The sequence below is a fragment of the Flavobacterium sp. LB2P53 genome (assembly GCF_003970305.1).
Taxonomy (GTDB): domain Bacteria; phylum Bacteroidota; class Bacteroidia; order Flavobacteriales; family Flavobacteriaceae; genus Flavobacterium.
The window spans coordinates 1-57671 of the sequence record NZ_RYDG01000015.1; the positions used below are offsets into that span (position 1 = coordinate 1).

General features: G+C 35.0%; 46 protein-coding genes (1 of these 46 running past the window's edge). 17 read left to right on the plus strand and 29 right to left on the minus strand.

Going from position 1 to position 57671, the window contains the following annotated elements; genetic code table 11:
• The first annotated feature begins 600 nt into the window (after positions 1–600).
• Entirely contained in the window at positions 601–2220 is a 1620-nt protein-coding gene (gene pafA / locus EKL95_RS14025; protein ID WP_126564463.1) for an alkaline phosphatase PafA, read from the plus strand.
• A gap of 338 nt (positions 2221–2558) precedes the next feature.
• Here pafA and lysA read toward each other — a convergent pair whose 3' ends face one another.
• The 3 genes from lysA to gltB form a co-directional block, all read right to left on the minus strand.
• Positions 2559–3776 (minus strand): diaminopimelate decarboxylase, encoded by a 1218-nt coding sequence (gene lysA, locus EKL95_RS14030; RefSeq protein ID WP_126460160.1) that lies wholly within the window; start codon positions 3774–3776, stop codon positions 2559–2561.
• A gap of 169 nt (positions 3777–3945) precedes the next feature.
• Positions 3946–5400, minus strand: a complete 1455-nt coding sequence (locus EKL95_RS14035) for a glutamate synthase subunit beta (protein ID WP_126564464.1) — start codon at positions 5398–5400, stop codon at positions 3946–3948.
• Between the two features lie 2 nt (positions 5401–5402).
• On the minus strand, positions 5403–9920 hold the full coding sequence (gltB, locus tag EKL95_RS14040; RefSeq protein ID WP_126564465.1) for a glutamate synthase large subunit: 4518 nt from the start codon (positions 9918–9920) through the stop codon (positions 5403–5405).
• A 406-nt stretch (positions 9921–10326) separates the two neighbouring features.
• On the opposite strand from gltB, the gene sucC reads away from it, so the two are divergent.
• Both sucC and EKL95_RS14050 read left to right on the plus strand, forming a co-directional pair.
• Positions 10327–11520: an ADP-forming succinate--CoA ligase subunit beta gene (gene sucC / locus EKL95_RS14045; protein ID WP_126460171.1), complete on the plus strand. Its 1194-nt coding sequence runs from the start codon at positions 10327–10329 to the stop codon at positions 11518–11520.
• A gap of 161 nt (positions 11521–11681) precedes the next feature.
• The gene (locus EKL95_RS14050; RefSeq protein ID WP_199736850.1) at positions 11682–13250 is read left to right on the plus strand and encodes a protein adenylyltransferase SelO; all 1569 of its coding nucleotides are present in this window, start codon (positions 11682–11684) and stop codon (positions 13248–13250) included.
• A gap of 118 nt (positions 13251–13368) precedes the next feature.
• Here EKL95_RS14050 and EKL95_RS14055 read toward each other — a convergent pair whose 3' ends face one another.
• The 5 genes from EKL95_RS14055 to EKL95_RS14075 form a co-directional block, all read right to left on the minus strand.
• On the minus strand, positions 13369–13890 hold the full coding sequence (locus tag EKL95_RS14055; protein WP_126564467.1) for a hypothetical protein: 522 nt from the start codon (positions 13888–13890) through the stop codon (positions 13369–13371).
• A gap of 105 nt (positions 13891–13995) precedes the next feature.
• Complete coding sequence (locus EKL95_RS14060) at positions 13996–14463, minus strand: DUF1456 family protein (protein WP_126454659.1); 468 nt, start codon at positions 14461–14463, stop codon at positions 13996–13998.
• Positions 14464–14521: 58 nt separating this feature from the next.
• Positions 14522–15553, minus strand: coding sequence for an aminotransferase class I/II-fold pyridoxal phosphate-dependent enzyme (locus EKL95_RS14065; RefSeq protein WP_126564468.1), 1032 nt, complete (start codon positions 15551–15553; stop codon positions 14522–14524).
• Positions 15554–15559: 6 nt separating this feature from the next.
• A complete protein-coding gene (locus EKL95_RS14070) occupies positions 15560–16570 on the minus strand; it encodes a dipeptide epimerase (RefSeq protein WP_126554321.1) in 1011 nt (336 codons plus the stop codon).
• Between the two features lie 48 nt (positions 16571–16618).
• The gene (locus EKL95_RS14075; RefSeq protein ID WP_126564469.1) at positions 16619–17452 is read right to left on the minus strand and encodes an alpha/beta hydrolase; all 834 of its coding nucleotides are present in this window, start codon (positions 17450–17452) and stop codon (positions 16619–16621) included.
• Positions 17453–17508: 56 nt separating this feature from the next.
• Between EKL95_RS14075 and EKL95_RS14080 the strand changes: the two genes are divergently transcribed.
• Positions 17509–17910, plus strand: coding sequence for an excinuclease ABC subunit B (locus EKL95_RS14080; RefSeq protein WP_126454617.1), 402 nt, complete (start codon positions 17509–17511; stop codon positions 17908–17910).
• Here the strand turns inward: EKL95_RS14080 and uvrB are convergent.
• The 3 genes from uvrB to rlmF all read right to left on the minus strand — a co-directional run bounded on the left by uvrB (position 17907) and on the right by rlmF (position 24282).
• Positions 17907–19898, minus strand: a complete 1992-nt coding sequence (gene uvrB / locus EKL95_RS14085; RefSeq protein ID WP_126460190.1) for an excinuclease ABC subunit UvrB — start codon at positions 19896–19898, stop codon at positions 17907–17909. The genes EKL95_RS14080 and uvrB overlap by 4 nt on opposite strands.
• Positions 19899–20023: 125 nt before the next feature.
• Complete coding sequence (locus tag EKL95_RS14090) at positions 20024–23080, minus strand: TonB-dependent receptor domain-containing protein (protein WP_126460193.1); 3057 nt, start codon at positions 23078–23080, stop codon at positions 20024–20026.
• Between the two features lie 215 nt (positions 23081–23295).
• Positions 23296–24282 (minus strand): 23S rRNA (adenine(1618)-N(6))-methyltransferase RlmF, encoded by a 987-nt coding sequence (gene rlmF, locus EKL95_RS14095; protein ID WP_126460196.1) that lies wholly within the window; start codon positions 24280–24282, stop codon positions 23296–23298.
• Positions 24283–24669: 387 nt separating this feature from the next.
• Between rlmF and EKL95_RS14100 the strand changes: the two genes are divergently transcribed.
• Complete coding sequence (locus tag EKL95_RS14100; RefSeq protein ID WP_126460200.1) at positions 24670–25533, plus strand: alpha/beta fold hydrolase; 864 nt, start codon at positions 24670–24672, stop codon at positions 25531–25533.
• A 5-nt stretch (positions 25534–25538) separates the two neighbouring features.
• Here EKL95_RS14100 and EKL95_RS14105 read toward each other — a convergent pair whose 3' ends face one another.
• The 6 genes from EKL95_RS14105 to trmD all read right to left on the minus strand — a co-directional run bounded on the left by EKL95_RS14105 (position 25539) and on the right by trmD (position 32513).
• Positions 25539–26201 (minus strand): thiamine diphosphokinase, encoded by a 663-nt coding sequence (locus tag EKL95_RS14105; RefSeq protein ID WP_126564470.1) that lies wholly within the window; start codon positions 26199–26201, stop codon positions 25539–25541.
• Between the two features lie 214 nt (positions 26202–26415).
• The gene (locus EKL95_RS14110) at positions 26416–27237 is read right to left on the minus strand and encodes a DUF4249 domain-containing protein (protein WP_126564471.1); all 822 of its coding nucleotides are present in this window, start codon (positions 27235–27237) and stop codon (positions 26416–26418) included.
• 40 nt (positions 27238–27277) lie between these two features.
• Entirely contained in the window at positions 27278–29659 is a 2382-nt protein-coding gene (locus EKL95_RS14115) for a TonB-dependent receptor (protein ID WP_126460209.1), read from the minus strand.
• 142 nt (positions 29660–29801) lie between these two features.
• Positions 29802–31025, minus strand: coding sequence for an isocitrate dehydrogenase (NADP(+)) (locus tag EKL95_RS14120; RefSeq protein WP_126460212.1), 1224 nt, complete (start codon positions 31023–31025; stop codon positions 29802–29804).
• 290 nt (positions 31026–31315) lie between these two features.
• Entirely contained in the window at positions 31316–31666 is a 351-nt protein-coding gene (rplS, locus tag EKL95_RS14125; protein WP_126454599.1) for a 50S ribosomal protein L19, read from the minus strand.
• A gap of 169 nt (positions 31667–31835) precedes the next feature.
• Complete coding sequence (gene trmD, locus EKL95_RS14130; RefSeq protein WP_126460215.1) at positions 31836–32513, minus strand: tRNA (guanosine(37)-N1)-methyltransferase TrmD; 678 nt, start codon at positions 32511–32513, stop codon at positions 31836–31838.
• A gap of 494 nt (positions 32514–33007) precedes the next feature.
• Here trmD and EKL95_RS14135 point away from each other — a divergent pair, with 494 nt between their 5' ends.
• On the plus strand, positions 33008–35383 hold the full coding sequence (locus tag EKL95_RS14135; protein ID WP_126564472.1) for a hybrid sensor histidine kinase/response regulator: 2376 nt from the start codon (positions 33008–33010) through the stop codon (positions 35381–35383).
• Here EKL95_RS14135 and EKL95_RS14140 read toward each other — a convergent pair.
• On the minus strand, positions 35376–36140 hold the full coding sequence (locus EKL95_RS14140; protein WP_126454595.1) for an NYN domain-containing protein: 765 nt from the start codon (positions 36138–36140) through the stop codon (positions 35376–35378). The two genes, EKL95_RS14135 and EKL95_RS14140, sit on opposite strands and share 8 nt — an antisense overlap.
• 283 nt (positions 36141–36423) lie before the next feature.
• Here EKL95_RS14140 and EKL95_RS14145 point away from each other — a divergent pair, with 283 nt between their 5' ends.
• The gene (locus EKL95_RS14145; RefSeq protein WP_126460222.1) at positions 36424–37686 is read left to right on the plus strand and encodes an aminotransferase class I/II-fold pyridoxal phosphate-dependent enzyme; all 1263 of its coding nucleotides are present in this window, start codon (positions 36424–36426) and stop codon (positions 37684–37686) included.
• 105 nt (positions 37687–37791) lie between these two features.
• Positions 37792–38268, plus strand: a complete 477-nt coding sequence (locus tag EKL95_RS14150; RefSeq protein WP_126564473.1) for a hypothetical protein — start codon at positions 37792–37794, stop codon at positions 38266–38268.
• A gap of 98 nt (positions 38269–38366) precedes the next feature.
• Here the strand turns inward: EKL95_RS14150 and EKL95_RS14155 are convergent, their stop codons facing one another.
• Positions 38367–39485, minus strand: a complete 1119-nt coding sequence (locus tag EKL95_RS14155; RefSeq protein WP_126564474.1) for a GTP cyclohydrolase — start codon at positions 39483–39485, stop codon at positions 38367–38369.
• A gap of 279 nt (positions 39486–39764) precedes the next feature.
• Here EKL95_RS14155 and EKL95_RS14160 point away from each other — a divergent pair, with 279 nt between their 5' ends.
• Entirely contained in the window at positions 39765–40100 is a 336-nt protein-coding gene (locus tag EKL95_RS14160; RefSeq protein ID WP_126460231.1) for a tRNA-binding protein, read from the plus strand.
• A 109-nt stretch (positions 40101–40209) separates the two neighbouring features.
• On the opposite strand, the gene EKL95_RS14165 is transcribed toward EKL95_RS14160, so the two are convergent.
• Entirely contained in the window at positions 40210–40590 is a 381-nt protein-coding gene (locus EKL95_RS14165; RefSeq protein ID WP_126460233.1) for a PUR family DNA/RNA-binding protein, read from the minus strand.
• 71 nt (positions 40591–40661) lie between these two features.
• Positions 40662–42422: an ABC transporter ATP-binding protein gene (locus EKL95_RS14170; protein ID WP_126561946.1), complete on the minus strand. Its 1761-nt coding sequence runs from the start codon at positions 42420–42422 to the stop codon at positions 40662–40664.
• A 201-nt stretch (positions 42423–42623) separates the two neighbouring features.
• Here EKL95_RS14170 and EKL95_RS14175 point away from each other — a divergent pair, with 201 nt between their 5' ends.
• The 3 genes from EKL95_RS14175 (at position 42624) to yajC (ending at position 45124) form a co-directional block, all read left to right on the plus strand.
• A complete protein-coding gene (locus EKL95_RS14175) occupies positions 42624–43730 on the plus strand; it encodes a Glu/Leu/Phe/Val family dehydrogenase (RefSeq protein ID WP_126460240.1) in 1107 nt (368 codons plus the stop codon).
• Between the two features lie 185 nt (positions 43731–43915).
• Complete coding sequence (gene nusB / locus EKL95_RS14180; RefSeq protein WP_126564486.1) at positions 43916–44827, plus strand: transcription antitermination factor NusB; 912 nt, start codon at positions 43916–43918, stop codon at positions 44825–44827.
• Between the two features lie 24 nt (positions 44828–44851).
• Positions 44852–45124, plus strand: a complete 273-nt coding sequence (gene yajC, locus EKL95_RS14185) for a preprotein translocase subunit YajC (protein WP_126454584.1) — start codon at positions 44852–44854, stop codon at positions 45122–45124.
• Between the two features lie 73 nt (positions 45125–45197).
• Here the strand turns inward: yajC and EKL95_RS15075 are convergent, their stop codons facing one another.
• Positions 45198–45659 (minus strand): hypothetical protein, encoded by a 462-nt coding sequence (locus tag EKL95_RS15075; protein ID WP_199736848.1) that lies wholly within the window; start codon positions 45657–45659, stop codon positions 45198–45200.
• A 568-nt stretch (positions 45660–46227) separates the two neighbouring features.
• Positions 46228–47481, minus strand: coding sequence for a peptidase T (pepT, locus tag EKL95_RS14195; RefSeq protein WP_126564475.1), 1254 nt, complete (start codon positions 47479–47481; stop codon positions 46228–46230).
• 531 nt (positions 47482–48012) lie between these two features.
• Here pepT and EKL95_RS14200 point away from each other — a divergent pair.
• A complete protein-coding gene (locus EKL95_RS14200) occupies positions 48013–49032 on the plus strand; it encodes a quinone-dependent dihydroorotate dehydrogenase (protein ID WP_126564476.1) in 1020 nt (339 codons plus the stop codon).
• Here EKL95_RS14200 and EKL95_RS14205 read toward each other — a convergent pair.
• Both EKL95_RS14205 and EKL95_RS14210 read right to left on the minus strand, forming a co-directional pair.
• Entirely contained in the window at positions 49018–49728 is a 711-nt protein-coding gene (locus tag EKL95_RS14205; RefSeq protein WP_126564477.1) for a DUF3307 domain-containing protein, read from the minus strand. The genes EKL95_RS14200 and EKL95_RS14205 overlap by 15 nt on opposite strands.
• Positions 49725–50336: a hypothetical protein gene (locus EKL95_RS14210; RefSeq protein ID WP_126564478.1), complete on the minus strand. Its 612-nt coding sequence runs from the start codon at positions 50334–50336 to the stop codon at positions 49725–49727. Before EKL95_RS14210 ends, EKL95_RS14205 begins: the two co-directional genes overlap by 4 nt.
• A gap of 198 nt (positions 50337–50534) precedes the next feature.
• On the opposite strand from EKL95_RS14210, the gene EKL95_RS14215 reads away from it, so the two are divergent.
• The 3 genes from EKL95_RS14215 to EKL95_RS14225 all read left to right on the plus strand — a co-directional run bounded on the left by EKL95_RS14215 (position 50535) and on the right by EKL95_RS14225 (position 53448).
• The gene (locus EKL95_RS14215; protein ID WP_126564479.1) at positions 50535–51398 is read left to right on the plus strand and encodes a hydroxymethylglutaryl-CoA lyase; all 864 of its coding nucleotides are present in this window, start codon (positions 50535–50537) and stop codon (positions 51396–51398) included.
• A gap of 107 nt (positions 51399–51505) precedes the next feature.
• Positions 51506–52057 (plus strand): hypothetical protein, encoded by a 552-nt coding sequence (locus tag EKL95_RS14220; RefSeq protein WP_126564480.1) that lies wholly within the window; start codon positions 51506–51508, stop codon positions 52055–52057.
• Entirely contained in the window at positions 52054–53448 is a 1395-nt protein-coding gene (locus tag EKL95_RS14225) for a DUF5723 family protein (RefSeq protein WP_126564481.1), read from the plus strand. Before EKL95_RS14220 ends, EKL95_RS14225 begins: the two co-directional genes overlap by 4 nt.
• Positions 53449–53586: 138 nt before the next feature.
• On the opposite strand, the gene EKL95_RS15340 is transcribed toward EKL95_RS14225, so the two are convergent.
• Positions 53587–53709, minus strand: coding sequence for a hypothetical protein (locus EKL95_RS15340; RefSeq protein WP_255416256.1), 123 nt, complete (start codon positions 53707–53709; stop codon positions 53587–53589).
• A gap of 6 nt (positions 53710–53715) precedes the next feature.
• A complete protein-coding gene (locus tag EKL95_RS14230; protein WP_158614868.1) occupies positions 53716–53997 on the minus strand; it encodes a cation-transporting P-type ATPase in 282 nt (93 codons plus the stop codon).
• A gap of 85 nt (positions 53998–54082) precedes the next feature.
• On the opposite strand from EKL95_RS14230, the gene guaB reads away from it, so the two are divergent.
• Positions 54083–55555 (plus strand): IMP dehydrogenase, encoded by a 1473-nt coding sequence (guaB, locus tag EKL95_RS14235; RefSeq protein WP_126454571.1) that lies wholly within the window; start codon positions 54083–54085, stop codon positions 55553–55555.
• An 87-nt stretch (positions 55556–55642) separates the two neighbouring features.
• Here guaB and EKL95_RS14240 read toward each other — a convergent pair whose 3' ends face one another.
• Positions 55643–57526: a monovalent cation:proton antiporter-2 (CPA2) family protein gene (locus EKL95_RS14240; protein WP_126564483.1), complete on the minus strand. Its 1884-nt coding sequence runs from the start codon at positions 57524–57526 to the stop codon at positions 55643–55645.
• Between the two features lies 1 nt (position 57527).
• Positions 57528–57671: the 3' end of an NAD(P)H-dependent oxidoreductase gene (locus EKL95_RS14245; RefSeq protein WP_126564484.1), read on the minus strand. It continues 462 nt past the right edge of the window; 144 of the gene's 606 nt are visible here — the last part of the coding sequence; its start codon lies beyond the right edge, outside the window; its stop codon occupies positions 57528–57530.

A 57671-nucleotide genomic window follows, 5' to 3' on the forward strand; every position in this document is an offset into this window, starting at 1 on the left:
ACTATAAAAAACCTAATTTTAAATACAATAAATAGCTGTAAATCAAAACAATAAAACCTTAACTTAATGACATTGGGCGCGAGCAGCAATAACTTCAACGGCTAGCGCGATGCCTCAGGCTCGTGCCCACAAAGAAAATATAGCGATCTTTCGTAAAGCCATTCATTTAGTTATTTGGTTGATAAATTAGAACTCAGATTTAATGATCCTATTTAGTTGGTTTACTATTTTGATATTTTAAATTCCAATATCTAAAATATCAAAAGGCATTTTGTTTTTCTGATATTTGATAGAAATTTGCTTTTTAATTTGATAGATTCTGTTCATTGTGCTTGAATTAATTTTTCTGATGAACAATTTTCATCTCAGGATTTTAGAAAAATATCTTTGTTAATGTCCATTTCTATTATTATGGTGCAATTTTTTTAACGAGATTTTTTTAATTAAATTAGTTTTTTAATAGTTTGAGAATTTTATTGACTTGTTTTCATGCTACTAGGATTGTAATGGTTATGTTACCGTTAAATTTATCTGTAGATTTTCCATAGTTAAGTTTTTTCGAAATCAAAAATGTACTTTTGTAACATTAAAATTTTTATTATGAAAAAAATATTTTTGTTTTGTGTCTTTATTCTTATGTCAAATTTGCAAGCGCAACAAAGACCCAAATTAGTAGTTGGTATCGTTGTGGATCAAATGAAAATGGAATATTTATATCGTTTTTCGGATGATTTTTCATCAAATGGATTTAAAAGATTAATGGATAAGGGGTACACTTTTCATAACATGCATTATAATTTTGTACCCACCTATACTGCCCCTGGTCATGCCAGTATTTTTACTGGAGCTACACCATCTACTCATGGCATTGTAGGGAATGATTGGTTTAATAAAGCGACAGGAAAGGATTTGTATTGCACTGACGATGCCTCTGTGAAAACAGTTGGGGATGGTTTAGAAAATGAGGGGGCTATGTCTCCAAAAAACCTTTTAAGCACCACCATCACTGATGAGTTAAGAATGGCAACAAATTTTGAAGGCAAAGTAATCGGGTTGAGTATCAAAGATCGTGGTGCCATTTTACCAGCAGGTCACTTTGCCAATTGGGCTTTTTGGTACAGTAAAACAGGAGCCTTTATTTCAAGTACTTTTTATGGTTTAGCATTACCGGATTGGGTTACAGAATTCAATGAAGAAAAACGATATATGAATTATATCAATAGAGGCTGGGATTTATTTAAGCCGGTTGCTACTTATAATGAAAGTCTTGCAGATGATAATCCATATGAAGGGAAATTGGATAAAACTAAAAGACCTGTTTTTCCTTATGATTTGAAAGAAATTTTTAAAGAAAAAGGGGCTGATATTTTACGTTCTACTCCTTTTGGCAATGATATTTTAGCTGACTTGGCGATGAAAGCTATAGAAAATGAATCCCTCGGAAAAGATGATATAACAGATTTTTTGACTGTTAGTTTCTCTTCTACTGATTATGTTGGTCACACTTTTGGGCCTCGTTCTATGGAGTTGCAAGATACTTATTTACGTTTAGATGAGACTATTGCTCAGTTTTTAACCTACTTAGATAAAACGGTTGGAAAAGATAATTATTTGCTTTTTTTGACTGCTGATCATGCAGGCGCCGAAAATCCAAATTATTTAAAAGATAATAAATACAATGTAAAAAATATACCTTCTAAAGATATTGTTGCAGCATTGAAAAAGTTTTCTAACGAAAGTTTCGGTGCTGATTTAGTTTTGGATTATTCTAATTTTAATCTGTTTTTTAATACAGAAATTATTAAGAATAAAGGATTGGATATGAATGTTGTAAAACAAAGTTTTAAGACGTTTTTGATGACACAGGAGCAAGTTAAAAGAGTGTATACTGAGGAAGAAATTTTAGCTTCTTCCGGAGATGATTATTTTTTGAGTTTTATTTCTAAGGGATATGATCCGAGACAAAATGGTGAAATTGTGGTGTTAGATAAGGCGGGTTACATGCAGTATCAAGCTACCGGAACTACGCACGGAACACTTAATAGCTATGATACTCATGTACCGTTGCTTTTTTATGGTTGGAAAGTTCCTAAAGGGGAGTTGCATGCTAAAAAGTATATTACGCAAATTGCTCCTACACTTTCACAAATGCTAAAAATTCCTTTTCCAAATGGTACGGAGTCTGAAGTGTTAGACACACTTTTAGATGACGATAAATAAACCTAAGTCGAGTTTAATAATAAAACGCCCGTCTTTACGATAAAGACGGGCGTTTTTTATTTTACAGGATTTTCAGAGTCTTGTTTATGCTAAAATTTATTTTGTGCATTGCCTTCAAAAGGATTTAGTACAGTTGCGCCAATTGCAAATAAAGAACCATTCTTGAAAAATTTCCGTCTATTCATTGTTTCTTTTTTTTGTAAGAATTCCAAATGTAAAGAAACTACTTCACGCAGTATGTTAAGGATTGATTATTTTTTTGGAATGAAACAGGTTTCAAATTGCTATGGGTTAATAATAAAAAAATCCCATTTGCATGGACAAATGGGATTCCTGTTTTAGACTGTCGCTGCTATGGGTAACGGAATCTGGTTTTTAAGTAAATCTTCAAAACTCTCGCGGGCACGGATTAAATGGCCTTCCCCATTTAGCCATAAAACCTCTGCTGGCTTGTATCTGGAGTTGTAATTTGATGCCATTGAGAAGCAGTAGGCTCCGGCGTTTCTAAAACATAAAATATCCCCTTCTTTGATTTCTGAAATCCTTCTGTTGTTTGCAAAAGTATCCGTTTCACAAATGTATCCTACTACGGAGTAAAAACGTTCTTTTCCTTTGGGGTTAGAGATGTTTTCGATATGATGTTGCGATCCGTACAACATTGGTCTGATAAGGTGATTAAAACCACTGTCTATTCCAGCAAAAACAGTCGAAGTGGTTTGTTTTACTACATTAACTTTAGCTAAAAAGAAGCCAGCCTCGCTAACTAAAAATTTGCCGGGCTCAAATATCAAGGTTAATTCTTTTCCATATTCAGTACAAAACGCATTGAATCTTTTGGATAGTTTTTTGCCTAATTCTTCGATGTCCGTTTCGATATCGTCTTTTTTATATGGCACTTTAAATCCACTTCCAAAGTCTAGGAATTCAAGATTTTTGAAGTTTTTAGCCGCATCAAATAATATTTCGGCAGCATATAAAAAGACTTCGATGTCTAAAATATCAGAACCAGTGTGCATGTGAATGCCTACAATATTCATTTTGGTGTTTTCTACAATACGAACAAGGTGTGGCAATTGATGAATCGAGATTCCAAATTTACTATCGATATGTCCTACAGAAATATTCGTATTTCCACCAGCCATTACGTGTGGATTGATTCGAATGCAAACAGGTACGTTAGGATGTTTAGTCCCAAATTGTTCTAATATTGATAAATTATCAATATTTATTTGAACTCCCATCGCGTTTACTTCTTCAATTTCTTCGAGAGAAACTCCGTTTGGAGTATAAAATATTTTTTCGGGTGCATAACCGGCATGAAGGCCTAATAGTACTTCTTGAATAGAAACGGTATCTAGACCAGCTCCCATATCCTTTAATAATTGGAGTATTGCAACATTTGACAATGCTTTCATGGCATAATTGATGCGTAACGTATCTACTTTAGAAAAAGCTTTAGTTAATCTATTGTATTGAGATTGTATTTTTTCGGCATCATAAACGTATATTGGACTGCCAAATTGTTCTGCTAATTGTAGTAAGTCTTTTGATTGCATGGTTATTAATTTTCAGCAAATTTATTACTCTTTATTTAGTCCTACAAGCTAATAACTGAATTCTAACAAATTATAACAAAAAGTTATAATTTGAACATCTATTGTTGATTTAAAAAAAAATAACCCTTGACAAATTTTTCTGTCAAGGGTTACAAAATGGTAGCAAGAATTATAAGTTGGGTAAATCACCATTTCCTTTGGTAGGTAAATTGGTATACCCCATCAAGTATTTATCAACTTCTCTGGCTGCCTCTCGACCTTCAGATATTGCCCATACAATTAAAGATTGTCCTCTTCGCATGTCACCTGCAGTAAATATATGAGGAACATTCGTTTGATAATTTGTTGCTTTATAATTGCTTCTCATATCAGTTTCTAATCCTAATTGATCACTTAATGTTTTTTCAGGACCCGTAAATCCCAGTGCCAATAAAGCTAAATCACATGGCCAAATTTTTTCTGAACCTTCTTTTTCTATCAATTCAGGTCTTTGTCCCGGTGTCATTTTCCAAGCCACTTCAACGGTTTTTAAACCTACAAGTTGGCCGCTTTCATTAGAAATGAATTCTTTGGTATTGATCAACCAGTTTCTATTACACCCTTCTTCATGTGAAGAGGACGTTTTTAATTGCAATGGCCAAAACGGCCAAGGGGTAGTTTCACTTCTTCCAACGGGTGGTTTAGGTAAAATCTCAAAATTAGTCACTGATTTAGCTCCGTGTCTGTTTGATGTTCCCACACAATCAGAACCAGTATCTCCGCCACCTATAACGATCACATCCTTACCGGTAGCCATTATTTGACCTGGAATTACTTCACCATATAGTGATTTAGTTTGTTGTGTCAAGAAAGTCATTGCCTGCACCACTCCTTGACTTTCTATTCCTTTGGTAGGTAAACTTCTTCTTTCTGTGGCGCCACCGCATAATACGATTGAATCAAAAGCATTCAATTCTTCAACACTATAGTTTACGCCAACATTTATATTCGTTTTAAAAGTGATTCCTTCAGCTTCTAAAACAGTAACACGTCTGTCGATAATTCCTTTTTCTAATTTGAAATTTGGAATTCCGTAACGTAGTAATCCACCAATGGCGTTGTCTCTTTCAAAAACGGTAACGGTGTGTCCTGCACGATTTAACTGTTGTGCTGCTGCTAATCCAGCAGGACCGGAGCCAATAACGGCGACTGTTTTTCCTGTTCTAACTTCTGGAGGTTGTGGTTTGATCCAACCTTCAGCAAAACCTCTTTCGATAATATTTTTTTCAATATTTTCAATTGCTACTGGCTCACTTATAATTCCTAAAACACATGACTTTTCACATGGAGCGGGGCATAAACGACCCGTAAATTCAGGAAAATTATTGGTTGATTGTAATATTTTCAAGGCACTTTCCCATTCTTCCTGATGCACCATATCGTTAAAATCAGGAATTAAATTTCCCAACGGACAGGCGCTGTGACAAAATGGAATCCCACAATCCATACACCTGGATCCTTGTTCTTTAATTTTATCTTTTTCTAACTGAATTGTAAACTCATTGTAATTTGACACACGCTCTTCAACTAGTACAGTGCTTTCATCTGTTCTATTATATTCTTTAAATCCTCCTATCTTTCCCATAACTATAGTGCTAGTAGTTCTTCAATTTTTTTTTCTTCGGCTAATCTTTCTAATGCCTTTTTGTAATCAGTAGGCATCACTTTGACAAAATGGTTGCGTTGGTTTTCCCAATCTTCTAAAATTCTTTTTGCAAGTGGACTATTGGTGTACAATGAATGATTTTTTATTAAACGTCTCAGTTTAGTAAAGTCATCATCTTCTAATGTTTCAAAAGCGACCATTTCCATATTACAAAGAGTAGCGTCGAATTTTTTATTTGGATCAAAAACATACGCAATGCCACCGCTCATTCCTGCTGCAAAATTTCTTCCTGTTTTGCCAAGGATCACCACTGTTCCACCTGTCATATACTCACATCCATGATCTCCAATTCCTTCAACAACAGCTGTTGCTCCCGAGTTTCGAACACAAAAACGTTCTCCCGCCATACCGTTAATATAGGCTTCGCCACTAATAGCGCCATACAGTGCTACATTACCAATAATGATGTTTTCTTCTGGTTTAAAAGTAGCAGTAGGAGGAACTTTAATAATTAATTTTGCACCAGAAAGTCCTTTTCCTAAATAATCATTACAGTTTCCATGTATTTTAAAGGACAAGCCATTAGTTGCAAAAGCACCAAAACTTTGACCTGCTGAACCTGTGAAATCTACCAATATGGTATCATCTGGTAATCCTTGTGCACCATATATTTTTGAAATTTCATTACTCAATATAGCCCCAACGGAACGATCTGTATTTTTAATATCAAATGTAACTCTCGTTTTCTCTTTCCTGTAAATGGATGGAATAGCGGCTTTTATGATGTCAAAGTCAAGCACGTGTTCTAGTGCGTGATCTTGTGTTGTAGTATTGTGGTTTGGAACCTCTTTTGCTTTTTCAGGTTTGTACAAAATAGCCGATAAATCTAATCCGCTGGCTTTATAATGCTTGATGGCTTTATTGACATTTAATTTCTGAGATTGTCCCACCATTTCCTTTAAGGTTCTGTATCCAAGTTGCGCCATGATTTCTCTTAACTCCTCAGCAATAAAATACATAAAGTTAATAATATGTTCCGGTGTTCCTTTGAAATTTTTTCTCAGTTCTGGATCTTGTGTCGCAATACCTACGGGGCAGGTGTTCAAGTGACAGGCTCTCATCATAATACAACCGGATGCGACTAAAGGAGCAGTCGCAAATCCAAATTCTTCAGCTCCAAGTAAAGCTGCAATAGCTACATCACGTCCTGTTTTCAATTGTCCGTCACATTCTAATACGACACGGCTTCTTAAATCATTCAAGATTAAGGTCTGTTGCGCTTCGGCAAGGCCAAGTTCCCATGGAATACCGGTGTGTTGTAGTGAAGTTAATGGTGCAGCTCCAGTTCCTCCATCGTATCCTGAAATCAAAATCACATCGGCTTTTGCTTTGGCAACACCGGCAGCGATCGTTCCAACGCCCACTTCTGAAACTAATTTTACATTAATTCTGGCTTCACGATTGGCATTTTTTAGATCAAAAATTAATTGGGATAAATCTTCAATAGAGTAAATGTCATGGTGGGGTGGAGGCGAAATTAATCCAACATAAGGAGTAGAATTTCGTACTTCGGCAATCCAAGGCACTACTTTTTCGCCGGGTAATTGTCCACCTTCTCCGGGTTTTGCACCTTGAGCCATTTTTATTTGAATCTCTTTGGCATTGGTCAGATAATTAATAGAAACTCCAAATCTTCCGGAAGCGACTTGCTTGATAGCACTATTTCTTGAATCTCCATTTAAGTCTTTTTGGAATCGTTTTGGATCTTCTCCACCTTCTCCAGAGTTGCTTTTTCCACCAATTCTATTCATAGCAATTGCTAGATTTTCATGGGCTTCCTGACTGATTGAACCATAGGACATGGCTCCAGTTTTGAATTTTTTTACAATTTCGGTCCAAGGTTCGACTTCATCAATTGAAATAGGATCCAGATTATTGAACTCAAACAAACCTCTAATTGTCATTAGATTTTCACTTTGGTCATTAACCATATCAGAGTATTCCTTATAACTTTCAGGACTATTTAAACGTACCGCTTGTTGTAATTTAGAAATCGTTGTTGGATTAAACATGTGTTTTTCTCCTGATCTTCTCCATCTGTAAATTCCGCCAATTTCCAGAGGCAGTAAATTACTCACTTTCGAATTTGGAAAAGCTTTCTGGTATCTTTTCTTGATTTCTTTTTCCACTTCCATCAGACCAATTCCTTCAATTCTGGAAGGAGTGTAGGGAAAATATTTAGAAGTGAATGTTTTATTTAATCCCAAAATTTCAAATATCTGTGCTGCTCTGTACGAATGTAGCGTAGAGATACCAATTTTATTCATGATTTTCAGGATCCCTTTAGCAATCGCTTTATTGTAATTTTTAATGGCGTAATCTGCTTTAATACCAGTAATAAAACCTTCATTTACCTGGTTATGAATGATTTCATTTACCATATAAGGATTGATTGCACTGGCACCATAACCAAATAATAAGGCAAAATGATGCGGCTCTCGTGGCTCTGCAGATTCAATGATGATTCCAAACTTAGAACGAGATTTCAGGATGTTCATCGAATGATGAATATAGGAACAAGCCAATAGCATTGGGATTGGAGCCATTTTTTCGCTTACTCCTCTATCCGAAATGATTACAATATTACACCCTTCAGAAACGGCTTTGAAAGTAGCTTGAACTGCTCTTTCTAAAGCGCGTTCTAAACCATTTACTCCTTTTTCGATGTCGTATAAAGTTGTAATTGTTACTGATTTGAAATCAGCATGATCAATATTTTTTACTTTATCTAAATCCTCATTTGAGATTACTGGATTTTGAATTTTTAGTTTCTTACAATGTTTTGGAACAATGTCAAATATGTTATAATCTCCCCCAATAGCCAGGCTAATATCAGTAATGATTTCTTCGCGAATACCATCTAATGGTGGATTGGTAACCTGAGCAAATAACTGTTTGAAATAGTTGTACAAAAGCTGTGGCTGATCTGACAAAACCGCTAAAGGAGTATCATTTCCCATAGAACTTAATGCCTCTGCCCCTTGGATTCCCATAGGATTTATGATGGTCTTTAAGTCTTCTAGTGTATATCCAAAGAGTCTTTGTCTGGTCTCAAAATCAATATTTTCTACAGGAATTTGATTATGAGTATACGGTATTTGAGATAATTGTACTAAATTTTCATCCAGCCATTGCTGATAAGGACGTTTTGTGACAATTGCATTTTTGATCTCGTCATCTTCTATAATCCGGCCTTCATTCATGTCCACGAGAAACATTTTTCCGGGTTCTAAACGACCATGTTGCACTACATCTTCGGGTTTAATATCAAGAACACCAATTTCTGAAGACATAATTACGAAACCACTTTTAGTCAATGTATAACGAGAAGGACGCAATCCATTTCTATCTAACAAAGCACCAATAACATTACCATCAGTAAAAGGAATAGAGGCTGGGCCATCCCAAGGTTCCATGATGCAAGCATTGTATTCGTAAAAAGCTTTTTTATCGGCGGACATCGTCTGGTGTTTTTCCCACGCTTCAGGGACAACCATCATCATAGCTTCCGGCAAGGAGCGGCCTGTCATCAATAACAGTTCAATTACCATATCCATTGAAGCAGAATCTGATTTTCCTTCTAAAATGATTGGAAATAATTTTTTGATATCGTCACCAAAAACATCACTTTTCATCAATTCCTCACGAGCACGCATGCGACTAATATTTCCACGTAGTGTATTGATCTCACCATTGTGGCACATGTAACGGAACGGTTGCGCTAATTCCCAAGATGGGAATGTGTTGGTGGAAAAACGTTGATGAACCAAAGCTAATCGGGTTACCAAATCGTCATCTAATAAATCCGTATAATACCTACTGATGTCTTCCGGCATCAATAATCCTTTATAGATGATTGTGGTGGTGGAACAACTGGAAAAATAGAACATGTGGCTTTCTGAAATCCTTGAATTTTGGATCGCATGTTCTGCAATTTTTCTCGCTGCAAATAATTTAGCATTAAATTGTTGTTCCGTTAGGTCTAAGCCTTTTTTACCCACAAACACTTGTTTCACGGTTGGTTCTTTCTCACCGGCAATTCGTCCTAAATTAGTGGCATCAACCGGTACGTTTCTCCATCCTAATATTTCTAAATTTTGATCGCGTATCGAAGTTTCGAAAGTCGTTTTACAAAAAACAACTTGGTTTTTACTTTTGGGCATAAAGACCATTCCTACGGCATATTGTTTTGTCTCGGGGATTTCAAAATCACAAACTTTCTTAAAAAAATCATGAGGGATATCAAATAATATTCCCGCTCCATCTCCCGTTCTGCCATCTGAACTCACCGCACCCCGATGTTCTAATTTGATTAGAATATCCAATGCTTTGTGTATAATATCATTTGATTTGATTCCATTTAGATTACAAATGAATCCTGCTCCGCAATTGTCGTGTTCAAATTCGGGCAAATAAAGGCCTTGTTCTTTAACTTTCATGCTTAATATTTTTTATACAAAATTAAAGATTTAGTAACATATAATAGGTGTAAAAGTTAAAAACGGCTTGTTTTTACAGTTATAGTAGAAAAAGGTTAAATAAAACATAATAATAGGATTTTAACGCATTCGATTTGATTTTTCTACAACGAGAAAACCAAATAGAAGCCGATGAATTGATAGTTTTGAAAGAAATATTTTACTGATCATTTTGCTTTTGAATTTATAACAAATTTGGAGTTAATCTTTATATTTTTTTATTTTGAAAGGAGTTGTAGTTTTGTTTGGACTATTGAAATTTAGACACCATTTAAATCAAAAAAAAAATAACAGTTACGTTTAATTTTGCTATTTTTGTGGCACTTTTATTCTGGAATAAATTCAGAATCCAGACAAATTCTATATTATGAACATACACGAATATCAAGGAAAAGAGATTTTAGCTAGTTACGGGGTTCGCATTCAACGCGGAATCGTTGCTAATAGTCCAGTAGAAGCGGTTGCTGCTGCTAAACAATTAACTACCGAAACTGGTACAAGTTGGTATGTTGTAAAAGCCCAAGTTCATGCAGGTGGACGCGGAAAAGGTGGTGGAGTTAAACTAGCAAAAAACTTACAACAAGTAGAAGAAATTGCAGAACAAATCATCGGGATGCAATTGATTACACCTCAAACTTCTGCGGAAGGTAAGAAAGTACATAAAGTTTTAATCGCTGAAGATGTTTATTATCCTGGTGAAAGTGAAACTTCTGAGTTTTATGTTTCTGTTTTATTGAATAGAGCTACAGGTCGTAACATGATTATGTATTCTACTGAAGGTGGAATGGATATTGAAGAAGTTGCGGAGCACACCCCACATTTAATTTTTACCGAAGAAGTGGATCCTTCTGTTGGACTGCAAGGTTTTCAAGCCAGAAGAATTGCTTTTAACTTAGGTCTTTCTGGAAATGCTTTCAAAGAAATGGTTAAATTCATCGATTCTTTGTACAATGCGTACATAGGTTCTGATGCGTCGATGTTTGAAATCAATCCGGTTTTGAAAACATCTGACAATAAAATTATGGCTGTAGATGCTAAAGTAAATATCGATGATAATGCTTTATACAGACAAAAGAAATATGCTGATATGCGTGACGTTCGTGAGGAAAACCCAATCGAAGTGGAAGCAAAAGAAGTAGGTTTGAACTATGTAGATCTTGACGGTACAGTAGGATGTATGGTGAACGGAGCTGGTTTAGCGATGGCAACTATGGATTTAATTAAATATGCTGGTTTTGAACCTGCTAATTTCCTTGACGTAGGTGGAACTGCTGATGCAAAACGTGTTGAAACTGCTTTCCGTATTATCTTAAAAGATCCAAATGTAAAAGCTATTTTGATTAATATTTTTGGTGGAATCGTTCGTTGTGACCGTGTGGCGCAAGGAGTTGTTGATGCATACAAAAATATGGGAGATGCCATTAAAGTGCCTATCATTGTTCGTTTACAAGGTACCAATGCAGCTATTGCAAAAGAATTAATTGATAATTCAGGAATGCCAATTTTATCTGCTGTTGAATTTCAAGAAGCTGCAGATCAAGTAAAAGCTGCACTTTCTTAATTAGAAAATTGTTATATATTGAAAAATCCTGTTTGCTGCGGCAAACAGGATTTTTTTTGGATTAATTTTTAATTATTTTGACCGAACAAATCATAATAATAATCGAAAGTGCAAAGTTTTCTGGCTTATAACAATTATCTTTGTTTTTAATGTTTTTTAGTATTATGAAACTCCACATAAAAAATAATTTCACTTCTGAATTGCCGGCTGACCCCATTGAAATCAATACACCAAGACAGGTTCAGCAATCGGCATATTCGTATGTGTTGCCCAAAAAACCATCCAACCCATCACTAATTCATGCTTCTAATGAAGTGGCTCATGCCATTGGCATTTCTGATGAAGACCTACTTTCAGCTGATTTTTTGGACATTTTTTCAGGAAGCACCATTTATCCGGAAACAAATCCTTTTGCCTTGTGTTATGCCGGACATCAATTTGGGAATTGGGCCGGACAATTGGGAGATGGTCGCGCCATCAATCTCACCGAAGTTATTCGTGAAAATAAGATATATACTTTACAACTAAAAGGAGCAGGTCCAACTCCATATTCCAGAACTGCAGATGGTTTTGCGGTATTGCGTTCTTCCATACGGGAACATTTATGCGCTGAAGCCATGCATTATTTAGGTGTTCCCACAACACGTTCGCTATCGCTTATGCTTTCAGGCGATCAGGTATTGCGCGATGTAATGTATAATGGAAATCCTGCCTATGAAAAAGGCGCTGTCGTTTGCAGAGTGGCTCCGTCATTTATCCGTTTTGGTAGTTTCGAAATGTTTGCTTCTCGAGAAGATTATGTTAATCTCAAATTACTGGCTGATTTTACGATCAAACATCATTTTCCTCACATTCAAGGGGAAGGTATCGAAAAATATCTCGCCTTTTTTCAGGAAGTAACCCGAACTACACTTAAAATGATTGTACACTGGCAACGCGTTGGTTTCGTTCATGGCGTTATGAATACTGATAATATGTCTATTCACGGGATCACGATTGATTATGGGCCTTACGGTTGGTTGGAAGATTATAATTCCGGCTGGACACCTAATACAACGGACAGTCAACATAAAAGATACCGTTTTGGCAATCAACCTGAAATTGCACTCTGGAATTTGTATCAATTGGCGAATGCGTTGTATCCTTTAATTCATGAGGCCAAACCACTTGAAACTATTTTGGACGCTTTTAGTACGGAATACGAAAAGGAGTATTTGGATATGATGCGAAATAAACTCGGTTTCCAAATTAAAAAAGAATCCGATATTGTTTTGATTCAGAGTTTGACCCAATTGCTGGAACGGGTAGAAACAGATATGACGATTTTCTTTAGAAATCTGAGTGATGTTACTAAAGCTGATCTTGCAATTACCGCTTTCGGTTCAATAAAAGACGCTTTTTACAATGAAAAGGATTTAAATGAAACGGTCTTGAAAGATTGGTACGATTGGTTGGAGAAATACAGCATTCGAATCAATGAAGAAATACTTTTGGATACAGAAAGAAAAAATCAAATGAATGCCGTGAACCCAAAATATGTATTGCGGAATTATATGGCACAATTGTGTATTGATGACGCGGATAAAGGAGATTATTCGTTGCTAAACGAATTATTCGAAATGCTTAAAAAGCCGTATGATGAACAACCAAATTTTCAAAAGTGGTTTGCCAAAAGACCCGATTGGGCCAGAGATAAAGTGGGGTGTTCTATGTTAAGCTGTAGTTCTTAAAAATGGTTTAAAAAATATTAAATTAGGTATGTCCTGTAGTTGCCAAACTACATCTTTTAAATAAAATTAAATATATTGGTATTCACAAAGCACAGTCATTTAATGTTTTTTTTAAAATCTATTTAACACCAATTACCTCTTGACCTCTTATTAAAATATTATTTTTATTTTCTAAATTTTCTTTGGTTTTTCCCAAAATGTTTATAATGTCAAATTTGGTGTCACTTTTTCTTAGATTGTAATGTGCTTCTGTATTGGTGACTTCAACCTCCAAAATATAGTTTCGGTCTACTTTGAAAGTATCAGTATTGTCTTTTATTAATGTTCCGTTTACCATATAAATGACATCATTACTTTTGATTTTTGTGAATTCAGATTTAATTTGGTCTAAACCTATAAAATCATATTTCTTGGGGTTTTTAGAAGCAATATAAAGTTGGCCATGATACAAAACAGCATTTATTGTAGTGTCTTTTTTGATTACATTCACAGATTCAATTTCATTTGGGTCAAAATATTCCATCATATTTACAGGCATTAAAATTGAATCAAAAAACATAGCTGCATCTGGATTTTTAGTGTTTTGTCCAAAAAATAATGTTGTAATAAATAATATAGAAAAGGTTAGGAGCTGTTTCATTTTGATGACGTAAATTCATTAAGATGAACTAAATATACAAAAAATCCTGAATTCTCGTTCAGGATTTTATAATTTAATATAGTAGAGGATATAAATCTTTACTACTTATGATTTTTTATTCTTTCCGAAATTAAATTTCACTTTCTCCACTATTTGGACTTTTGAATTTCCTTTTGGATACTGTTTTTTAGAAGTGTTTTTTGTAGCAGGTCTTGATTTTGAAGGTGCTTCATCACCTCTTGATTTTTCTTCGTCTCTTGGTTTTGCCTTAAACTCGGGTCTATCTTTAGCTCCTTCTTTTGCAGGAATTTGAGCTTTGTGCTTGGCTAAAACATCATTTGGGTTTTTTGGATTTTCTTTGGTTCCACGCAAGTGAATAACCAATGCATTTAGAAAATTACGCAACACCTGATCACCACATTCTATGTAATTTTCATGTTTTTCATCGCGAAAAAATGCACCCAATTCGGATTTAGTGATTCTAAAATCTACCAATTCCAATATTTCAACTATTTGATCGTCACGCAGCATTAAAGCGACGCGAAGTTTTTTAAAGATATCGTTGTTTGTCATCATATTCTAATTTTTTACAAAGGTACGGTTTAAAAGCAATTGCAACACAATTTTAGATTTAGAATTGGTTGCAATTCAAAATCTGAATTAGAGTATCTAAATCTTCTTTCCTATGATTGGCAGTAATTACAATTCTATTTAAATTTTGAGTATCTGTTGAGTATTTAAAATTGGTTACTATGATCTTATTTGCGGTTAAAATTTCAGTAAGTCCAATGATTTTCGGATAAATAAGCGGATACTTGGGGTCAAAATGAATGGTTTTGTTTTTAATTAAATGAGCATCTATATACTGAATGTTTTCTTTTAGTTTTTGATGCTGTTGCAAATAAATTGCTGCTGCATCTGCCATAGTTTGTACAAATGCGGCATTCATTCCGGCACTGGAAATATAAGTATCGTAAGTTTTTATCTGATTAATAAATTCAGAATCACTGGCAATTACGCCACCCGTTAATCCAAAGGCTTTCCCTAAAGAGGCCATCATGATTTTTCTTTTGATGTTAGGAAGATTGATGGTCGAATAAATTCCGCAACCATTTGTTCCCAAAATTCCAAGCGAATGCGATTCGTCAATAACCAAAGTGATTTCTTTATTGGACGGAATCGAATTTAAAATCGAAAGATCGATTGGTCTTATCTGAAAGGATGGAACAGAATCCGTTAGAATCGTAATTTTTTCAGTTGCGGTATCTAGTAAACGAGGATTTAATTCATTTTCAGTAAAAACAGGTAAGCTGTTAGGAGCTTTGATGGCGCTGTGTGTGCCTGGAAAATGAAAAAAACAATCGGTTTGCGACTCGAGTATTTCAACAACTATTTTCCCTGCCAGCATACCGGATGAAAGCGTAAGTGCAGCATCTGCTTTGATAAAATGGGCTATAAAGCGTTCTCCGTTTTCGTAGGCAGTCAGTTGAATATTGGCACTTCTAGAACTTCCGTACGCCGTTCCCCATTGCAAAATATTTTTGATAATTAAGTTTTGAAATTCGGAATGTGTAGGCAAACCCAAATAAGCTGTTCCGCCAAAATAAAGATATTCTTCATTTTCTACTTCAATTATTCGATCTGGAAATTGATTGACTTTCATTTAAAACTACATTAAAGTTACACCGGTTCCGTTCAAGTCAGAATAGCTTATTTTGCCGAAATCAATGGTAATACCTGTGGCAATATCCTCGGATAATAATAGTGCGCCATCCATATCTACATAATCCAGTTGCGGTAATAAATGCGCAATTGCGGATATTCCAACTGTTGATTCGGTCATGCAGCCCACCATGGTTTTTAACCCTAATTTCTTGGCTTCCTGAATCATTCGTCTTCCGGGAGTTAGTCCTCCACATTTTACTAATTTGACATTTATCCCATGAAAATGATTGTGACATTTGGCTACATCTTCTTCTATAATACAACTTTCGTCGGCTATAATTGGTAAAACAGAATGTTTGAAAACTTCCTTGTGTTCTTCCCAATTGTTTGCCTTCATGGGTTGTTCCAAAAACTCGACACCTAATTTTTTTAGTTCAACGGCATTGTTTATGGTTTCTGCTACACCCCAGCCGCAGTTGGCATCAATTCTAAAAACAGCGTCAGTATGTTTCCTAAGTTCAGTAACAATGGCAATATCTTCCTTTGTACCTAATTTTATTTTATAAATTGGCCAAGGTAATTCTTTCATTTTAGCCACCATTTTTTCTATCGATGCAATTCCTATTGTGTAATCTGTCAATGGATTTTTATCGGTAGTGTAATTCCACAATTGGTACAGTTTTTTTTCTTTTTTACGAGCATACAAATCCGTAAAGGCCATATCCAAAGCGCATAAGGCAAACATATTGTTTTTTAAATACGGATGAATCGCAGCCCAAAATTCTTCAGGGGTTTCATTTGTTTTAGTTTCAATTACAGATCGAATTTTTTCCAAGTCCTGCATCATCACCGGAACAGTTGTCTTGTAGTACGGATTAGAAGTTGCCTCGCCAAAACCTGAATAACCATCACTTTGTAATTCCACAATCAAAGAAGGCTGAAAGTCTATAGATTCTCTCGAAATCGTGAATGTATGTTTCAGTTTAAGGTTGTATGCTCTTAAGATTAGTTCCATAAGGAATGTGATTTTAATGTTTGTTGTGTTTACTTGCAGCAGAATAATTTAGTAACCAAGCCATAAAACAGCTTTTACAAAACCATCACGCCATAATTTTTCATTGTGTTGTCCGCCTTTTACAATTTTCTTTTCATTCAAATTAAGGTAGGAACATCTATTGGAATTCAGTAAATATTCCATTTTATTCAAATCGGTCACCATATCTTCACTTTCATTGTCTCCACATAGAAAATAGATTTTAGACTTTATTTTTTTAGACTTTTCAGTCAGATCATAAATATCTTTGGTAAACCAAAAGGAAGGGGAAAATACTCCCGCTTTTCCAAATATCTCTGGGTATTTTAAAACAGCGTAATACGAAGTAAGACCGCCAAGGGAACTTCCCATGATGATAGTGTTTTTCTTGTCGGTTTTGGTTCTGAACGTTTTATCGATGTGCGGTTTTAAGGTTTTTACGATAAATTCTAAATAACGGTCTGCTTTTCCTCCTCCATATTTCTCGTTTTTAAAAGGCGTCAGTTCATCAATGCGTTTTTCATTTCCATGTTCAACTCCTATAACAATAACGGGTGCTTTTAGGCTATCCAGTTTTTCGTCTATATTCCATTCACCTGAATAAGAAGTTGTAGCGTCAAATAAATTTTGAGCATCATGCATGTAAATTACGGATAATTTTCTTTTGGATGTGGCATAATTTTGGGGTAAATACACCCAAATTTTCTTTGTCGATTGAAGCTGTGGAGCCTCGATAGTAAAAGTGGAAACTTGTTTTGATGCCGTACGCTGCTTCGAAGTTCTAACTGAAGGTCTTGGCTCTTGAGCGTTGATTTCTGGTATCAAAAAAAGGATAAACAGCAATAATAGGTATCGTTGAATCATTAGTTCGTTTTGTAATTCAATTTAAAAACAATATTTTAGCTAAAAATAATAATTTGATGGATACATTCGAAGAAAAGAGAAGTTTACTTTTGGAGATGATTGCTTTTTCTACAGTTGATGGTCATTTACACAAGAAAGAATATGATTTTTTGTTTATTGTAGCCAATGAATTGAATATAGAAAAAGGAGGTTTCAATGATTTGTTTCATTTAGAATTGCCACAGTTGCCCATTAAATCCGAATTTCAGCGGATACAGCAATTTTATAGATTGGCTTTACTGATGCATAGCGACGGAATTTTGCACAAGAAAGAAGCTGTTAACATCCAACAAATAGCAATTGAAATGGGACTTAATCCTGCTGCAACAAAACGAATTCTGAAGCTGATGGATGAAGCGCCAAACGCAATTATTAATTCTGAAGTCTTATTGACTGTTTTTCAAGAGCAACATAATTAAGTTAATTGTTGCTGCAATCTCTTGATGTCATCCCGTAATTTTGCCGCCTGCATAAAGTCCAGATCTTTTGCGGCTTTTTCCATCGATTTCCGTTTTTCCCGGATAAGTTTCTCGATTTCCGTTTTTGATAGATATGTAGTTTCCGGTTCTGCTGCGGCATTCAAAGTGAGACCCAATTCATAGTCTACCAAAGGATTTTTGGTAAATGCACTTTCTATTTTTTTGTTTAATGCCTGTGGTGTCTGATTGTTTTCAGTGTTATAATTGATTTGTTTGGTTCTGCGATAATTTGTTTCATCAATGGTTTTTTGCATGCTGGCGGTTATTTTATCCGCATACATAATTGCTTTACCGTTCAGGTTTCTTGCTGCGCGACCAATTGTTTGCGTAAGTGAGCGGTGACTTCGTAAAAAACCTTCTTTGTCTGCATCTAAAATGGCCACCAAAGAAACTTCCGGTAAATCCAGACCTTCACGAAGTAAATTGACACCAATTAATACATCAAAAATTCCTTTTCGTAAATCTTGCATGATTTCTATTCGTTCCAAAGTGTCGACTTCAGAATGAATATAGCGACAGCGAATATTGACTTTCGTTAAATATTTTGCGAGTTCTTCTGCCATTCTTTTGGTTAAAGTTGTCACTAAAACGCGTTCGTCAATTTCTGCCCGAACCTGAATTTCTTCGATTAAATCATCAATCTGGTTTAAACTTGGTCGGATTTCGATAATGGGATCCAATAATCCTGTCGGACGAATTACCTGTTCCACAACGACACCTTCCGTTTTTTGCAATTCATAATCAGCAGGTGTTGCTGAAACATAAATTACCTGATTTTGCATGGCTTCAAATTCTTCAAACTTCAAAGGGCGATTGTCCATTGCTGCAGGAAGTCGGAAACCATATTCCACTAAGTTCTCTTTTCGGCTTCTATCCCCGCCATACATAGCACTGACTTGTGAAAGTGTTACGTGACTTTCATCAACAACCATTAAGAAGTCACTTGGAAAATAATCCAGCAGGCAAAAAGGTCTTGTTCCAGGTAAACGACCATCCAGATAACGAGAATAATTTTCAATTCCGGAGCAATAACCCAGTTCCCGAATCATTTCCAAATCAAAATTGGTACGTTCTTCCAGTCGTTTAGCTTCCAGATGTTTTCCAATTTCCTTAAAATAATCGACTTGTTTTACTAAATCCTGTTGGATTTCCCAAATCGCACCTTGTAAAACATCCGGTGAAGTCACGAACATATTGGCCGGATAAATCGTCAGTTTATCAAATTTTTCAAGTACTTGAGAGTTCTTGGTGTCAAAACTTTCGATTTCCTCGATTTCATCACCAAAGAAATGGATTCGGTAGGCTTCGTCAGCATAACTAGGATACACATCAACGGTGTCTCCTTTTATTCTAAAACTTCCAGGATTAAAGTCGGCTTCCGTTCTGGAATATAAACTTTGCACCAGTTGATGTAATAATTTGGTGCGGGAAATAATTTGTCCTTTCTCAATTGGTATCAAGTTTTTCTGAAATTCGACAGGATTTCCAATACCGTACAAACACGAAACGGAGGCCACAACTAAAATGTCTCTTCGTCCAGAAAGCAAGGATGCAGTGGTTGACATTCGCATTTTTTCCAGTTCTTCATTGATGGATAAATCCTTTTCGATGAAAACGCCGGTTACAGGCATAAAAGCTTCGGGTTGGTAATAATCGTAATAGGAAACGAAATATTCCACGGCATTGTTCGGGAAGAATTGCTTGAATTCCGAGTATAATTGTGCCGCCAACGTTTTGTTGTGTGCCAAAACCAAAGTGGGTCTTTGTACTTCCTGAATTACATTGGCTACCGTAAATGTTTTTCCGGATCCGGTAACACCCAATAAAGTTTGGAATTTATCACCATCAATAATCCCCTGAACTAATTTGTCAATCGCTTGTGGTTGGTCGCCTTTGGGCTGGTAATCGGATACTACTTGAAAATTCATTGGTGTTAAGTGGCAAAGTTTTAGAGCTGTAAAGATACAAGTTTGGATTCTTTTTTTTACCAAAGGATGAGCCAAAAAAAAACCATTCGCGTGGGCGAATGGTTTTTAGTGTAAAACAGGGAGTTCTAGAAACTCAAGCTTAATCGAGCGAAAAGAAATCTTCCGTTTTGACCAAATTGAGAGGTGTTTCTTGAATATGCAAATTGATTTGCATTTGACAAGTCAATTGTTGTTGCATTGGCAGCATAAGTTACATTGCCATTTGTGTCAACACCATTTGCTCTTTTTGCAGTTTGTGTACCAAGATTTACATCAGGATAGATATCAAAAATATTGTTAGCCCCAATTACAACTTTTGTAGTTTCCGTAATTTTGAAACCAACAGATAAATCAGTGATTATTTTTGCGCCCCAGATTGGATGCTCAATTTCGACTGCTAGACCATTTATTATTGCTCCTTCAACTCTTCCATCTCCATTTACATCAGCCGTATTTGGATCAGTAACCTGGCCGAAGTAAACATTTCTCAAAAAGAAATCGAATTTTTTATAAGTAAAGGAGTTGGTTAAATTTCCTTTAACTCTTGGAATGGCTTCTTCTAGATAGACTCTGCTCATTTCAGAAAAATAGCGGTTGATTTGACCATTAGCAACTAAAGTAGGTGAACCTTTAATCGCGCCCACTTGTCTTGTTTGAGAAAAAGTAGTAGCTAAATCAGATTTGATTACTATAGCTCCTAAATTTAGCTTATGTGTTATAATGATATCAATTCCTTTAGACTCTGTACTAATAGCATTGGCAAAAAAGGTTGCCGCATTTGCTCCAGCGAGATCAAATTGTAATTGAAGCTCTCTCTGTGGCGTTCCGTCAGCAAACGTTCCCGATGGACGAGAAAATTGATCCGTCAAAGTTACTCTGTCATCTATTCTTACAATATAAGCATCGGCAGTCAAAGTAATGTTTCCTTCTGGAATCTTAGCGGTAAAACCAATACTGGCACTTTTAGATTCTTCTTGTTTCAATTGTGGGATTCCAAGGGCTTGTGCTGCCGGGGAATCATTACTAAATGTGCTTACTTCAAATGGTACACCACCAACAAATTGAGTCGCTGTAGCATTAAAATTGATTTGATGTAAAGAAGGAGCGCGAAAACCTGTGGAAACAGCACCACGCAAATTAATGTTGTCTGTTAGTTTATAACGACTGGCAACTTTAAAATTAGTAGTGTTTCCGAAATCAGAATAGTTTTCAAAACGAACGGCTCCGTTCAATAACCATTTTTCTGTAACATCATATTCAAGATCTCCATAAATAGCGGTACTGTTACGACCTTTGTCAATAGCATTTGTTGGCCTGAAACCCGGAAATACTTGGGAGCCATTCCCTCTAATAGATCCAAAGAAATCAGTTACGATCAGATTAGCGGGGGTTACTCCTGGTAAAGCGACATCACCATTTATATCATATAAATTATATGATTCTGGTTGTCCTGCACTAATACTATAGTTTTCATTTCGGTATTCAGCTCCAAAAGCAACGTTCAAATCACCAAATTTTCGGTTCATGTCGAAATTGGTTGTGTTTTGGCTAAAGGCTAATCCACCAGCGTCAAATTCAGTAGGAGAGTTTTCTCTCATGGAAGAATTGACGGTATTTTCAACGCCATAATCAAATGCATTTCTTCCAAAAGTATTGCTTAAGTCAAAATTCCAATTTTCGAAAATTATACCTCTAAGACCCGCTGCTGCTGAGATATCGTTGATTGTTGAATGTATTTCTGGTAAAAAACCATTTGGATACAAACCGGTATACGATCTAGATTGATTTGGTCTTCTGTAAAAACCGGCGGCTTCACCAGTTCTGTTGCTGTTTCCTCCAAAAGCATACAATTCTAATTTATCAGTTAAAGGATAGGCAGCATTTACAAAGAATTGTGAGCTTTGAAGTGATGATTGACCTACTCGCATATTAAAATCATTTCGTACTAAACCTCTAGCACCAAGTTCCTCCGAAGTTACGTCAACTCCTAATAAAGCTCTCATCCCGGATAAATTTCCATTCGATGCGGCAGTTTGAATAGCAGTTTTTGTTGTTGCATCAAAATAACTTACTTGTTGCGCATACGTATTAATTGTGTTCAGCAAACCGTTATAAAAACCAGGGGTAGTGTTTAACGTATTCGCATACAAACTATTAATGTTAATACCTGCTATTCTAGCTCTTTCTTCAACAGCATTGTATCGGTTAAATAAATTTCCTTTAACTTCTTTAGCACGACTTGTTTGACCTCGCAATTGAGCACTTGCCGTAATATTAATGAAACTTTTTTCCTTTCCTAAATTTGTTCCGTAGTTCAAGTCAATTTGAATGTTGTTTCCATCATTTCCACCGGTATGGTCGTTAGCATTTTTAGAAAAATGACTTCCTCCAAAAAGGTTTATTTCTAATTTTTTAGTATCTTTTTTCATGTTGATGTTGATTACACCAGCAATAGCATCTGAGCCATATTGAGCTGAAGCTCCATCTCTTAATACCTCAATTTTTTCGATAGCAAAAGCGGGAATGGAATTCAAGTCGGTACCTACAGCTCCTCTACCAGGTGATCCATTAATATTTACCAAAGAAGAAGTGTGTCTTCTTTTTCCGTTTATTAAAACCAATACTTGGTCTGGTCCTAAACCTCTTAATTGTGCAGGGTCAATGTGATCCGTTCCATCAGCTACAGTGGTTGTATTTGAGGTAAATGATGGCGCAACCATATTTAAAATCTGATTCAAATTCGTTTGAGCACCTTGTGAAGCGATCTCTTTCATAGAAATAACATCAATAGGTACTGCAGATTCCGTTACGGTTCTTGTAGGATTACGGGAGCCCATTATAACTATATTTTGTAATGTTTCGCCACTTCCCGTTAAAGTAATGTTTAGTGTACTTCCTGTGATTTTAACTGATTTTGTTTCTAAACCTACATAGGAGAATTGTAAAATATCTCCAATTTTTGCAGTAATGGTGTATTTACCATCTATATCTGAAGTAGTGCCCTTTGCAATTCCTTTGATCATAATGGTTGTTCCAGGTAAGGTGGCGTTGGAGTCGTCAGTAACAACACCGGAGACTCTAATTTCTTGGGCAGTTATTACTGCTGAAAAAATTAAAGTTAGAATAAAGAAAAGTTTTTTCATTTTTGGTAATTTAATGTTAGAACCGTAAAAATACTACTTAAATGGCGTTAATTAGAATAAAAACAATCAAGATATTTGTTAAATGGCAAATAATTATTATTTACATTTTTTTTTATGAAAAAACTAGTTTGAGTTCTTCTTATTGAACATGTACTATTTTTATTGATAAAGATCTTTCATTTCTAACCAGAATGAGGAGTAATTAGGCTGATTTTTTAAAATTTCCAAGCTTTTTGTTGTGCTTCACTGAGGAAAGTCCAAGCAATAATTCGGCTAGTTTTTTGGCCTTGAGCCATATCGATGGTTTTAATTTCGACCACACTTACTTTGTTTAATGTTTTGTAAAGACTGGAAAGATTCTCTTTTTTAGATACCAAAGTTGTAAACCACAAGCACTGCATCGGATATTTTGCACTTTCGTAAATCATCTGGGTTACAAAACCTAATTCACCGCCTTCACACCACAATTCTGCATTGTGACCACCAAAATTTAAAACAGGTTTAGCGTCACTTCGTTCGGCTGTACCTCGGGTTGTAGTTTTAGCATTTTCTAAATTGTTGATTTTTCGAATCGTGCTTTTCGTGGCTTCATCTTGCGAGGCATGAAAAGGTGGGTTACAAATGGTAAACGTAAATTTGTCTTCGGGAGTGATTATATTTTTAAAAATAAAGCGCGATTCCGTTTGTTGTTGTAAGCTGATAGCGTCAATCAATTTTGGATTTTCTTCAATAATGGCACTGCAATTTTCAATTGCTTTTAAATCGGTATCTGTACCTACAAAACTCCATCCGTACGCTGAATTACCAATTATAGGATAAATGCAATTCGCACCTACGCCTATATCTAAGCCTTGAACGGTTTCTCCTTCAGGAATGATTCCGTTGTTGCTTGAAGCTAATAAATCTGCTATATAATGGATGTAATCCGCTCTTCCGGGAATGGGCGGACAAAGATAATTTTTAGGAATATCCCAGTTTTGAATGTCGTAATGGGACAACAATAATGCTTTGTTAAGCGACTTTACCGCATCGGGATTACTAAAATCAATTGTTTCTTCCAAAGCGTCTGGATTGTGCTTATTGGCGGAAACAAAAGGCTTTAATTCAGGGGATTTTTGAATTAGTTCCTCAAAATCATATCCAAATCTATCCAGATTTCTGGGATGTAAATTAGTCTTTTCGGTAATCGTTTTCGCTTTCATTTTTTTTATTTCGATGCAAATATAGGCATAACTATTTTGTAAAAGTACAAAGACGACTTTGACTCATTAAACAGATGAAAAAATGAACCACATAGAAACATAGAATTTAATTTAATTTTTGATTTAAATCTGTTCCGAACAGTCAAAATTTAGGTGACATAGAAAAAAAGCCAATGCTTTTTTTTCTATTGTGAACTCTTATCACTGTCAAAATTTATTTTTACAGGAATAAACACTATGTTTCTATGTGGTTTAAACTTCAATTTGTTTTAATGCGTTTGATCTGACTATGACCCATTAAACAGATCGAAAATAAATCATAAAATTAGAATATTGCCGTTTTTTAGAACCATAAAAACGGTTACTTTTATAAAACACACAAATAGTATGACTTTTATACCCGCTACTTTTCATTTCAAAAAGAGATACATAGTTTACAGTTTAATTTTTTTGTATATCGTAATGTGTCAGTCTTGTATGACGATGCGATTTTCGAATAAAGAGACATCAAAATTTTTTGCTCCATCAAAAATAGAATTTCAGGATAAAACAATTGCTTTTGAAGGCTATAAAATACATTATGTAGAAACGGGTAATGCGCAAAATCCGACATTGTTTTTTGTACACGGTTCGCCCGGAAGCTGGAATGCCTTCAAAGAATATCTTAAAGATACTTTATTGCTGAAAAAATACCGAATGATTGCGATTGATCGACCGGGTTTTGGATACAGTGATTTTGGTGATGCTCAAAATTTAAGGGAGCAATCTCAAAGAATATCTGAGTTTATAAAAAAAACCGATAATAAAAAGCCGCTAATTTTGGTTGGGCATTCTGTAGGCGGACCAGTTGTGGCTCAATTGGCTGCGGATAATCCTTCTTGGTACAAAAGATTGGTGATACTGGCAGGATCATTGGACCCGAAAGCTGAAAACCCAGAGAAATGGAGAACGGTTATCAAGGCAAAGCCTTTGCGGTATTTGATTCCCGGAGCATTGCGTCCTTCTAATGATGAGTTGTGGTGGCTGAAACAGGATTTGGTAGCTTTAGAGCCAGAACTAAAAAAAATTACTTGTGCGGTTACGATTATTCATGGAACAAAAGATGTTTTGGTGCCGTACAGCAATGTTGCCTTTATGCAAAAAAAGTTTACCAATGCTAAATCAATCGATGCAATAACGATCAAAAAAGCGAATCATTTTATTCCTTGGAGTTACTATGAAATTATAAGAAATATATTGTTAAAAATGTAATAAAACTAATCCAGGCATTCCATCATTAATAGATCACCTTCATTATGTTCTATTGTTACGATTCCGTCTTTGAGGACGTGGTTGCTGCTGCCGGTTCTGTAACCAATAGTCAGACTATCATCTTTCAGCGGATAAAATAAATTATCAGAATGAATTCCAGTGACGTGACCTACAGGGATTAATGAAATAGGAGTGTTTGCCGTATACCATTTTTCGAATTTTTTAGGCAAAAGGAATACTTTTGAGTGATCGTCCAGAATGACAATTTTCAATAAATTTCTATATCTCGTAATGTTGGTAATATTGGTTATGGTATGATCAGCTCTTCGTCCGGTGGCCCAAACGACGTTTACAGCAGGAATTTTTTTTTCGATTAAATAGTCAAAAGCTTTTTCTAAATCGGTTTTATTCTGATCCGGAGTATGAATTATTTCGATGGGATATTGAGACGTTTTATAAATTTCTGGGTCAAATCCTCGGTCAAAATCTCCTAAAAGCACATCGACTTTGATGTCTAGTTCCATAACGCGAACCATAGCCGAATCTAATACGACCACGAGTGGTGACCATTCCAGTAATTGACCCAATAGTTCCGGGTTACAGGAAGCGCCATTGGCAATGATTAAAGCAGGTTCTTGGTCGTCGCGAACGATATGGTGTGAAGACATTGTGAATTATGAATTATGAATTATGGTGTAAAAGTAAATAAAAGTTCTCGTTTTATCTCTCACGTACTAGCCCGGATGGCAATGAAAACCAAAACAGGTTGTAAACTTTAGTTTTCCGGCAGTAGAAGAGCGACCAAAGGAAGCTCCTTATACGGTCTGGAAAACTGTTTAGAGCCTGTTTTTGGTTGTAATGAACAGCCGGATTAGCTCCTGATTATTCAATCGTGTAACTTCTAACATCAACTTCGCTAAGGGAGAAATAACCCAAAGGATAATTAGCCGAATCCGTGGTGTTGATTATGTTTCCTCTTACGGTAGCAGGCGGAGATTGAAACGGTCCGCCACCATTATTTCCTGCAATACTCACTAATACACTCATGTAATTGTAGTATGCTTTTGAAATTCCGAAGTGGATTATTTCAATTTTATCGTCTTTTTTTAACTCGTCATTTTGTGACATACTGAAAAATTCGTTTCCGTTGAAAAACTCATCTTGGTCAACATAAAAATTTGATTTTGCTTGGTTTGAATACACATATTTGTACAGGTAATAATTGGTTTCACCCGCTGGATCTTGGTAGAATGTTTTAATTTCAATGTCAGTCCCTGTAAAACCGCCTTGATTGTTTTGAACAATTTTTGTGATTGGCGTAACGGGTTTTAGTGTATCGGTTGCGGTATACGTATTGCCATTGCTGATAACTGTCAGTGTATAGGTTTCGTTGATTACCGGTATAAAAGTAACGCAAGTATATTCGCCGGTATTTGCAATTTCCGAAAAAGTAAAAACCACATTAGCACTATTTTTTATAGACACTGTTGCTCCGGAAACTTTTGGAATAGTTGTACCGTAAAATCCAGTTGTTGTAGTCAGTTTTATTTTTTGTTGATTTCCCGAAGTTCTTTTTTTCCAATTAATTGCTGCTTCAATTACCAGTTTTGGTGGAGCATTATCTAAATCTACTTCGACAACATCTTCGCAACTTGCCGAAAAAATAGCGATGAGAAGTACCAGATATAGTGTTATTTTTTTCATGATTTTATTTTTTATTTAGTTGCCTTGTAGAATGCTAAGCTTAAAATTTAAAGTTATAGCTCACCGCTGGAACTACACCAAATATCGAAGTTTTTACAGCTTCATTGATTCCTGTATCTGTATTTTGTCTAAAATTAATAGAAGCGGCATTTTTCCGATTGTACAAATTGTAAATGCTAAAAACCCATTCGCCTTTCCATTGGCGGTCTTTATTGCTTTTAGGAGTCAAAGTAGCGGCAATATCCAGGTGGTGGTAAGCGGGGAGCCGATTTCTATTTCTCAATCCATAACTGGGTAGATTGATGCCTAAGTATTCATATTGTCCAACAGGATATGTTACCGGTTGCCCAGTTTGCAGGGCAAAATTAGCTCCAAAAGACCATTTTTCATTTAGATTGTAGGAACTGGTTATTGCAATATTGTGCAGTTTGTCATATACGGAATTGTACCATTGGCCGTTGTTGATTCCGGTTTCGATTGAGGTTCTTCCAGGAGTTTGTTGCTCGGATTTGGATAATGTATACGATATCCAGCCATTAAATTTCCCTTCGTTTTTTCGGAACATGATTTCTAAACCGTATGATCGTAATTGCCCGTTCAGGATTATTTGTTCAATGGCTTTATTGGCAATCAAATTAGCACCATCAATATAATCCAAGCGGTTTTGCACTTCTTTATAATACGTTTCTACTTCAAGGGAATACATTCCTTCTTGAAAGTTTTTAAAATAACCCAAAGCCACCTGATCTGCAATTTGGGGTTTAATGAAATTATCGCTTGGCGTCCAGACATCAAGTGGAGTTGGCGATGTGGTGTTCGAAATTAATTGTAAATACTGCACCATCCTGTTGTAACTTGCTTTTATGGATTGGTTGTCATTGATTTTGTACGCCAATGAAAAACGAGGTTCCAGATAATTATAGCTTTGGATGACTTTATTTTTGTCGTAAAATTCAGTGTTAATTGGAGTTGCTTTTTCATAAATCTGTAATTCCGAATTGAAGAGAACCGGATTGTCATTTTCATAAATATTCACGGTAGATTGCCCTAAACGGTAAAATATACTGTATCGAAGTCCGTAGGAAAGGGCTATTCTGTCGGATATTTCGTGATCAGCGTTGATGTAAACTGCGGGTTCAAAAGCATATTTTTTATCCAATTGAGCAAAATTTATTCCGGAGTCCGTATCAGATGGCTTGATGGTTCCCGGATTGAATTCGTAATAAATTCCGTTTACTCCGTAATTCAATTTGAATATATCTGAAATATAATTCTTGAAATCGTATTTGATATTGTAATTTTTGATGCCGGAATCCCATTTGAACCCTACAAAATCCAAATCCAAACCGTAATAATAATCGCTGTAAATGAGCGATAAATTAGAAAATAATTTTTCAGAAAACAAGTGATTCCAGCGCAAGTTTAAAGTGGTGTTTCCATAAATATTGGTAAAACTTTTGTTCAGGCTGAAGACATCTCGGCCAAAATAACCCGATAAATACAGACTGTTATTTGCATCTAATTTATAACTCAACTTGGTATTTAGGTCATAAAAATAAGCGGAGTTGTTTTTTTGTTTTTCGGATAGCTTCAGGAATAAATGCGCATAGGAACTTCTGCCACCAATCAGGAAGGAACCTTTGTCTTTTACCAATGGTCCTTCGGCCAAAATGCGACTGGAAATCAATCCGATTCCTCCATTGACATGAAAATTTTTGCTGTTGCCGTCTTTTTGATAAATATCCAACACAGAAGAGGCTCTTCCACCATAACGAGCTGGAATTCCGCCTTTGTACAACTTCAAATCTTTGATGGCATCCGGATTAAAAACAGAGAAAAAACCAAAAACGTGTGAAGAATTGAATATGGTAGCTTCATCGAGCAGAATTAAATTCTGGTCGGCACCGCCACCACGAACATTAAATCCTGAAGCGCCTTCACCAGCATTTGTAACACCGGGCAGTAATAAAATAGATTTTAAAACATCGACTTCGCCCAGCACAACGGGCATTTTCTTGATCGCTGAAATGGAGAGTTTATTGACGCTCATTTCGGGTTTTTTGATGTCTATTTTGGTTTCATTATCCGTAATAACAACTTCTTTCAAGGCGGTTTCATCACTGAATAAATTAAAATTATTTTTTAGGTTTTGACTCAAGTCGATTAGCTCTTCCTTGGTTTGAAATCCCAAATAACTGATTTGGACGTTATAGATTCCTTTTGGAACTGTGATGGAGTAAAATCCATATTCATTGGTAGTTACTCCGGTTTTGAGTTCAAGGATTACAATGTTGACGCCTATTAAAGTTTCGTTGCTGTTGGCGTCAATAATAGTTCCGCTTAGCGTAAATTTCTCTTGAGCGAAGCATGAAAAGGAGCATAGTAATACCACTAAAAAGGGAATAATTTTCTTTGGAGTCATTGTTTAAATTTTTCTAAATACAAAAATGCAAATTACATTAAATAGAACAGTATTTGACATATAACAACCGTTAAGGTATTGCTAAGGTAAAAAAAAAGACAACTGTTTCCAGTTGTCTTTTTAATATTATGTAGTAAAAAAATTAAGCTAGTTTAGCATCTAAATTTTCTTGTATCGCTGCTAAGAAAGCCTCGGTAGTCAAGTAATCTGCAGCAGTCAACCCTTCTGGTTTTACTAACATTGCTAAGTCTTTAGTCATTTTTCCGCTTTCAACAGTATCAATGCATACTTGTTCTAGAGTATGACAAAAATCAATTAAAGCTTGATTTTCGTCCAGTTTACCTCTGTGTTCCAATCCTCTTGTCCATGCAAAAATAGAGGCGATTGGGTTTGTTGATGTTGCTTTTCCTTGTTGGTGTTGTCTGTAGTGACGTGTAACTGTTCCGTGAGCCGCTTCTGCTTCTAGAGTTTTTCCATCAGGAGTAACTAATACTGAAGTCATTAATCCTAACGAACCAAAACCTTGTGCAACAGTGTCAGATTGAACATCACCGTCATAGTTTTTACACGCCCAAACAAAACCACCACTCCATTTCATTGCAGAGGCAACCATGTCATCGATCAAACGGTGTTCGTAAGCAATTCCTGCTTCAACGAATTGTGCTTTGTAGGTAGATTGATATACTTCTTCAAAAATATCTTTGAAACGTCCGTCATAGGCTTTCAAAATAGTATTTTTTGTAGAAAGATACAAAGGCCATTTTTTTGTCAAAGCCATTTGGAAAGAGGAATGTGCAAAACCGTAAATACTTTCATCCGTATTGTACATTGCCATTGCGACTCCGTCTCCTTTATAATCGTATACTTCCCAAGTTTGAGTTTCTCCTTCTTCAGGAACAAAAGTCATTGTTAGTTTCCCTTTTCCTTTGATAACAGTATCTGTAGCTTTGTATTGGTCTCCAAAAGCATGACGACCAATAACGATAGGCTGTGTCCAACCCGGTACTAAACGAGGTACGTTTTTCATGATAATTGGTTCACGGAAAACGGTTCCGCCTACAATATTACGGATGGTTCCGTTTGGAGATTTCCACATTTTTTTTAAACCAAATTCGGTAACACGGTCTTCATCAGGAGTAATTGTGGCACATTTAATACCAACATTGTATTTTTTTATTGCCTCAGCAGAGTCAATAGTGATTTGGTCATTACTAGCATCTCTGCTTTCCATTCCTAAATCGTAATATTTAATATCTAAATCTAAATAAGGAAGAATTAATTTTTCCTTGATAAAGGACCAAATAATTCGTGTCATTTCGTCACCATCCAATTCAACTACCGGATTAGCTACTTTAATTTTTGTCATAATGTATTGATATATGTAATTCTTATTTTTTAAATTTAGCTACAAATGTAATAAAACGTTATCGTAAAAGAAAATGCGTTTTCATTTGTTTAAAATGAATTGTCAAATTATTACTTTAGGATGGTCAAAATAAGAATATGGAAAATATATTCCTTATTTCTTGTCAAAAAATAAGTGCTTCAAATGCATTCAATTTTAATAAAATTGGTAGAATAGTATTGAATAGCTTGACTTTAAACCAAAAAAAAATCCTGACAACGTCAGGACTTTTATAATAAAGAGATATTTGACTATCTTCTTTTGTCTTTAATTTTAGCTTTTTTACCAGTAAGTTCTCTGAAGTAGAAAATTCTAGCTCTACGAACTGCACCTTTTTTGTTGATTTCCACTTTTTGTAAAGCTGGTAAGTTTACTGGGAAGATACGCTCTACACCAATAGCACCTGACATTTTGCGAATCGTGAACGTTTCTGTATTAGCAGAACCTCTTCTTTGAATAACAACTCCTTTAAAAAACTGAGTTCTTGTTTTTTCACCCTCTCTAATCTCGTAGTAAACAGTGATAGTATCTCCAGCTGCAAAAACTGGGAAATCTTTTCTTGTTACAAATTCGTCTTGAACGAATTTCATTAAATCTGCCATGATATTTTTTAATTATGGTTTGTATTAAGTCAACATTCACGGATCTCGCCAGAGGTTGAGCTAATGTGGGTGCAAAAGTAAATAAAAAAGTTTAAAGTTTAAAGTTTTTCTTGTTTAAAGTTTAGAAGTTCTTGAATGCCACCTTTAAACCTTAAACTTCAAACAAATTTTAATCTTCCAACAAATCCGGTCGTCTGTTCTTCGTGTGTTCGTAGGCCATATCCTCGCGCCATTTGTCAATTTTGGCAAAATTCCCGCTGGTCAAAACCTCCGGAACTTTCCATCCGTTGTAATCTGCCGGACGAGTGTATATAGGACCTGATAATAATCCGTCCTGAAAACTATCCGTCAATGCGGAGGTTTCATCACTCAAAACACCAGGAATCAATCGGATCAATGCATCTGATAATACTAATGCGCCTAATTCACCACCACTCAAAACGTAATCACCAATAGAGATTTCCTTGGTAATAAAATGATCGCGTACCCGCTGATCTACTCCTTTATAATGTCCGCAAAGGATAATAATATTTTCATACATTGACATCGTATTGGCCATTTTCTGGTTTAGGGTTTCCCCGTCCGGCGACATGTAAATGATTTCATCGTAGGCTCTCTCGCTTTTCAAATGCGTAATACAGGCGTCGATAGGCTGTACGGTCATCACCATTCCGGCGCCACCGCCATAGGGATAATCATCTACGCTTTTTTGTCTGTTGGTCGTGTAATCCCGCAGATTATGAAAATGAACTTCCACCAGACCTTTGTCAATAGCTCGTTTCATGATCGAAGCCTCAAACGGACTTCGCAATAATTCTGGCAGAACAGTAACAATATCAATGCGCATAATTTTAAATCTTAGTTTGAAAAGGGCAAAGGTACAAAGATGCCAAGGTTTTCAAATAACCATTTAACCAATTCAGCGATTAAACTTTTCTTCAGGAGCTATTTCCAGCTTTACACTGTATCTTTCCTTGCTTAAAGAAAGCAAGAAAAGGATGCCGTTTCAATCTGGGCTAGGTGTTTGTCAAAATAGGATGTTTTAATTAATAATTGTATCAAACAAAGCAGCAGTATTTTTTTATGGTGCTTTCTAAACGCTATCATAAAGGAAATATTTGTTAAACATTGCGTTTAAAGGTTTGAAAATGAACGTTTGAAAATGAACGTTTGAATTCGTGTGTTGTAAGCTCTATTTGAAGGGGGTTATTATGCTTTGAATTAGTAAACCCAACGAGTTACTTCTTTGTATCAAACGCTAGCAATTTTAAAACCTGTTATAAAACCAAACTTTATCTTTCAACGTATATAAACTAATATTTAATTATACAGTTTGCGGCGATGGGTAAAAAAATAGATAAATGGATTTATGTTTCTTTAGTTGTATTGTTTTTTACTAAATCATTTTCTCAATATGAATTCAGTAATGGAACTATACCCAAAGAAGTTTCATTGCACAATTACACTACAGTTGCAGATGTCGGTCAAAGAAATCTAGATATTCACTATGTTCTTGCCAACTTTAATTCATTTAATCCTAAAAAACTTCAAACTAAAAATGATGATTTAGGTTTTTCTCAAAATAATTTTTGGTCAAAAACGGAGCTTATAAACGCTAGTGATCGGACTTTGAATTATTATTTAGAAACGGCCAGACCTATAACGGATTTAGTAGAATTGTATTTTATTGATAGCACTTCGGGGAAAATTACCAAAATGGTAAGCGGTGATAATATGCCCTTTTCTGAGCGAAGTTTTGATAATCGTAAAACTATTTTTAAGATTAAAATTTTGCCAAATTCGAGGCAGCAATTATTTTTGCATCTAAAAAGTGATGGTGAAGTTGTCAACATGCCGGTCATGTTGTACTCTTCAGAAAACTTTATAAAGTTGATTTCAAACGAGCAGTTGTTTTTTGGTATATTCTATGGTATTCTGGCCATTGTTTCTATTATTTATTTATTCTTCTATTTTGCCTTACGCCAAAAAGCATTTTTATATTATAGTTTATATGTTGTTTTTATCGGCTTAATGCAGTTCTCTTTAGATGGTTATTTTTATGAGTTAATTACCCCTAAAGGCGGTTGGTTTTCGCTTCGTGCAGTGTTGCTTTTTGCGATGATTGCAGGTTTTTTGCTGGGCAAATACAGTGAAGTTTTTTTGAATATCAAAAAACATAATAAAATACTTTACTTTTTGTTTACTGTTCTTTATTTTTTAGCTTTTGTTTTAATTGTATGTATTTTATTTGTTCCTAAGGCTTTAGCTTTGTGTTATCCATTGGCAAACGTGCTGGGATTGCTGATTCTTATCTTGATTATAAGTTCTGTCGTGTATCTGTATTGTAAAAAAATACATGTAGATGGTTTTTTTACAATGGGTATTTTCTTTTTGGTGCTCGGCTTTGGCATTTTTATTCTCAATAACTTCAGTCAAATTCCCAATTCGTTTCTAACAGATAACAGCTCTAAATTAGGTACTGGTTTGGAAGTTATTTTTCTTTCCCTTTCTATGGCTAATTTGATTCGGAATCTTAAAAATGAAAAAGACAACCTCAATCGTCTTGCTTTGATTCGTTCTGAAGAAATGAATGATTTGAAATCTTATTTTTTATCCAATATTAGTCATGAATTACGTACTCCATTGAATGCTATTATGAATTTGATTGAGTCAATTTCTAATGAAGTTGAAGATGATACGATCAAACATAAATGCAAAATCATAAAGTATTCTTCGTATAGTTTATTGAGTTCGGTCAATGATATTCTTGATTTTTCTAAAATTGAAAAAGGGGAATTAAAACTGGAAAACAATCCATTTGATCCCGTACAGGTTTTAGAGTATTTAAATAATAATGCGATCAATATAGCGAATGAAAAGGGACTTGAGTTTCAATTTTCGAAATCAAAGAATATTCCTGATTTTTTGATTGGAGATGCTAATCGATTGGTTCAGATCGTTAATAATGTATTAAGTAATGCCATTAAATTCACCTTAAAAGGGTGTGTGAAGTTTACTATTGATGCGGAATTATTGCCCGGCAACAGGGCGAGCTTGATATTGACCATTTCAGATTCCGGGGTGGGGATTTCTCCTGATAAAAGGGAACGTATTTTTGATTCTTTTTATCAAAAGAGTAGTGATAATAAGAAAAAATTCAGCGGACTTGGATTAGGACTTTATATCGTGAAAACATTGGTAGATATGCAAAACGGAAGTATTAAAATGGATAGCGTGATTAATGTGGGAACCACCTGTGTCATGACGATTGATTTTGAGGTCTCTGAACAAAAAAAAGGCATAGGAACAACTGCTAAAATGGGAATTGAAAATGATTTAGAAGGGAAATCCATTTTAGTAGTTGAAGACAATCCTATAAACCAGATGGTGATCAAAATGATTACTAAAAAATGGTTGAATACCACAGTTATGTTTGCTAATAATGGTCAGGAAGGGATAATGGCATTGATTAAAAATCAATTTGATATTGTACTGATGGACCTTCAAATGCCAGTGATGGATGGTTATGAAGCTACAATTGCAATAAGAAATGGAGCAGCAGGTATACACAATAGTCATATTCCTATTATTGCTGTAACAGCGGATGTCATGGAGGCCACAAAACAGCGGGTTAAGGAAATAGGAATGAATGATTATTTGTCTAAACCAATCAAAAAAGAAGTGCTATATGAGGCAATCAAAAAATTAGTTAACTAAATCGCAATCGTACATAAACGTGTTTGATTCCTTTTTTATCGGAGTCTCTTTCGTCAATTTCCAGAATATCGGTCAATGATTTCAACATTGGAGTTAATTTAGAAAAGCCATAATTTCTAGGATCAAACTCTGGTTTTTTCTTCACAATAAGATTTCCTACGTCACCGAGAAATGCCCATCCACTGTCATCACCTATGTCTTCAATGGTTGATTCTATTAATTCAATGGTGTGCAAATCAATTTTGTTCAACGTTTTTGGGGCAACTTTTTTAGGATCAGTGGCCGTTGGTTTTTTTGTTTTTTTCTTGATTGCGCCATCCAGAACCTCAATATAGATGAAGCGATCACAGGCAACAATAAATGAATTGGGCGTTTTTTGCTCTCCAATACCAATTACTTTCATACCGGATTCTCTAAGCCTAATTGCTAAACGGGTAAAATCAGAATCACTGGATACAATACAAAAACCATCCACTTTGTCAGAATATAATAGATCCATTGCGTCAATAATCATCGCTGAATCTGAGGAGTTTTTTCCTACAGTATAGCTGTATTGTTGAATAGGCGTAATGGCATGCTCTAATAAAACACTTTTCCATCCACCAGCATTAGGTTTCGTCCAATCAGCATAAATACGTTTGGTGGTTGGTGTGCCAAATTTAGCAATTTCTTCCATCATTCCTTTTACATTGCTGTAGGGAACATTATCAGCATCAATTAGAACCGCTAATTTTAACTCTTTTGTGTCCTGTGCCATAAACTTTAGTATTGAAATATTTATTCAAAGATACAATGTTTATTGATAAAACGATTTTGAATCAAAATCGTTTCAAAGTTTTGTGAGATATACTTTTTGTTGTGTTATTAGCAGGAATGAAGCATTTTTTTTTAGATAATGTAACAGATATCGCATATAGTAGGAAATTGTCAGGAATTATCGTTGTAATAAACTAAAAATAAATTTGTTTTCAAGTCCTTTATAAAATATAAATAATTATTTTTGCAACTTCTTAAAAATTAAAATTATTACTTAATATATTATGGTAAAAGATTTATTCGAAAGGATTCAAAACAATAAAGGACCATTAGGAAAATGGGCTTCACAAGCGGAAGGTTATTTTGTTTTTCCTAAATTAGAAGGTGAGTTAGGTCCAAGAATGCAGTTTGATGGGAAAGATATTTTGAATTGGAGTTTAAATGACTACTTGGGTCTTGCTAATCACCCGGAAGTACGGAAGGCAGATGCTGATGCGGCTGCACAATATGGAGCAGCTTACCCTATGGGAGCCCGAATGATGAGTGGACATACCAAATATCATGAGCAATTAGAAAATGAATTAGCTGCTTTTGTAAGCAAAGAGTCAGCATATTTATTGAATTTTGGCTACCAAGGAATTATGTCTACAATTGATGCATTAGTAACTAAAAATGATGTAATTGTGTATGATGTTGATGCACATGCTTGTATTATTGATGGTGTTCGTTTGCACATGGGAAAACGTTTTACATACCGTCATAACGATCTTGCAAGTATGGAAAAAAACCTGCAACGCGCCACAAAATTAGCTAAAGTAACTGGAGGAGGAATCCTTTTTATAACGGAAGGCGTTTTTGGAATGCGTGGACAGCAAGGAAAATTGAGAGAGATTGTGGACATGAAACAAAAATATAATTTCCGTTTGCTTGTTGATGATGCACATGGATTTGGAACACTTGGAAAAACAGGTGCCGGAGCAGGTGAAGAGCAAGGAGTTCAGGATGATATTGATGTTTATTTTTCCACTTTTGCTAAATCAATGGCTAATATTGGTGCTTTTGTAGCTGCGGATAAAGACATTATCGATTATCTTAAATACAACATGCGTTCTCAAATGTTCGCTAAGTCCTTGCCAATGATTCAAACAATTGGTTCTTTGAAACGATTGGAATTGTTGCGTAATCACCCAGAATTGAAAGACAAACTTTGGGAGAATGTTAATGCATTACAAAACGGATTACGAACCAGAAACTTTAATATTGGAGACACAAACACATGTGTTACTCCTGTTTATTTAGAAGGCAGTGTTCCGGAAGCTATGGTTATGGTGAACGATTTGAGAGAGAATTACGGAATTTTCCTTTCGATTGTAATTTATCCTGTTATTCCAAAAGGAATTATCTTATTGAGAATGATACCTACAACCTCACATGAATTATCAGATATTGAGGAAACACTAGTTGCTTTTGAAGCCATTCGTGAAAAATTAGTAAATGGAACCTATAAAGAGATTGCAAGTAAAACAAAAGTTGATTTAGACGCTTAGTCTTATAAAATAAGTTATTCTAATCCATCCTGCTTTCTTTAGCAGGATGGATTTTTTTTATACTTAAAAAGAAGTGATATCTTTATACAACAAAAAACAAAGGGTATGAAAAAAGGGATTGTATTGGGTGTCATTTTTTTTAGTTTTTTAATTTCATGTCATAAAAGTAAACAGCTGGAAGAAGCCGCAAGTCCAAATGTTTCTATAGAAAAGGATGTTAAAGAGTCTATTCTGGAAGAATGTTACACCGGCGTTATAAAGAATGATACCATTTCTATGATTTTGAAAATAGAAAATGAGCAATATGTTTCAGGAAAATTAAGGTATAATTTCTATGAAAAAGATAAAAATAATGGGACATTAGTAGGAGAAATAAAAGGAGATACGCTTTATGCAGCGTATACCTTCATGTCCGAAGGGCTTATGACTGTACGGCAAGTTGTTTTCTTAAAAAAAGGGAATACTTATGTGGAAGGTTATGGTGATGTGGTTGATAATAAAGGAAAAGTAACGTTTAAAGATAGAAAGCAATTAAAATTTAATGTAAGTGTGGTGTTGTCAAAAGTAAATTGTATCCTTTGATTTATAATTTCCTTTTAAGAATTTAGCATGCAGGCATTTAAAACTAAAAATTCATCAGCAAAACTGATGAATTTTTTTAATTCAATACTTGTCAAATACTACAATTCTAACCGATACGTGCATCTTCGTTTGTGAATTAATGGATTAAAATGTTTCCACAAGTTTAGACTGGGAGCATTATCAGCTAATTCAGGGGTTCTAAAACAATTAACAATCCCTTTTTTTCGGAAAGTTTCATAGTATTCTTTAAAAATAATTGCGGTAACGGCTTTGTTTTGATATTCCGGCAATACGCCTATCAGATAGAAAATGACATCTTTGCTGTATTTTTTTGCCAATAGTAAATGTAGAAATCCAAGCGGGAATAATTTCCCTTTGGATTTTTGTACTGCCTTTGCAAAAGAAGGCATCACAATGCTAAAGGCCACGATGTTATGATCTTTGTCTTCTACAAATTTTATAAATTCAGGATTGATAAAGCTGATGTATTTTTTCTTGAAATACTCTTTTTGAGTGTCGGAAATAGCAACAAATGACGATAGGGAAGCGTAGGATTTATTAAATAAATCAAACATTTTATCCACATGAGGCATGACCTCTTTAGTTGTTTTGAAATTAAGCGGACTTAACTGGTATCTTTTTTTGACTAAATCATTTGCTTTTTCAAAAAATTGTAGTTTTACGTTTTCAAAAGGAAATTTACTCTCAATATATTCTTTCTCTTTTACATAGCCCAATTGCTCAAAATGACGTGCATAATATTCATGGTTGTACCAAGTAATCATGGTTCCTATTTGGTCAAAACCTTCGGTCAGAATACCTACTTTGTCTAGATTTGAAAATCCCATCGGGCCTTCAACATGTTCTAAATTGTTTTTCCGTCCTAATTCATATACTTTTTCTAAAAGGGCTTTAGTTACCTCGATGTCATCAATGACGTCAAACCAGCCAAAACGCACTTTCTTTTTTTGCTGATCATTTACCTCACTCCAATTGATAATTGCCGTAATTCTGCCTACTATTTCGGTATTTCTTTTAGCAACATAAAAATAGGCTTCGGCAGTTTCAAAAGCGGGATTTTTTGTTTTATCAAATCCTTCCAGTTCTTCAGCAATTAATGGCGGAACCCAGTTCTTATTGTTTTTGTATAAAGAAAAAGGGAATTTGATAAAATCAGTTAATTCGCTTTTTGTTTTTGCTTCTTGTATGGTGATCATTGCGTAGGATTGATTCAATGTATAGTTACTGTTTTATTGAGGCACAAAACTACGAATATAATTAACTTATACATGAAAAAGTAAAAAAAGGCCATATTATTCCTTTGTGTGAAGGACTCGTATTTTAGGTTTTTATTGGTAAGGAATATGTCACGGATATTTCTATCACTATTGCTGTATTTGAGTTTGTCGATGAAGAGCTGGTTTTTCCTTGCGGATTGGCGTTGTATAAATAGTTAAAATAGTATATTTATAACTCAAAACTAAAACTAAGATTTTATGGAATTATCCTGGACTGAATTCGAAAAAGTAGAGATGCGTATAGGAACAATTCTGGCAGTGAATGATTTCCCCGAAGCGAGAAAACCAGCGTATCAGCTCACAATAGATTTTGGTTCCGAAATTGGAATCCGAAAAACATCCGCACAAATAACGAAACGGTACAGGAAAGAGGATTTGCTAGACCGACAGATTGTTGCCGTAGTCAATTTTCCTAAAAAACAAATTGGAAAATTTAGTAGTGAATGTTTAATTTTAGGAGCAGTTGGTCAGGAAGGGGACGTGATTTTACTGGCGCCGGATTTCAAAATTCAAAACGGATTGCGAATTGGCTAATTTGTGAAAGGAATTCTTGCAATCAACTGTAAATTAATTTTCTATAACAAAAAAGTCCAAAAATCAGATGGTTTTTGGACTTTTTTATTGGTAAGTAAGGAACTAAATATTAAATATCATCAAATTCTATATCGGTAAAAGTTGATGTTTGCGGTATGATTTCATCTTCTGATTTCTCAGAGGCATATTCTTTTTTGAAATCTTTTTGGTGTCTTTCTGATATTACTTCGTCGCCTTTGTGGTTCAAAACATAAGAAGTCATTTCGCCAAGAATTTCTGCAAAAGCAGCAAAATCTTCTTTGTATAAATAGATTTTATGTTTTTTGAAATGGAAAGATCCATCTTCTTCCGTAAATTTCTTGCTCTCAGTAATGGTAATGTAATAATCATCTGCTTTTGTCGCTCTCACATCAAAGAAATACGTTCTTCTTCCAGCTCTTAAAACTTTAGAAAATATCTCTTCTTTTTCTAACATGTCATGTTCTCTCATAATCCTTTCTGTCAATTTATGGTTGTTAACTAGTATCCAAAAATCTATAAAAAATATGTATTATACAACAATTATAGCATTTCTTTTTCTGAAAGTTGTTTCAAATACAAAGCAGCATAATACCCTTCTTGATTTATCAATTGATTATGAGAGCCTTGTTGGATAATTTGTCCTTTTTCGATAATGATAATTCGATCGGCATTTTTAGCTGATGATACGCGGTGACTCACTATAATAGTTGTTTTGTCCTTGCAGATTTCTTGCAAATTGTTTAATATCGCTTCTTCGGTCTCAGTATCCACTGCTGACAAGCAATCGTCCAAAAGTAAAATAGGGGGATTCTTAATAATTGCTCTGGCAATGGAAACTCTTTGTTTTTGACCTCCGGAAAGTGTAATTCCTCTTTCGCCCAGAACCGTTTCGTATTGTTTGTTGAAGCCCATAATGTTGTCATGTACCACAGCACTTTTGGCAGCAGATTTCACTTCCTCTTCTGAAGCATTTTCTTTCCCAAACATAATATTATTCTTGATACTGTCCGAAAACAAAAAGGCATCTTGTGGCACAATACCAATGCTGTTGCGTAAATCAAACAGATTAATGGTGCTTATTTCATTTCCGTCAATATTTATTTTCCCGGCTGTAACATCATACATTCTGGAAATCAACGATAAAATAGTCGATTTTCCGGAACCTGTTTTTCCTAAAATGGCTAAGGTTTCTCCTTTTTTTACTGTGAACGAAATATTTTGTAACGCTTTGATGTTAGTGTCCTCGTAGGTATAACTTACGTTTTCAAAAGAAATAGAACCTTCAATTATGGATTTGTTTTCGTTTTTGTTTTTTATCTCGGGTTCAATTTTCAAAAATTCATTTAACCTTTTTTGAGAGGCTTCGGCCTCCTGAACCATTGACGAAACCCAACCTAGTGAAGCCACGGGCCAGGTCAGCATGTTGACATATAGGATGAATTCAGCGATGGTTCCAATGCTTTTGATCGTTCCATCAATGTACATCAGACCACCAAAATAGATGACCACTAAGTTACTGATTCCTATAAGGGCAAGCATTAATGGTCCAAATAAAGATTGTACTTTGGCTAAATTCAAGCTTTTGCTTTTGCTCTCATGGGCTAAATTCACCATGTTTTTTTGGTGTTGATCTTCTAATGAATATGCTTTGATCACTCGGATTCCTGAAAATATCTCCTGTGAAAAACTAGAAACTTTAGATAAATATTGTTGAAAAATAGTGCTTCTTACGTTGATTTCGGAACTAAGTTTAAAAATGGCATAGGACAATAGCGGCAAAGGCAGCAAGGTATACAGAGTCAATCTTGGCGATACGTTATACATATACACAATTACAATAGCAAAACGAATTACGGTATTTATAGTATACATCACCGCAGGACCTACATACATTCTGACCTTGGATACATCTTCGCTGATTCGGTTCATCAAATCGCCGGTACGATTTTGTTTGTAAAAATTTTGAGATAAATTCTCATATTGCCGAAACACTTCGTTTTTTAGATCAAATTCGATGTGGCGCGACATCACGATTAGGGTTTGTCTCATCAAAAAAGTAAGAAAACCAGCAATGATTGTTGTGGCAATAATTAGTAAAATATTCGCAACTAATTCCTCGTGAATGACTGATTTGGCTACGGTTTTATCTTTGGCGAAAGCCTCAATTACCTTAAAAGACTTGCTGATCAGCTTGGGTGTAAAAAGCATAAAGATCTGTGCAATAATGGTAAAAACAATCCCCAGTAAAAAACTGTATTTGTATTTGACGAAATATTTATTTAAATAACGTAATTCTTTCATTTTTATGATATTCTATGTTGAAATAGTTTTATTGATGGTGTAAAATTTTTCTTTTAGTAATTTTAATAATAATTTTTCGATTGTGTAAATTGCTGAATAAACAATTTTTATATAAGATGTTACCGCATATTTATTTTTTGTGTAATTTTGGATCGTCTTTTTGACAAATTCATAATTTTATCATTATAAAAATTTCACACTATGAATGCAGCTTTCACTACTGTAAAGGAACTTCAAAAAATGGATCCCGTTTTTGGTCAATTATCATTTGATGATCATGAACAAATTGTATTTTGCAACGACAAAGATACAGGTTTAAAAGCAATTATTGGTATTCATAATTCGGTTATGGGTCCTGCTTTGGGTGGTACGCGGATGTATAATTACGCGAATGAATGGGAAGCCCTAAACGACGTACTGCGACTTTCACGCGGAATGACTTTTAAAGCAGCAATTACAGGATTGAATATTGGTGGCGGTAAAGCGGTGATTATTGGCGATGCCAAAACACAAAAAACCCCGGAGTTGATGCGTAAATTTGGTGAATTCGTACATTCTTTAAGCGGACGATATATTACTGCTGAAGATGTGGGAATGGAAACTAAAGATATGGATACCGTAAGAGATGTAACGCCGTATGTTACTGGAATTTCTGAATCAAGAGGTGGTTCCGGAAACCCATCACCTGTTACGGCTTACGGAGTATATTTAGGCATGAAAGCGGCTGCAAAACAACAATTTGGGTCGGATGTTTTGAGTGGTAAGAAAGTATTGGTACAAGGAATTGGTCACGTTGGCGAAACATTAGTTGATTACTTGACTAAAGAAGGAGCTATTGTCACCATTGCTGATATCAATGAAGAAAAACTGAATGAAGTAGGAGCGAAGTACCATGCAGCAATTTTCAGAGGAGACGATTTGTACAGTGCTGATGTTGATATTTACGCGCCTTGTGCCATGGGAGCAACTTTAAATGACAATACTGTTTATAAAATTAAAGCCAAAGTTATTGCAGGAGCTGCTAATAATCAATTAGCGGATGAGAATGTTCACGGAGCAATTCTGCAAGAAAGAGGCATTTTATATGCGCCTGATTTTTTGATTAATGCCGGAGGAATTATTAATGTGTATGCTGAATTAGCACATTATGACAAAGCGGAGATCATGCGTAAAACAGAAAATATTTACAACACAACCTTAGAAATATTTGATTTTGCCCTTGCAAACAACATGACAACGCATCATGCGGCTTTGACGATTGCTCAAAATCGCATCTATCAAAGAAAAATAGAAAACAATAAAAAGTAGTTTTCAAGGCTCAGTTTTCAGTATTCAGCGAACATTTTTGTACCATTCACTGAATACTGTTGATTGAATGCAATAAAATAACCGATTATATATTTTATTTTAAAAAATGAAATACTTATTTTTGCACCCTAATTAATAAAAGTTCTTACAAGGTGGTAAATAGAAGACACATTCGCGTCAAGGTTATGCAATCCATTTATGCGATGCATCAAAGCGGTTCAGATAATCTGGAAAAAGAAGAAAAATTCCTTTTTTACAGTATCGACAATATTCAAGATTTATATCTTATAATGCTTTCTTCGCTGATTGAAATTTGCAAAACAGAAACTATTTTTTTGCATAAATCCAGTTTGAAACATCTTGCAACTCCTGAGGAACGTAAACCAAACGAAAAATTCATCAAAAATAGAATTTTTCAAATTCTTTCCGAAAATAATTCATTAAGTATCGCGCTGGAAAACCGTAAAATCAATAATTGGACGTTAAACGACGATTATATTTTATTGCTTTTGAATGATATTAAAGCCAGCACATTGTATGCACAATACATGAATAATGCGGTGAACACCTTTGAGGAAGATCGACAGTTTATTGTTGATTTATTCATGGATGTAATTGTGCCTAACGAGAAATTGTATGAGTATCTGGAAGATGACAAATTGACTTGGGTGGATGATATTCCGTTAGTAAACACACATATTATCAAGCAATTGAAGGTAATCAAATCTGGTGAAGATGATAATTTCAGAGTGCCAAAGTTATATAAAGACAATGAAGATAAGGATTTCGTGAAAGACTTGTTCCGAAAAACAGTCTTGAATGAAACGGAATTAGCCAAGGAATACGTGGATAAAACGCCCAACTGGGACAGTGATAGGATTGCCGAAATAGATACTATCATTCTAAAAATGGCTATTTGTGAGTTCTTGAAATTCCCATCGATTCCCGTAAAAGTAACTCTTAACGAATATTTAGAGGTTGCCAAAGAATATTCTACTCCAAAAAGTAGTATTTTTATCAACGGAATTTTAGACAATTTAGTAAAAGAGCTTCAGACCAGCAAAAGAATTATTAAAGCCGGTCGTGGTTTAATGTAATAATTAACAAATAAAAATAAAATTATGGAACAATTAACTCAATTTGCACCCTTTATATTAATGTTTGTGGTGATCTATTTCTTCATGATTAGACCGCAACAAAAAAGAGCGAAAAATGAAAAAGAATTTGAAAGCACACTTAAAGTAGGTGATAAAATCATTACAAAAAGTGGTCTTCACGGAAAAGTTTCTGAACTAGCGGATACAACGGTTGTTGTAGAGACGATGTCAGGAAAATTAAAAATGGAGCGTTCTGCTATTTCTATGGAAATGAGTGCAGTATTGAACAAAAAATAATTTTTGGTTTAAGAAATTAAAAAAGTCCCAACCGGTTTCGGATTGGGACTTTTTTGGATAAAAAATAATCGGATTATTTTTTGTTTTTCTTTGCTTTCTTTGCTTTTTTAGATTTTGCTTTTGCTTTCTTCGCTTTTATCTTGGCTTTTACTTTTGCTTTTTTTGCTTTATCCTTTTTTGCTTTTTTTGCCTTTTTTGCTTTTGCTTTCGCTTTTTGCTTTGCTTTCTCTTTTGCGTCAGCTTTTTTAGCCTTTTTCTTGTCTTTGTCTTTCATGTCTTTGTCTTTCATTTTTAACTTCTTTTTAAGATCTTTTGTATCGTCCTTTTTATTTAGAACTTCCACAGTTGTATCGTCTTTGTCTTCTACTGAAATTTCTATGGTTTCTTCTATTGTTTCAGTTATTACTACTTCATTAAGTGGTACTATAGTTTCTTCAGAAGGTTTGATAACTTTGTTTTTGGGTGCCCTTACGGGTTTATCAATTTCAGGCTTTACGGAAGTAGGTACTGTAGGATTTTCTTTTTTTTGTATCATAGTGTGTATTATTAGTGTCGTTTTTGATTTTATTAAAAACTTAAAAAAAATGGCTCAATGTTAATAAATGGTTAAGTAATTGTTAGTAAATATAGTGATTTAATTTATTTTCGAATGTTAAGCTTTTCAATATTCTAAATTGGAAGTTTCAAGTATACCAAAAATAGAGGTAGGAGACAATTGTTGATGAAAGACTATAAGTAAGATTTTAGAGACATTTACTCTGAATGATTTGTAGTGAATGTTCTTTTCTTAGTGTTTTTTAAATTAAAAAGTCCCAATCTGAGTTCTTCGAAATGGGACTTAATGTCATCCATATTTGTCATTAAGACTAATATTTTCTGATAGTATTCGTATTCTTTTTTTAATACCGGAACGTTTAATTTCGTCTCGTTTTGCTGTTTTAAGATATGCTAAGAATTCGTATTGTTTGCAAGGATAGAATTTCTGAAATACTGCTGCTAATTCTGTTGTGGCAATAATTAATTTGAGAAATTATAATTAGGCATACCAATTATTATTTTTATCCCAAGAATAGGTATTGATTTTTGAATATTCTAAATTAGGCTTATTTTATAATTGAATCTCCTAATGCTGTTAGCTCAGCAATTTTCACGATTACTTCAACTGCTTTTTGCATGCTTTCAGCAGGAACGTATTCATATTTTCCGTGAAAGTTGTGTCCTCCTGCAAATATATTAGGACATGGCAATCCTTTATAGGACAATTGTGAACCGTCTGTTCCGCCACGAATAGGCTTAATAAGCGGTTTGATTCCTATTTCTTTCATTGCTTTTTCAGCAATATCTACAATGTGTTTTACAGGCAGAACCTTTTCTTTCATATTGTAATATTGATCTTTAATCTCAGTGATAACTATGTCTTCACCAAATTGTTTTGCAAATTTCTTATTGATTTTTCGAACAATTTTCTCGATTAATTCTTTACGCCTTTCGAACTTTTTCTTGTTATGATCCCGAATAATAAGTTCTAAAACGGTTTCTTCGATGCTTCCTGTTATGTGATGCACGTGAAAGAAACCTTCGTATCCTTTAGTTTCTTCAGGTGTTTCTCCGGAGGGGAGTTCATTGATAAAATCATTGGCAATCAGCATAGAGTTGATCATTTTCCCTTTGGCATAACCAGGATGTACGCTTTTGCCTTTGAAAGTGATTTTGGCGCCAGCTGCATTAAAATTTTCATACTCTAATTCGCCTACCTGGCTACCATCCATAGTATACGCCCATTCAGCTCCAAATTTATCTACATCAAAATGGTGGGCACCACGACCAATTTCTTCGTCTGGTGTGAAGCCAATTCGTATTTTTCCGTGTTTGATTTCCGGGTTATTGATCAGAAACTCCATTGCGGTAACAATCTCTGTAATTCCGGCTTTGTCATCAGCTCCTAGTAATGTTGTGCCATCTGTAGTGATTAGTGTTTGTCCTTTATACTGCAGTAAATCTTTGAAATAACTCGGGGATAATACAATGTTTTTATCTGGATTTAATACAATATCTTTTCCATCATAATTGCGCACAATTTGAGGTTTTACATTGGCTCCACAAAAATCCGGAGAAGTGTCAAAATGAGAAATAAACCCTATGATTGGCACTTCATGAGCCACATTACTGGGCAAAGTAGCCATAATATATGATTTGTCATCTATTGTTACGTCTTGCATTCCTATAGCTTTTAATTCGTCAACCAGTTTATGGGCTAAAGTCCATTGTTTTTGGGTGCTTGGAGTAGTTTCTGAGTTTGAATCAGATTCGGTATCAATAATTACATAACTGATAAAACGGTCTATGATATGTTGCATTTTTCTTTGTTTTATGCAAATATAATCATTTTTTAAGGAGCATTTTTAAGTAAATGTTGGTGTGAATTTTGTTTGATTTAATCTTTTGAAATAACAATGCCTGCACTATTATTTTTGTGTCGGTATAGGCAAATAATTAACGATTATATTTTTGCCATTGGTATATCAGCGTTAAAACAATCGCGGAAAAGTTTCTATTTTCCATTTTTTTTGTCCAAAGTCCCAGTGATTTTCCTCTATCAATATAGGTACTATTTTTATATAAAAGTTGGTGATTCCGTCTTTTATTAAACCACTAAAAATAGGAATTAGATTTTTTCGGACTACTATTGCTTTACTGTTGGGCATCATGAATTAAAAGCATTACAATTTGTAATTCCTGCCGAGTCACCATTTTTACGGATCAGTAACTCTAATACGCGTTGTACTCCCGGATATTTTTAGTAATCAAAATGATTTATATAAATTATTTTCTAAATATTTATTTATCGGTTAGATAATTCTATTTTTGTACTCCATAACAACGCACCCATGTACAAATTACTTTTACGTCCCATACTTTTTTGGTTTGATCCTGAAAAAGTGCACTATTTTACTTTTTCATTAATTCACTTTTTGTCTAAAATCCCAGGGTTTTCTTCTCTTTTTAAATTGCTTTATGAAGTCAAGGATCCCCGATTAGAAACAGAAGTTTTTGGACTAAAATTTAAAAATCCCGTAGGACTTGCGGCTGGGTTTGATAAAGACGCCAAGTTGTATAAAGAATTGTCCAGCTTTGGTTTTGGTTTTATCGAAATAGGAACACTTACCCCAAAAGGGCAGGAAGGAAACCCTAAAGAACGCTTGTTTCGTTTGAAAGAAGACAGCGCCATTATTAACCGAATGGGTTTCAACAACAGTGGAGTTCAAGAAGCGGTGGAACGATTAAAAAAAAATAAAGGTATTTTGATAGGTGGAAACATTGGAAAAAATAAGTTGACACCAAACGAAGAAGCGACTTCAGATTATGAAATATGTTTTGACGCTTTGTATGATTATGTGGACTATTTTGTAGTGAATGTGAGTTCGCCAAACACGCCAAATCTCCGTGCTTTGCAAGACAAAGAGCCATTGACGCAACTGTTGCAAACGTTGCAGAATAAGAATTTGGCAAAGCCAAAGCAAAAGCCAATTCTGCTGAAAATTGCTCCTGATTTGACAGATGAGCAGTTACTTGACATTATTGCTATTATAAAGGAAACTAAAATCGCGGGCGTTATTGCTACTAATACTACAATTTCCCGTGAAGGATTGCAATCCGAAAATAAAGCCGAATTAGGGGGTTTGTCAGGAAAACCATTATCAAAACGGTCTACTGAAGTAATCCGTTTTTTAGCTGAGAAAAGCAATAAAGCCTTCCCGATTATTGGAGTAGGGGGAATTCATTCAGCCGAAGATGCAATAGAAAAATTAGACGCCGGTGCAAGTTTAATTCAGTTGTATACCGGTTTTATTTATGAAGGACCAGCTTTAGTGAAAGCCATAAATATGAAAATTTTAGAAAAATTCTAATATCCCATATTGTACTAAAAGCCCTGTCAATAAAGCAATTCCAAAACTTAATAAGGTTCCGATAAGAACATATTCAGTAAGTTTTCGGTCCTTGGCTTCTTTTAAATCTCCAAAACGGAAGATAGATTTTGCAGCCAATAGAAAACCGATGGCTTCAAAATGGGCACTAATTACAAAGTAAAAAACAAATAAGCGTTCTAATATTCCAATATAATTTCCAGCATTGGATAGAGAATCATCGTTTTTTTTGTTTTCTGGAGTCCAAATCGAAATGATATTTTTTATCAGTATCGATGTAGGTTGTGTCAGTAAAAGTATTCCGGTTGCAAAGATCCAAAATTGATTGTCATATGATGCAAAATCGATACGGTCGTTATTGTAAAATAGTGTAATTGCTATGAGCACGATAAGATGTAAAAGTTGGTCAATTAGGAACCAATTGCGTTTTGTTTTGTCTTTTTGAACGTGTAATTTCATAAAATCAATTCCTCCATGTGTTACCGCTAGTACAGTCGCAAACCAAACAAAATTAGCCTTACCAATTAAAATCCAAGCCAGAAAAAAGTGAATAAACGTGTGGATATAAAGATAAATACTTTTATGTTTCCTGTTTTCTTTATCTAAAACCCAAGATGTGGGTTGCAACAAAAAATCACCAAGTAAATGGGCCAATAGTAGTTTTACAAAAATAATCATACACGGAGGTTTTTAATTTTTTTCCGAAAATGATTATCCAATTCCAATACCAAATCAAATTGTGCTCGTTTTCGTCTCCGACTTACAGCGGCTTGATTGATACCTAATTTTGTGCCTATTTCTTCTTGAGAAAGCATTTTGTTTGCCATAGAAACCACAATAAATTCAGCCGATTGCGCCAGCCAATTGTCCATAAAGGTCAATCCTAAACGCAGCATTAAATTTATTTCAGTATCTAAATCGCTAGTGCCGGAATTAATGACTAAGGTCGTTTTTAGTTTTTTTAAAGTTTCAAAAAGTTCCCCGGATCGAACGAATGCAGTTCCGTTACTTTCGGAAATTGTTGCTCCAGAATAGGTTTTATCACCAAAACCAATACTCATTCTCGCATCGAGTTTCAGCGTTTTTAGATACGCCTTAATTTGTAAAGCTGTGAGTAGTGCTTCTTCAGGATTTGTAATTTCTATTTGAAATTCGTCACCCCGATAAATTTCCCATTCACTCGGATTTTTACCTTTGGTATTCAATAGCTCTTTCAAGCCGTCAATCCATATTGCAGAAGGTAGTTGTCTCGAATTAATAATGTCTCCTGTGATTATACTTATCATATTTCAACTGTAATTAAAAAATCAAATTCAATTTCAAAAGGTTAGAATCAAATTATTACCAAATTACGTAATAATATTTGTTATTACCAAATTACGTAATATTTTAATTTATTACCAAAATAGGTAATAATGTCAATTTTAGAAATTTTAAAAATCATAATTTAATAATCTTAATTGTTTTTCTATCTTTGGCTTTCTATGGAACCAATAAAAATTATAGAATGTCCACGGGATGCCATGCAAGGCATCAAGCCCTTTATTCCTACGGCAAGAAAAGTGACTTATATTCAGTCTTTGTTGCGTGTGGGTTTTGATACTATAGATTTTGGAAGCTTTGTTTCACCAAAAGCAATTCCGCAAATGCAGGATACAGCAGAAGTTTTGGCACAACTTGATTTATCTCAAACCAAAAGCAAATTATTGGCTATTATTGCCAATACACAAGGAGCAACTCTTGCGGCTGTTCATCCTGAAATACGCTATTTGGGCTTCCCATTTTCGATTTCTGAGAATTTCCAAATGCGGAATACCCACAAAACCATAGCTGAATCGTTAATTACCTTACAAGAAATTCTTGAAATTGCAGCTAAAAGCAACAAAGAAGTCGTGGCGTATTTATCAATGGGTTTTGGAAATCCTTATGGTGATCCATGGAACGTTGAAATTGTTGGTGAATGGACTCAAAAATTGGCCAGTATGGGAGTCAAAATCCTGTCGCTTTCGGACACAGTAGGAAGTTCTGCCCCTGATGTAATCTCGTATTTGTTTTCAAATTTAATTCCACAATATCCAGAAATAGAATTTGGTGCACACCTCCATACCACACCTGATAAATGGTTTGAGAAAATTGATGCCGCTTATAAAGCAGGATGCCGTCGTTTTGATGGTGCCATTCAGGGTTTTGGTGGTTGTCCGATGGCTACTGATGATCTGACTGGGAACATGCCTACAGAGAAATTATTATCGTATTTTACTGCCCAAAAAGAATATACGAATATGAGTCCAATGAGTTTTGAAAGTACTTATAATGAGGCTTCTAAGTTGTTTGGAGAGTTTCACTAGAAATAAAAGAAAGGAAACCGTGTGGAACTCTTTTATTTTGGCAATAATAAGTTTATCATTGATGCGTTAAGTATACGAATCAAATTTTTTCTTTAACGTATCATACCATGAGACTACTGGCTTTCAATAGAGTTATAGGAATACTAATATTGTTGTTGTTCTCTTTTTCATGCGCGAGTGATTTAGATTATGATCAGGTGAACACTTTAAAGTTAGAGCCTGTTTTTGTATCTAATTTAGCATATTTTGATATTCTGGCAAAAGATTTTGTCACCAATGGAGTAGAGCAAAGCGTGATCTATGATGCACCCGTATTGGATGTGTTTAATGATGATTTTTTTAGACAGCGATTAAAAAAAGTGGAACTTTCATTTGAAATGGAAAATACCATTAGTAGAGCATATTCAGTGGATCTAGTGTTTTTGGACAAAAATCACCAACGCGTTCACGCTATAAATTTTACTGTTCCGGCTTATACCGGTCTGGAAAACAAAATGACTAAGACAGAAACTTTTGAAAATGCCCAGCTTGATTTATTAAAAAGAACTACCAGAATTGCTTTTACACTGACAATGTCGCCTGGTGCACTATTGAACGAGGATAGTGCTGGGAGTTTGAAACTGCGTTCAGGTGCAACCGCTTATTTAGTGTTGGAATGAGAAAAGTAATCTTAATTTTTATTTTATTTCTAGTTGTAGATTGCTTTTCGCAAAACAAACAAATTTTATATAATTTCACTTCAGTTCCTCAGTCTTTGATGACTAATCCGGGAGCAGATTTCAAATATAATTGGTATTTTGGAGTTCCTTTATTGTCTGGAATTTCTGCAAATGTAGGCTCAAGCGGATTTTCGGCATATGATTTATTTGCGGATAACGGAGTCGATTTTAATGTAAAATTACGGAATGCAGTATTCTCATCTTCTAGAAAAGACAGAGTAGCGATCAATGAACAAATAGAAATTTTTAACGGAGGTTTTAAAATCAAAGGAGAACAAAATGATTCTTATATTTCGTTTGGGATGTATCAGGAATTTGATATGTTGAGTTATGTTCCTAAAGACATTGCCATTTTAGCTTTAGACGGAAATAGCGCTTATCTGGGAAAAGTTTTTAATTTAGGTGATTTGAGTGTCAAAGCAGAAATGCTATCGGTATTTCACCTTGGATTTCATAAAAACATCAATGAAAAGTTTATTTTAGGAGTACGAGGGAAAATTTATTCGAGTATTTACAATGCTAATTCTACCAAGAACTCAGGCTACATTTACACTATTCCTTCCACTACAGGAGCCTATGAACAGATAATTTATTCACAATTACAACTCAATACGTCTGGAATTGCTCAATATGATGATGAGAATTACGAGCCTAATGTGGTGAAAGACATTACTAAAAGAGCTTTTTTAGGAGGTAATTTAGGACTGGGATTTGATGCTGGTTTTACCTATTATCCAAAGAAAAACATACAGCTTACGGCCAGTGTTATTGATGTGGGTTTTATTAAACACAGCAAAGAAGTAGAGAGTTTAACATACAAAGGAACCTATAAGTATGAAGGTGTGATTCCGAATTTCAGTTCCGGTAATTCACCAGGAAACGGATACAAGGAATTCAATGATGCCATTCCTTTGGACACCTTATATGCAGATTATACAACTTGGCGACCGGCAAAATTCAATACTTCGGTTCAGTATTCGTTTGACGAAGAAAGACCAGAAGATTGCAATTGTCTTAATTATGATCCGGAAACTATTTATAAAAGTGCAGTTGGCGCTCAATTATTTGTTATGTCTACACCACGAACTCCACTAGTCGCTTTTACCACCTATTACAGGCGAAAACTCTTCAAGGCATTGCAAATGAAAGCCACGTACACCATAGATTCGTATTCGTACAAGAATATAGGATTGGGATTGTCCAGTCATTTTGGACCAGTAAATTTCTATATTCTTGCTGATAATCTTTTGGAATACCGCGATGTTACCAAGGCAAATAGTCTTTCTTTTCAACTGGGGTTAAATGTTATTTTCAAAAACAGTAAAAGATAAAGTACTATCTAACAATACTTCGTTAGCTTTTAAGTTGCTATTTTTCCATAATTCAAGAGTTCCCGAATGATTGCCCTATTTTATGCCTAGTTGCGTTTTGTTGTCAGCAACTATTTCCTCGCTTGAAATTTCAATGATTTAGCCGTTGCAAATGACTTTGCTTTTGGATCGGGATAATTTTTTTAAGGCTTCAATTACTGTTCTGCTTTTGGATTCCGGATACAGTGAAATAGCGGAAACCAATACAATTGCTACACTCATCAAAATTCAGTTTCCATAATCACTGGTAATGAAATAAGCACTAGTTGCGGAGAGCAATAGTAAGAACATTAGTTCCTTTACCATTTCGAATAGGGATTTCAAGAACTGATTTTTATTCTGATTCACTATTGTATTCGAGCCAAATTTTGTTCTCGAAAGTAAAACGGCTTCATTAGAAAGTCCTTTTAATTGGTGTGGGTTTCTGTCATAGCAAAATAAATTAAACCGATTTTCTGGATTGGAAACCAAGACGTATTTTAGAACCAAAGAATTGACTTTGAACGGCAATTTAATTATTTATTGGAAAATGATAGCGATTTTTTGCTTAAAATTATCTATATTTGCACGCAATTAAACTCCAACTACAATTGCAATGATCGCACACAACTCTAAGATTATCGGTGAAGGATTAACTTACGATGATGTTCTATTAGTTCCCAACTACTCAAATGTGCTTCCTCGCGAAGTGAGTATTCAATCCAAATTTTCAAGAAATATAACGTTAAATGTTCCTATTGTATCCGCTGCTATGGATACCGTAACCGAAAGCGCGATGGCAATTGCGATGGCTCAAGAAGGTGGAATAGGCGTTTTGCATAAAAATATGACCATCGAACAGCAAGCTGCGAAAGTTAGAAAAGTAAAACGAGCCGAATCCGGTATGATTATCGATCCCGTTACTTTGCCATTAACTTCAACAGTAGCAGATGCCAAAAATGCCATGAAAGAATTTGGTATTGGAGGTATTCCAATTGTAGATGAAAATCAAATATTAAAAGGAATCGTTACCAATAGAGATTTACGTTTTGAAAAAAATAGTTCAAGACCTATTGTTGAGGTTATGACCAGTGAAAACTTAGTAACTGTTGCCGAAGGTACCTCTCTGGAACAAGCAGAAGTAGTTTTGCAAGGTCATAAAATTGAAAAACTTCCAGTAGTAAATGCTGATTATAAATTAGTGGGCCTGATTACCTTTAGAGACATCACTAAATTGACTCAAAAACCAAATGCAAACAAAGACAAATACGGACGTTTACGTGTAGCTGCAGCGTTAGGTGTAACTGCCGATGCTGTTGAAAGGGCTACTGCTTTGGTTAATGCCGGAGTAGATGCAGTTATTATCGATACTGCTCATGGACATACGAAAGGAGTTGTCGATGTACTAAAATTAGTTAAAGCGAAATTCCCTAACTTAGACGTTATTGTTGGTAATATTGCCACTGCTGAAGCAGCTAAATATCTAGTTGAGAATGGTGCAGATGGAGTAAAAGTAGGGATTGGTCCAGGGTCTATTTGTACGACTCGTATTGTAGCAGGCGTTGGTTTTCCTCAGTTTTCAGCTGTTCTTGAAGTAGCTGCGGCGATCAAAGGTTCTGGAGTTCCAGTTATTGCTGATGGTGGAATTCGTTACACTGGAGATATTCCAAAAGCTATTGCTGCAGGAGCTGATTGTGTAATGTTAGGATCATTATTAGCAGGTACCATGGAATCTCCAGGAGAAACTATTATTTTCGAAGGCAGAAAATTTAAGTCGTACCGTGGAATGGGTTCTGTTGAAGCAATGCAAGAAGGTTCTAAAGACCGTTATTTTCAAGATGTAGAAGATGATGTAAAAAAGCTGGTTCCGGAAGGAATTGTAGGAAGGGTTCCTTACAAAGGGGAATTGAACGAAAGCATGCAACAATTTATTGGTGGTCTTCGTGCCGGAATGGGGTATTGTGGCTCTAAAGACATTCCAACTTTACAGGAAACCGGTCGTTTTGTTCGCATAACAGCTAGCGGAATCAATGAAAGTCATCCTCATAATGTAACCATTACAAAAGAAGCGCCTAATTATTCAAGATAATTTTTAGTTTTTTTAAACAATAAAAAAAGGCATAATTAATTCCGCTTAAGGTTTTAATTATGTCTTTTTTCAGTTTTCGGAAAATCGTTATTCTGTAGTATCTGCTAAGTTGTTTTTCAAATGCTCGCTGTCCCAACTGTGATTGGTGGCTGCAACTTGGGAATAAATATCACTTTTCAACAATTGTTCCTGTAATTCAATTTCTTCTTTTACGGTGATCAGATAGGCCATTTTATCATGACGTTTTTCCGCCAATTTTCGGGTGGTAATTTCATCATATTTTATAAATTGCTGCCCTTGTCTGGTAGCGGTATATTTTCTGTGACCTAATTCTACTAAGGCATCTACCCCCATATTGACCGCACTGAATAACGTTTCCCGATAAATGTGTTCTACTTTATGGTCAATTAATTCATAGGCATCAATTCGGTTTCGGGCACGAGTTAAGATCTTTAAATTTGGGAAGTGTTTTTTTAAGGTTTCAATTACTTGCAAATTTACCGTAGGATTATCAATGGCAGCAATAAAAAGTTTGGCAGTATCACAACCTGCAGCTTTCAATAATTCTAAACGAGTGGCATCTCCATAATATACTTTGAATCCCATTTTTCGTAATACATCTATTCGATCAGAATCATAATCTAGGATCGTTGATTTTACGTTATTGGCTCTTAATAGGCGTCCAACTGTACTCCCAAAATGACCAAAACCAGCTATGATTACAGGATTGTCTTCATCAATATAATCACTGTCTTTTTTTGTTTCCTTTTCTTTAAATTTTGAATTAGGATAAATTAAGCGTTCATTTATTAACAGCAAAAAAGGTGTTGCTATCATACTCATAGCAATAACAGCCATGATTTGATTGGCCAAAATGTTAGGAATGATGTTCAGCTGCATAGAGAAGCTCATGATTACAAAACCAAATTCTCCTGCCTGACTTAACCCAAAAGCAAATAATAGGTTTTGGTCTATTTTCTTTTTATGAAAGCGGCTGATTATAAATAAAACGAAAAACTTGACCAAAGTAAGAATAGCTCCAAAAACAAATATGAAAAGGGGATTGTCAAGAATCAGTTTAAAGTTTATCGATGCGCCTACTCCAAGAAAAAAAAGACCAAGCAGTAATCCTTTAAACGGAGCAATATCCCCTTCCAGCTCATGACGAAATTCAGAGTTGGCCAGTACGACTCCAGCCATAAATGCTCCTAGAGCGGGACTTAACCCAACCAGCTGCATCAAATAAGAAACGCCTACAACCAATAACAATGCCGATGCGGTGAACAATTCCTGCAACCGAGTTTTGGCGATAATATGCAATAGCGGAACAAATAAAAAGCGGCCTGCAAAATATATTGTTGATATACATCCGATGACTATTAAAGTTTGCAACCAGCTGGAGAAACCTGTAATTAGGGATTGTTGAATTTCATTTGTAGTTTCTAGATTTACGGTAGATAAAAGCGGCAAAAATGCTAAAATCGGAATTACGGCGATGTCCTGAAAAAGAAGAACAGCAAATGACGAACGTCCCACGGAAGTATTAGATAATCCTTTTTCTTTTAAAGTTTGCAATACAATGGCCGTAGAGGATAATGCGAGCGCTAAGGAAACGGCCAGTGTGGTTTCCCATTTCCAATCCATAAAATAAAGACATCCAAAAAATAAAAGAAGCGTTGTTCCAACTAATTGTGCGGAACCCATTCCAATAATAAATTTCCTCATTTTCCAAAACTTACTGGGTTCCAGTTCTAAACCAATTAAAAACAACATCATCACAACGCCAAATTCAGCAAAATGCATAATATCCTGGCCTTCCTGACCAATAAACCCCATTACATAAGGGCCTATTATTATGCCGGCAAATAAATAGCCTAAAATAGAACTTAATCCTAATTTTTTAGCAATAGGAACACAAATAACGGCAGCTGATAAATAAATAATAGCCTGAAGTAAAAAATTGGTATCCATGTTATTGTTGTATTGTGGCAAACCATTCGTTCAAATAATGGTACTGCAAAAGTACTTCCGTATCTAAATTATTGTTGTTTATGTAATCTAGAAAATGGCCATACATTAAACCGTTTTGTTTATAATCTTCTTTGGACATATTGTG

What these genes read in the sequence shown, in the direction of transcription:
- EKL95_RS14175 (WP_126460240.1), top strand. Translation starts at nt 42,624, where the DNA reads ATGAATGCAGCTTTCACTACTGTAAAGGAACTTCAAAAAATGGATCCC.
- EKL95_RS14145 (WP_126460222.1), top strand. Translation starts at nt 36,424, where the DNA reads ATGGTAAAAGATTTATTCGAAAGGATTCAAAACAATAAAGGACCATTA.
- EKL95_RS15075 (WP_199736848.1), bottom strand. Translation starts at nt 45,659, where the DNA reads ATGATACAAAAAAAAGAAAATCCTACAGTACCTACTTCCGTAAAGCCT.
- EKL95_RS14115 (WP_126460209.1), bottom strand. Translation starts at nt 29,659, where the DNA reads ATGACTCCAAAGAAAATTATTCCCTTTTTAGTGGTATTACTATGCTCC.
- EKL95_RS14060 (WP_126454659.1), bottom strand. Translation starts at nt 14,463, where the DNA reads ATGACAAACAACGATATCTTTAAAAAACTTCGCGTCGCTTTAATGCTG.
- pafA (WP_126564463.1), top strand. Translation starts at nt 601, where the DNA reads ATGAAAAAAATATTTTTGTTTTGTGTCTTTATTCTTATGTCAAATTTG.
- EKL95_RS14160 (WP_126460231.1), top strand. Translation starts at nt 39,765, where the DNA reads ATGGAATTATCCTGGACTGAATTCGAAAAAGTAGAGATGCGTATAGGA.
- EKL95_RS14135 (WP_126564472.1), top strand. Translation starts at nt 33,008, where the DNA reads ATGGGTAAAAAAATAGATAAATGGATTTATGTTTCTTTAGTTGTATTG.
- trmD (WP_126460215.1), bottom strand. Translation starts at nt 32,513, where the DNA reads ATGCGCATTGATATTGTTACTGTTCTGCCAGAATTATTGCGAAGTCCG.
- EKL95_RS14170 (WP_126561946.1), bottom strand. Translation starts at nt 42,422, where the DNA reads ATGAAAGAATTACGTTATTTAAATAAATATTTCGTCAAATACAAATAC.
- gltB (WP_126564465.1), bottom strand. Translation starts at nt 9,920, where the DNA reads ATGAAAGTTAAAGAACAAGGCCTTTATTTGCCCGAATTTGAACACGAC.
- uvrB (WP_126460190.1), bottom strand. Translation starts at nt 19,898, where the DNA reads ATGAATTTTCAAGTAGTATCCGATTACCAGCCCAAAGGCGACCAACCA.
- EKL95_RS14140 (WP_126454595.1), bottom strand. Translation starts at nt 36,140, where the DNA reads ATGGCACAGGACACAAAAGAGTTAAAATTAGCGGTTCTAATTGATGCT.
- nusB (WP_126564486.1), top strand. Translation starts at nt 43,916, where the DNA reads ATGCAATCCATTTATGCGATGCATCAAAGCGGTTCAGATAATCTGGAA.
- guaB (WP_126454571.1), top strand. Translation starts at nt 54,083, where the DNA reads ATGATCGCACACAACTCTAAGATTATCGGTGAAGGATTAACTTACGAT.
- EKL95_RS15340 (WP_255416256.1), bottom strand. Translation starts at nt 53,709, where the DNA reads ATGAGTGTAGCAATTGTATTGGTTTCCGCTATTTCACTGTATCCGGAA.
- yajC (WP_126454584.1), top strand. Translation starts at nt 44,852, where the DNA reads ATGGAACAATTAACTCAATTTGCACCCTTTATATTAATGTTTGTGGTG.
- rplS (WP_126454599.1), bottom strand. Translation starts at nt 31,666, where the DNA reads ATGGCAGATTTAATGAAATTCGTTCAAGACGAATTTGTAACAAGAAAA.
- EKL95_RS14055 (WP_126564467.1), bottom strand. Translation starts at nt 13,890, where the DNA reads ATGAAACAGCTCCTAACCTTTTCTATATTATTTATTACAACATTATTT.
- EKL95_RS14165 (WP_126460233.1), bottom strand. Translation starts at nt 40,590, where the DNA reads ATGAGAGAACATGACATGTTAGAAAAAGAAGAGATATTTTCTAAAGTT.
- EKL95_RS14075 (WP_126564469.1), bottom strand. Translation starts at nt 17,452, where the DNA reads ATGATTCAACGATACCTATTATTGCTGTTTATCCTTTTTTTGATACCA.
- EKL95_RS14120 (WP_126460212.1), bottom strand. Translation starts at nt 31,025, where the DNA reads ATGACAAAAATTAAAGTAGCTAATCCGGTAGTTGAATTGGATGGTGAC.
- EKL95_RS14090 (WP_126460193.1), bottom strand. Translation starts at nt 23,080, where the DNA reads ATGAAAAAACTTTTCTTTATTCTAACTTTAATTTTTTCAGCAGTAATA.
- EKL95_RS14150 (WP_126564473.1), top strand. Translation starts at nt 37,792, where the DNA reads ATGAAAAAAGGGATTGTATTGGGTGTCATTTTTTTTAGTTTTTTAATT.
- sucC (WP_126460171.1), top strand. Translation starts at nt 10,327, where the DNA reads ATGAACATACACGAATATCAAGGAAAAGAGATTTTAGCTAGTTACGGG.
- EKL95_RS14220 (WP_126564480.1), top strand. Translation starts at nt 51,506, where the DNA reads ATGAGACTACTGGCTTTCAATAGAGTTATAGGAATACTAATATTGTTG.
- EKL95_RS14080 (WP_126454617.1), top strand. Translation starts at nt 17,509, where the DNA reads ATGGATACATTCGAAGAAAAGAGAAGTTTACTTTTGGAGATGATTGCT.
- pepT (WP_126564475.1), bottom strand. Translation starts at nt 47,481, where the DNA reads ATGCAACATATCATAGACCGTTTTATCAGTTATGTAATTATTGATACC.
- EKL95_RS14065 (WP_126564468.1), bottom strand. Translation starts at nt 15,553, where the DNA reads ATGAAAGTCAATCAATTTCCAGATCGAATAATTGAAGTAGAAAATGAA.
- EKL95_RS14110 (WP_126564471.1), bottom strand. Translation starts at nt 27,237, where the DNA reads ATGAAAAAAATAACACTATATCTGGTACTTCTCATCGCTATTTTTTCG.
- EKL95_RS14210 (WP_126564478.1), bottom strand. Translation starts at nt 50,336, where the DNA reads ATGATAAGTATAATCACAGGAGACATTATTAATTCGAGACAACTACCT.
- EKL95_RS14215 (WP_126564479.1), top strand. Translation starts at nt 50,535, where the DNA reads ATGGAACCAATAAAAATTATAGAATGTCCACGGGATGCCATGCAAGGC.
- EKL95_RS14225 (WP_126564481.1), top strand. Translation starts at nt 52,054, where the DNA reads ATGAGAAAAGTAATCTTAATTTTTATTTTATTTCTAGTTGTAGATTGC.
- rlmF (WP_126460196.1), bottom strand. Translation starts at nt 24,282, where the DNA reads ATGAAAGCGAAAACGATTACCGAAAAGACTAATTTACATCCCAGAAAT.
- EKL95_RS14155 (WP_126564474.1), bottom strand. Translation starts at nt 39,485, where the DNA reads ATGATCACCATACAAGAAGCAAAAACAAAAAGCGAATTAACTGATTTT.
- EKL95_RS14070 (WP_126554321.1), bottom strand. Translation starts at nt 16,570, where the DNA reads ATGGAACTAATCTTAAGAGCATACAACCTTAAACTGAAACATACATTC.
- lysA (WP_126460160.1), bottom strand. Translation starts at nt 3,776, where the DNA reads ATGCAATCAAAAGACTTACTACAATTAGCAGAACAATTTGGCAGTCCA.
- EKL95_RS14100 (WP_126460200.1), top strand. Translation starts at nt 24,670, where the DNA reads ATGACTTTTATACCCGCTACTTTTCATTTCAAAAAGAGATACATAGTT.
- EKL95_RS14035 (WP_126564464.1), bottom strand. Translation starts at nt 5,400, where the DNA reads ATGGGAAAGATAGGAGGATTTAAAGAATATAATAGAACAGATGAAAGC.
- EKL95_RS14105 (WP_126564470.1), bottom strand. Translation starts at nt 26,201, where the DNA reads ATGTCTTCACACCATATCGTTCGCGACGACCAAGAACCTGCTTTAATC.
- EKL95_RS14205 (WP_126564477.1), bottom strand. Translation starts at nt 49,728, where the DNA reads ATGATTATTTTTGTAAAACTACTATTGGCCCATTTACTTGGTGATTTT.
- EKL95_RS14200 (WP_126564476.1), top strand. Translation starts at nt 48,013, where the DNA reads ATGTACAAATTACTTTTACGTCCCATACTTTTTTGGTTTGATCCTGAA.
- EKL95_RS14240 (WP_126564483.1), bottom strand. Translation starts at nt 57,526, where the DNA reads ATGGATACCAATTTTTTACTTCAGGCTATTATTTATTTATCAGCTGCC.